Source organism: Pseudodesulfovibrio alkaliphilus (assembly GCF_009729555.1).
GTDB lineage: Bacteria > Desulfobacterota > Desulfovibrionia > Desulfovibrionales > Desulfovibrionaceae > Pseudodesulfovibrio > Pseudodesulfovibrio alkaliphilus.
Window position 1 is genome coordinate 57,672 of record NZ_WODC01000009.1, and the last position, 57,671, is coordinate 115,342.

Here is a 57,671-nt window from a genome sequence, read left to right on the forward strand (position 1 = left end):
GGCCCGGGACGGGACGCAGCAGAACTTTGTAGACCGCCAGCTCGGGCACCCAGGCATCAGACCCCGCCCCAAGGGCAGAGGCCACCCGCTCAGGAGCCCGGACCGCGGCAATGGCACCTCCATTTTGCGAGGCCAGCTCAGGGACAGCGGAGAGATGCCGACTGGCCATGGAATCAATGTGGGCGACCTCCATTTCCACGACGGCTTGCTCCGTGTCCTCGGGAACGAATCTGGCTCTGCGTCCCACTTGCAAGCGGTGCATTTCCCGCTCGTCCACATAGGCAACGGCCAAGGGCCGCGTCGCGTCGATGACGGTGCAGAGCCACTCCCCGGCACCGATCCATTCTCCTTGGGCCAGCGGGGCGGCCATGTCTGCGATGCGCCCGTCAAAGGGGGCGCGGACCGAGAGCTGTTCCTCCTGCGCCTCCAAAAGGGCCAGCCGCTTCAAAGCGGCCTGGCGCTCCTGATGCACCACGGGAACCGCTGCCGCGGTTTCCCGCACAACGAAATGGAAGGAAAGCTGCCATTGCAGGGCGGCTAGCTGCTGACGCAGCCGGGTGATCTCGCGCCGCAACTCCGGGGCTCGCAATTCGAAAAGGAGATCCCCCTCCCGCAGGGCCAGCCCATTGGCAGCATGGATCGTCACGACCTGCGAGTCCACCGGGGCGAAGATTCGGAGCTGGCGCTCAGGCTGCAGGAGAGCTGGCGCGGCGATGTCGCTGCTCCAGGGAACAAACAGGATGCAAACAAGGGAGAAAAGGGCGGCGCAAACCGTCACCTTGCGGAAACGGCTTGTTTCGCGCAGCAGCGGGGGCCACTGCTTCATCTCCCTGTAAACCGGAGCGAGGATGAACGCGAACACTTCCACCAGAAACAGCACAATGCCAAGGGCCTTGAAAAACATGTGGTACACGATGAGGGCTATGCCCAGGAACAGGAAAAATCGGTACACCCAGGTGGTAAAGGCATAGGCAATGAGCACCCTCTCCCGCCAGGGCTCGTAGCGCTCCGGCCTGTCGGCTCCCAGGGCGAACAGCCATTCGCGCATTTTCCAGCGGGCAAGGGCAAATGCCCGCCCTTGCAGATTGGGGACATTCAGGATGTCGGAGAGCAGGAAATACCCGTCAAACCGCATGAACGGACTGAGGTTGACGGTCAGGGTCATGATCCAGATGGTGGTCGACATGATGAACATCGCGCTGCGCAAGGGGCCGTCCGGCAGAAAGCTCCAGGCCAGCGTGGCCCAGGCGGCCATGGCCGTTTCCACCATCATCCCCGCGGCGCAGACCTGGGTACGCTGGCGCCGTCTGCGAAGCCGCCAGGCCGAGGAGGTGTCGGTGTACAAAAGGGGCATCATGACCATGAAAGCGAGGCCCATGGAGGGAACCCGGCAGCCAAGGCGCTTGGCCGCGTAGGCGTGCCCGAGTTCATGGGCCGCCTTGGATGCCCCCAGGGTGGCGGCGGAGAGGGCAGCCCCCTCCAGGGAAAAGAAATACAGAAAGGAGCTGCTGAACGCCTCCCACTGACGAGAGACCAGAAACAGCCCGAGAAGCGCAGCGGCACATGTAAGCAACAGGAACGCCCGGCTGAAGAAAACGCGTTCGACAACAGGCAGCGTCCGGGCCAAGAACCGATCCGGCCGGAGGAGCGGGACCCGGAAAAACAAATAGTTGCGCAACAGAAACTTGCCAAGCGGCTGGCGGAAACGCGCATTGTCCTCATGGATGTACCGGGCGATGGCGCCGCCGTCACGCGTGAGACTGTTGTGCTCCAGAAACCGGGCGAACTCCGTCAGTTGCTCGGAGTCCACGCCCAGGGGTGTCTGGGCCTGGATGGACCTCAGGATATCCTTAGGATTTCCAAGGTGCCATCGATTCAGGATTTCCGCCTCCACCCATCCTATCTGGAAGTAAAGGTCGCGACCGGGATCTTCGAGCAGCCACGAAGGCGACCCGTCGAAATTGCGCGGCCCGGGATGCAACAGAAGCTCCTGACGAAGCGCAGGCAGGGATTGCGCGACACTCATATGCCCAACCAGAGCCGGAACAGGATCAAAGGCTTGCGCAACAGATATACGGCGAAAACCGTTTGCTCTCCATAAAGCTTCGCCGTTCCCTTCAACCCCACGCGCAGATCCGGTGCGGCCTCGTTTGCGCCTGGCTCGAAGCTTGCCCGGACGCGATAGGCCAGCGTCCCGTCCGCCACAGGAACGGCGCGGTATCCGACACGGTCCAGAGCGGCCTCCACAGGCGAGGCCGGTTCGGCATTCAGGAACAGGCGGACACGAGCACCGGGATGCAACGTGATGGCGTCAGCCAGGGGCAGATGGGCTTCAAGCTCCACATCAAGCGGATCGGCAATGACCATGATACGCTCGCCCAGGGAGACCGGCCGCCCGCTCCACTCCTGCGGATCGTCGAACACCGCTATGCCGGAGCGATCGGCACGGATTTCTGTCCGAGCCAGCATGTCCTCAAGGTAGGCCGCCTCGCTGGCGGCCTGATCGCGCTGGCTCAGGAGTACGCCGAGGGTCGCCTTGCTCCTGTCGTCAAAGAGCGCCTGCTGTTGCCGCTGTCGCAGTTCGGCCTCGGCCACGGCCAAAGTCTGCCGGGCCGACTCGAGCTTTCCCTTGATGTCCTGCGCATCCATCAAAACAAGAAGGTCGCCCTGCTTCACCGTGTCGTTGGGGAGGATGTCGACCCGCTCCACAACGCCATGCAGCGGGGCGCGCACCGTGAAGGGCGCCCGCGGAACGACCTCGGCCGGAGCCAGCGCGGAATGGCGCACCGGAAAAAACAATACCGCAACAAGCGCAAGCAGCAATGCCAGCCTCCAGCCCCTGGAACGCAGCCGGGCCAGTGCTCCGCCCCAGCCGCCTGAGCCGAACCAAGAACGGGTGTCCCCTCCCAGGGAACGCCAGGCGTGGGAGTAGGCGTCACCCAGAAGGGCAAGCATGGCGGCGTCCTGGTTGGTCCACTCCTCGTCCCGCCACAGGACCAGCCCTGCCTGAAGCGATCCATCCGAGACAGGCCGCGTGGCCCCGGCCTCGTCAGTCGCGGCGTGTTTGGCCAGGGGCAACGGAATCCACAACCCTTTGTCCGGCAGATATTCCCGCCACATCCGCATGTCCTCGGATTCCGGCGCCACCGAGAGAGCGCAAGGCTCCCCCGCCCGCGTCGAGTCGGCGTGCCTGCCGATAAGGGCGGCGAGCCAGACATTGAATGTCGAGTTGTCCGCAGGATGCGCAAGGCCCGATAGGGCCACGATCTTCCCGGCCACACCCCTGCGGGCGCTGCCAGATTTGGATCGGCCCGGTTCCCCAACCCACAGCGCGGCCTGCCGGTATGGTGCCAGGCCGCTGGTTTCATTGACCATGACAAAGGTCAACTCGCGCCGGTCCTCGCAGGCACGGGCGCGTTTTTCCAGAAGAACAAGCCGCTGCAGTTGGTCCGCGTTGACCGCGGACGACGGTGGAGTGGTCATGGACTGGCTACCGGATCGTTTCCGACTGGACGGGCTGGGGAGGGACCACAAAGACCGTCCCGCTCATGCCCGGCATCAAAGGCATGCCGCCCTGCTCGTTGCGGGGGCCTTCGATCAGGGCGACAATCTTGACGGACTGGCTGACAGGGTCCACGACTCCGGCCATGCGCAATACCCGGGCCTGATGGCTTGCCCCGGTTTCGTCAACGGCAATGGTCATGGGGTGGCCCGGCTTGATCCAGGCCAGCCAGCGTGAAGGCACAATGGCCTCCACCTCAAAGGCACTGTCGTCGTAGATGCTGAACAGCTTTGTCCCCTCGGCCACGTGTTCGGACGCACGAACATATGTCTCCCCCACCCGGCCGGAAAACGGTGCCGCGATCTGGCATCGGTTGACCATCACGCGCTCGGCGCTGGTCTCGGCTCTGGCCACGGAAAGATCCGACTTGGCCTGCTCGTAATCCGCCACGCTTATGGAGTCGAGATCGCGCAGCTCCTGTGCGACATTGAGCCGTTTCAAGGCAGCGGCCTCTGCCTGGACGGCGCGGTCGAGCCTGGCCCTGAACAGGGCGCTGTCGTAGGAGACGAGGATGTCGCCCTTTTTGAATCGTTCGCCCTCGCGAAAGTGCAGGGCAGTGATCCGACCGGCCAGCTCGCTGGAAATTACGGCCTGCCTGATCGCGACGATCTGGGCTCTCTGGCCGTCTGAACCGGGCGTGGTCATCGCTCCGACGCCGTGGAGCTGAACCGGGACTGCTTCAAGCTCGGCCGAACCCGCCTGGGCCGTCAGGGGAACCAGGAGCGCAAACAGCGCGAACAGCACTCGCACGGCCTGAAAAGAACGGACAGGAAATACGTGGCACGGTGGTTTGGAACTGACCATTACATCCTCTGGAGATACTCTCGGTTTGCGCCTGAGTGCGCTGCCTCTTCAGGACGGCGGAGCCTTGGGGGATGCCCCCCAAAGGCTCCGCCTGCGGACTGCCGCATGCGGCTAGTCGCCCTGCAATGAACCCAGGTCTTCCCATGGACGGCCGACAACGAGGCGGATGGCAGGATGCCTGCCCGCTTCCCCGGATTGCGCCACGGCTTGACCGGATACGCCCGGCGCCTTGGCTGCGGGGGCGGCCTGAACGGCAGGAGCGGACCGTCCGGCCTGTGCGTCTGCCACGGCGTTGGCCTGTCCGGCCGGGACATAGGCCAGGTTCAAGAAGGGAGCGTTGACATGACCGAGTTCATTCATCCTGCCTTGTTCTGCGATTGCCGAGGCAAGACCCGCCACGCTCTGGTCGCTGATCTCTTCAGGCATGCTGTCAAGACCGGCGGCCTGATACACGGCGTCCTGAGCCTTCATCATTTCAGCATAGCTCATGTCGCGGGCGTGGACGGCCAGCAGGGTCTCCACTCTGGTGCGGATAAGTTCCAGCCGGGTTTCCGACTTGCTGGCAGCGGCGTGTTCGGTCTGCTCGCGGATGGCTGTTTGCAGCTCGCACAAATCCCTGGCCCGTTCAAAGGCCTTCTGGGCGTAATGGCGCTGATGCCATGCGATGTGCACCTGGGAAAGAACTGTCATCCGCAGCGCCTGACGGCGCAGAACGGCCACTCTTTCACGGTTTTCTCCTGCCTTGCGCTCCGCCGGGAGCGAGAGGAGCTTGAACAGGTTCCACCCCACCTGCACTCCGGCGCTGGTCCAGGTGTTGTTCACGAGAAAATCATTGCTGTCGTAGTTCACGCCGCCAAAGAGCGTTGCGTTGGGGAACATGCGCAGCATGGCCGATTGGGTCTCCAGGACCGCGTTGCGGGCCAGATAACTTTGCTCTCGCAGCTCCGGCCGCCGCACCATGGCCAGGGATTCCAGGGAAGGCAGCTCAAAGGACAGCTTGGGTTCCGTCATCGGACCTTCGGGAACGACCAGTGCGTATTTCGTTCCCGGAGCCAGGTTCATGAGGGAGGCAAGTTCCGCCTTGGCCTTGGCCAGTTCATTGTCGAGCTGTTCGATCTGACGCATCATGTTCAGCAGGTCGCGCTGGTAGCGCAGAGCCACTACCGGCGTCGTCAGCCGACGGCGCTCCGCCTCCCTGGACTGCTCAAGGGCCTGCCGGGCCTGCCCGAGGGTGGCCGCGACCTCGTCACGCATCCGCTCTGCAGAAACGGCCGCCCAGTATGCGGCACGGGTCTGGCGAATGATGTCGCTGACCACGCGGCGGCGGCGCTCCTCTGCCGCCAGGGTCTTGTTGCCGTGGGCCTTGGCTTCGAAGTAGCTGAGGCCGAAGTCAAGGATGTTCCAGGTCATTTCGAGCTTGGCGGTTTCCCCTGAACGCTCGCGGCTTTTCGAGGGCTCCAGCGACTGGCGGCCGGTGTTGATCGATTCGCTGGACGACGCGTCGTCGTTGTCGCGGACCCGGTAACCGGCTTCTGCTGTGAGCTTGGGCAGCAGGTTGAAGTGTCTGATGTCCGTCAGGTTCGAGGCCAGCGCCCGTTCCATGAGCGCCTGCCGGTGTTGCAGGTTGTATTTGATGGCCCTGGCCACAGCCTCCTCCAGAGTGACCGGGCCAAGGATCGGCTCCTGGCTGCTGAACATGGTCGCATGGTCGGCGGCGGCCAGAGTGATCATGTCCTCATGGCTCAACGCCGGAGGCTTGCTCACCGCGCATGCGGACAACAAAACCGACAGGAGCAGCACGCCCAGCATGGCAGGGAGCTTGAGAAAGGGGTTGATGGTTCGGGTTTTCATTTGGGTTCCCCATTACAGGTTTGTGGGTTGATTTGCTGCTGCCAATTCCATCCTGGCGGCGCTTTCTCCGGCGGAAGTATTGCCTGATATGGTCGGGATGGGCAGCACGAGCGTCTGCCCCAGGCTGCGATTCAACTGCTCGGCCAGGGAGGGCTTGCCTCCCGGCAAGACCAGGCCGGAGCTGAGAACCATGTGTCCGTCTTCACGGAAAGAAGCACCGATCCGCCCGCCGCCTTGCTGTGACATGGGCGCTACGGGAGAGCCGCCCTCCTTGGCGGTCGGTTCTGCCGCGGCTTCGGCATCGCGGACGGGACGGACGCTCAGGGGGCTCACTTCGACTGGGAGCCTGAGCTGTTCGCCGCGTTCGGTTTCGATCAGCACCATGACCCTGGCCTGACCGGGATTTCGGAAACCCGCCGCGATCAAGCTCCATCGGGCCGTATCCAGACGCATCCCTTGGACCATTTCTCCGGTGTCCGCCCAGACCAGCCTGTACGAGACGATGGGCGCGTTGATGCCGAGCCGCTGCGGATCAGGCAGGGAGAAGATGTGACGGTTGCCCGCGACATCGTACACCCAGGTTCCGTGGACTGAGGCAAGCGGTGCAAACGCGTCGTTCAGCCCGACGCCCTCCTCCAACGCGGGCGCGTCAAACACACCTGCTCCGGTGTCAAAGGAAGACGGCTCACCCGAGATCATGGCATCCAGCATGTTCAAGGCTGAGTCCGCGCCATTGGCTCCCTGGCTGGCAAAGTTGACTCTCACGGGAGTATTCCAGCCCGAGCCGCCGTCTCCGGCTGGGACGGAATCAAAGCCGCCGCCAGTAAAATCCCCCTCGGCGCTGCCCGGAATGTCCGGCTTGGCCGTGTCGCCGGGGGACGGCAGGTCTTCCACCAGAACGATGGCGCTGTCGATGACCACCGTGGAAGCGATGTTCAGTGCCGCGGGGTGTGCGCTGGCGTCGCTGAGGCTGGTCAGGGTCACGGTGACGGAACCGCTGCCCATCTGCGACTCGGCAACGCGGTAGGCCATGCCGTCCACCAGGGTCTGCACGTCCGCCGACGCCGCGCCAGCGAGGTCGATGGTCACCACCGCCTTGCCGCCGACGATCTCCACCTTGTAGCCGTAGCCGTTGGCGGCTGTGGTTGCGCCCCCCCCGGTGGCGGTCAGTCCGATCTCATGGCCGTCGATCACCAGGGCGTGATTCGCGCCGCTGGTTCCGACCGTGACCACCAGCGTGGTCAGCTCTTCTCCGTTCACATCCAGGCCCACGGCCACGTTGTCGAACAGGTCCACGTCGTTGCCGGAAACGGTTCCGTCGGCCGCGATGGACACCGTGCCGCCGGAGGCGTCTGCCGTCAGGGACGGCGGCGTCGCCACCTCAAGGGAGAAGGCGTGCTCCACGGTGCCGCCAAAGTTGTCGCTGGCGCTGATGGTCACCGTGAAGACTCCTCCTGTGGTCGGCACACCGGAGATGGTCCTGGTGGACGCATCAAAGTCAAGGCCGTCCGGGAGGTCGGTCACGTTGATGGTGAGCGGGTCGCCGTCGGCATCGCTGAACAGGCCCTCGGGCAGTACCATCCGGTATTCCTGGCCGTGGCTGGCCTGATCCAGGCTGAAGTCCGGGAGAGCAAGCTCCGGCACGTTGTTTTCCGCCACGGTCAGGGTCAGCACGAGCTGGCTGCTCGCTCCCTCGGAATCGGTGACGGTCACCGTTATTTCTTGGCTGCCGGACGCTGGCGCCGTTCCGGCAATGGTCCGCGTGACCGCGTCGAAGCTCAGGTCGTCCGGCAGACCGCTCACCTCCCAGGTGAGGGCATCGCCTTCCGCATCGGTGAACAGGCCCTCGGGCAGTGTGCAGGCGTAGTCCGTCCCCTCCTTGCCGGCGGGGAGGGCATACCCGGGCAGGGAGACGATCGGCGCCGTGTTTCCGGTGATTTCCAGCACGACGCTCTGCTCGGTGACACCGCCGTGGCCGTCGTCGGCGCTGATGCGTACCGTGTAGGTTCCGGCCGTTGTCGGCGAGCCGGAGATGACGCCTGTGGCCTCGTCATAGCTCAAGCCGGACGGAAGGTCTTCCACGCTGACCGTGAAGGAGTCGCCGTCGGCATCTGTGAAGAGGCCGCTCAAATCCTGCGCGTATTCGTGCCCTGTCCTGCCGTCGGGCAACGCGAAGTCCGGGTTGGCAAGCTCGGGAGCGCTGTTTTCCGTCACATCCAGAGTCAGGGTGATGCTGGCCTTTGCCCCGAAGGAATCGGTGGCCGTCACCCTGACGGCCACACTGCCGGCGGTCGTCGGCGTACCCGAAATGGTGCGGGTCTCGGCATCGTAGGTCAGGCCGGTCGGCAGGCCGGTGACCGTCCAGGTCAATTCGTCGCCGTCCGGGTCGGAGAACAGGCCCTCGGGCAGGATGTGGGTGTACTCATGCCCTGTGATGGCGTCTGCGAGGGTGTCGCCGGAATCCACTACAGGGGCATTGTTGGCGTAGATCAGGGCAATGGATGCCTGGGCGCTCTTGGACCCATCGCTGACCGTCAAGGTCATGTCCATGCGGAGGTCTGCGCCGGTCCCTTTGTAGGTAATCTGCCGGGCCACCTGGTTGGCCACCTCCTTGGTCACGGAGCTGGTGAAGGCGATGGTCAGGGAGCCGCCCGTGTCCGTGAAGGTGGCGATTTCGATTCCATTGTGCCGGATGACCCCGCCGGACATGGTCAGATCGTTGCCGTCCTGGAACCCGAAGGAGTCTGCGGCATTGGCGCCGCTGGTTCGCTCCAGGGTGAGAATGGTGCCCTGGTAGTCGCCTGCCGCGTCGAAATCCGCATCCGCGAAGTGAATGCCTGAGCCGATGACCACCTCGGCGCCGGAGCGGTCAAGGGTCACCACCGGCAGGAGGGATGCGGTTTGCAGGCCCGAGGTCACCAGATAGCCGCCAATATAGATGTTGCTTCCGTCAGGACTGACGGCCAGGTGGGAGGTCTGGCTGTTCATGTTCACCGTGTCGGAAAGCGAAAGCTCGCCAGTTTCCGAATCGATTGAGCAGATGATGAGATTGTTGCTGCCGTAAGCGCCCACATACAGGGTGGAACCGTCAGGAGACAGGGCCATTTCGCGCAAATACATGACGGAGCCGGCGTTCCATGTGTCAAAGGACTGCACATAGGTCAGCATCCCGTCATCACCCAGACTGAACACCGAGACCAGAGCGGAACTGAAGGTGCTGGCATACAGGTACTGGCCGTCCGCAGTGATAACGATGTCCACCACATTGGAAAAGGCATTGTTCTGCACAGTGTCGCCTTCGGCCACGTTCACATTGGTGCTGTTCACCGAAGCACGGAAGATCAGCTCGCCGGTTTCCGTGTCGCGTGAGAAGATTCCGATGCACGAACTGGAATAGTTGGACACGTAGACGAACTCGCCGTCCGGCGAGATGGTGAGCGATGTGGGATTGTTCACCCCCAGTTCTGCGCTGCCGCCCGTGTAGGTGGCAACATGATTGAGTGTGCCGTCCGAGTTTATGGTGTATGTGTCAATGTCGTGGTTGTTGGTGCTGCCATGGTTGTGCGCCTTGCCGCTGAAGACGTAGAGCGATTTGCCGTCGTCGGAGAGCACCAGCTCCGTGGCCAGGGTGGACCATGGCGTCTTGGTCACGGTCAGGGTGTCCACCACGCCCTGGTAGGAGAGTTCTCCGGTATCTATGTCTCGGGTGAAGAGGACGATGGAACTCGTGGTCTCTCCGTCATAACCGGATACGTAGACCCGGGTGCCGTCGCTGGAGATGGCCGCGCTGCCTATCTTGTTCAGGCCGGCCGCTTCGCTTTGGGTAAAGGTTTGCATCAGGGTCAGTGCGCCAGTTTCCGTGTCGCGGCTGTACACGTACAGGGTCGAGTCGCCGCTGCCCATGGTGCCGCTGCTGCCGCAGACGATCACGGTCTTGCCGTCCGCAGAGATATCGACCTCGTTCACATAGTCCGTGAATCCAGTGAGACTGCCGTCGTTGTAGAGGAGGCCGGGGTCGGTGTCGGTGTCGCCCGTATCAACGCCCACCGTGGGCGCGTTGTTCACGGCCAGGATAACGGAGGAGGTCAGCCCAGGGTTGGAGGTGTCCGCCCCGCCGTTGGCCGTGCCACCGTTGTCCGTCAAGCCGGAGATGGTAAAGGTGCGCGTGCCGGACATGGCCGTTGCGCTGGTGTTGCCGTAGGCCAAGCCGTTCACCAGGCCGATCATGGCCGTGGTGTTCATGCCTTGGGCCGAGGATATGGTCAGCGTGGCCGTGCTGCCGGCAAGGGTGTAGGCATAGGTGTAGCCGTTGGCGGTCGTTCCGGTGGCGCTCTGACTCAGGTCTATTTTCGTACCGTCCACCATGAGGTATTCGGCGCTTGATACGTCTGCCAGGCCACCGATTGTGAGCTCCAGCTCGGTCAGAGATTGCCCGACACCTCCGGTATTGACCAATGCTTGGGAGAACAGGCTGACCTCTTCTCCGGCGGACTCGTACTTGGGTGAACCGTCCACAGTGGCATCCAAGGTCGGCGCCGTATTGACTCCAAGAAGGATCGGAATTCCGATGATCTGACTGTCAAGACCGCTTTCGCCTTGGCCATCGTTGGCGACGACGGCAAGCGTCAAGGCTGTGGATGATCCCCCGTCATTGCGGTAACTCCACTGGCGCACAACGGCGTTGGCCTCGGCCGTGGTTGCTCCCTCGGCAAAGGTGATCACGAGTTTGCCTTCCGCATTGGTGAAGGTGGCGATGGTTCGGCCGTCTTTCATGACGCTATTGCCGTCGACAGTATACCCGTTGGCTGCCGCAAAGGCGAAAGTATCGGCCGCGTTGGCCCCTTCTGCACGCTCCACGGTGACGCTGGCGCCACCGTAGTTGCCTTCGCCGCCGTTCAAGGCATCAAGGTTCGCGTCAGATATGGTGATGCCGGACGCAAAATCTATGCTCTCACCGAAGACACCTGATATTTCGCTGGAAATCCGGTAGACATTGCTGCCTCCCACCATAACGTCGCCGCTTTCACTCACAGTCAGGGGATTGGACCCGTCAACTCCTTCGACTGTTGTAGTCAGCTTCAGACTTCCGTTACTGTCAATGGAATATACATCCAGCGTGCCATCGGCAGTGGTAATGTACAGGACGTCCCCATTTGTACTTGTCACAAAATCATTTGCTGCAACGCTATCTACGGTGTCTGTCAATATAATATTCGTACCGTCAAAGAAATATGCGTATATTTTATATACTCCAACTGTGTTATAATTTTCGTCATACCCTGTGTAGTAGCTGCGTACGAAGAATCTTGATCCGTCTTTTGAAGCTGTTATGTTGTAGGAGGCACCGTAATTATTCACATCGTTTAGAATTGATGTTACTTTGTTCAAAGTACCACCGTCTGTACGCTCGTACACTGTAATAATGCCTGGAAATCCACAACCGACAGCGTACACATAATTGCCAACAGATGTTGCAATAACGCCATTGGCTGAATCGGTCGCCAACTGCTGTCCATTACTTAAATCGCCGGTCGTCAAATCCACATTGATGACAAAAAATCCCTCATAGGCGCAGCTTACGTACAGCTGTTTACCATCATCAGACGCGCTGATCGCAAAGGCATTCAAGGAATCACCATCTTTTATCTTGATTGATTCCTTGTAGGTTAACTTGCCATCACCGCCGATAGTCAACGCCACGATATTGTTCCCGTCGATGGCGTACAGAGTTGAGACCTCCGCATTCAGTGCCATGCCCGAGACGGTACTCAAATCGTTCACATTCTTCAGGGATTGAATTTCCGTCAAAGTACCGTCTTCGCCAACGGAGAACACGCAAAGGTTGCCGTCCGTATCCGCCGCGTAGAGATATTCGACGCCGCCGACGGTGTAGGTGCTCACCTCTGAGGCCGTACCGAGATTTTCGCTGTTGAACATGCCAGCTAAATCATACCCATCGGTTAAGTCGAGCACAGGGGCTACGTTTCGGGCAGAGTCGACGGTGACCGTGGCGCTGATGTCCAGAACGGTCGTGTCTGAATCGTCTGAGATGCTGGTCAGGGTGATGTTGAAGGAACCGCTTTCTGCGGCCGAAGGATCGAGCATTTTATAGTGCATGCCGTCAATGGCTTCTCCCACAGTGCCCGCGTCAATGTAAAACTTGATTGTCACCACGGCATTGCCATCCACAACAGAAACCTGGTATGAAAATTCGTTATTGGCGGTGGAGTTCCACCCGCCAGTTGCCGTGAGCGCAATCTCCGTTCCATCGAACACAAGGGCATGCTCGGCCCCGCTGGCACCCACGGTGACCACCATCTCGGTGATGTCACTCTCGTCTGCGTCGGGGAAGATTTTGACATCGTCGAAAATATCAAGCGTGTCGCCAGAAACGATGTTGCCGTCAACGTCGATGATGCAGGTGCCGTCCACACCATCCGCAGTACCTGAGGGCGCGGTCGAGGAGGCTCCTGTCAGCATGATTGCATCACCGACAGCTTCGGATGCCACTTCACCCGCAGTTGCCACAGCCGCACCATCGAACATCATGCGCGGCTCAAGTGCCAGTGCCAGGCTGGATCTTTGGGCGATTCTGCTTTTTTTCATGATGATAACCCCTTGAAAGTTGTTGTTGCTCGTCAAAGCCTGAAGGGAGTGATTGTTGTCTGCTCCGGGAGATGTCGACGGATGTCCCTTCTGGTTCCTTTTGGCGCTGTTTATTCCACCAGCCAGACAAAGCTGCTCTGGCTTTCCAGGTCAGAGGCGATCGCCTCAAGTTTGCTTTTGATCTCTCCTTCAGCTCCGACGAAGGAGGTGTTGTCGACAAAGGAGATGTCATCCGGGTCTTCGGTGCAGGTCAGGAGTTGGGGGTAGGCGTTTTGCTCGAAAAGGTGCTGCCCATGGTCCTCGGGGTCGCCCGATCGGACCCCGATGAAATAGAATTTGATGTCGTGCTCGCGAAAGCTGCCGCACAGGTTCAGGAAGCGGTTGCGGACAGCCTCGTATACGTCGCGACCGGAATCGTGTTCGTTATCGTCATCGTTCTCTATCTCGTCACCTATAACTATGGGCGTGTTCACACTTTCCGCGTCTTCTCCCACATAGGAATTGTATGCGTCGGTATCGAACCAGTCTCCCTCGGTTTTGCCCAGCATGACGATGGCCTTGATGTTGGTATTCTCCTCACCGCTGAAATCCAGGGGCCGCTCTGCGTCGCCCCATCCGGCCGAGCCCCTGAATGCGGGTGACAGGGCCATGGCGCCCCAGCCCATGGCTATGGCGTAGTTGATGTTGAACCCGCTCTCCATCTGGTTCAGGCGCGCATCAATGTCATCCATATTATTGGTCAAAGGCAGCAGGGCGGCCGTAGGGCAGCCTTTATCGCCAACAATGTATCGCGTGTCTGCCACCCCGGTGGCCTTGCCAAAGAATGGATTTGGCCCCTTCCAACTAATGTAGGGCATCCAGTTGGCGTTTACAGGAAGGTCGTGGCGATAGTGTATTTTGAATCCTGCGATCGGAGACTCGGTCCAATAGTAGTTTTCTCCCGGATGAACCCCGCGATAAACGGCCAACCGCTTCACCCGCAGATCAGGCATGGCGCGGCTGGCCAGACTGGTGATCCCGTAATTGTTGGACATAAAGAGCGAAGTCAGCTCCACGGGCTTGAGCGCCCCGGTTTCAGCCCATTGAGTAACTCGGTCGGGATAATCTCGATCATACACATTGACCGTCTGGCTGTAGGGAACCAGGGCCATCCAGCGATCCGGCTTGTCCTCGATCAGCCGTTCGGCCAGAGTCTTGGTCAGGCGGCTCAAGGCGGCGAGGTCCGCCGGAGACTCCGAGCTTGTGTTGGGCAGGACCATGGCGAGTTCAATGGGGCAGTAGATGGCCACCGCGGCCGAGGAAACCGTCACGGCCCGGTCATTGCCGCCCAGCATGGACGGCTCCGCCGTATAGGTGGCTGAAACGCGGAAGCCGTCGTAGCTGTCCTTGCTGTAGGGGGCAACGGTCACCTCCAGCTGCGGTTCGACCTGGCTCCGGGAAAAGCCGAGGTTGGCCTGCACGTATTGCTCGGCCATCTCCTGCACATTGGTGGATTTGTCCCTGGCATAGGCCAGGGCCGTGGCCGTGGCCGCCGCATCGGTGGCGTGCTTGAGTTGGGCCGAATCCGAGGTCAGCCGCGTGCTGTCCACCACAAAGGCCAGGACGGCGATGCTGCCAGCAAGGAGCATCAATGCCGGGATGGCGGCCGATCCCCGCCTCGCAGCGACGTTTCGACCCTTTTTTTTCGATGCGCGGCAAGCCCGTTTCCAAGGGAGAACAAAGTTGGCGAGATGAATCATAGCTCTTGCTCCGCTTCGCTTGTGATCTGGTTCTCTTCCTGCAACTCGTCGTCAATGGTGATATTTTTGGCGTTGGCCCGATAGATTCCCTCGACCTGAAGAACTTCCGGCATGAGTATGCCCCCGTACGACCGGATGTCCCCTGTGTCGCGGCAGGCCTGAACCACGACCAGGGAAAAGGTGCTGTTGTCCTCATCGCTCCCGCTGTCGCTCTCCTCGGGCCGATCTTCCGGCAGATCGCCGGTGTAGTACCCTTCCTCGATGGGCGGCTCGCACAGATCCTCTGCTTCGCCCCGCTCCAGGGCCCACACGACACGCCCGGACTGCATGACGCTCATGATGAGCATCTGCTGACTTTCGGCGTGTCCCTGCATGACGATTTCGGTCAGGGCGTCGAGCCCCTTGCGTGTGAGTTTCGGCTGCGCCGCGATATTGATGGCCGCGCTGCTGGCCGCGGACTCAAGCCGGGTGCGCTCAATGCCGATCCGGTGCATGTCGCTGGCCACATAGCCAACGGCGAAGAGCATGGTCATCATGAGCGCCGCCTCCACAGCAATGGAGCCGCGCCGGTCGTTCTTACGTGGCATCGATCAATCCTCTTGCCGGGGCAGGTAGCTCAACACCTGCTCGAATCGATACTGAAAGCCATTATCAACAAAACTCAGCAACCGTGGCAGCGGGGTCAAAAAATCCTTGTGGATATCCACGGTGATCCGCCACGCAGGGGGAATCTTCGAAAACCCGCTCCCGCTGCCGTCCTCTTCCTGCCCTTCGTCCTCGTCCGCACCGCCCAGGGCGTCGAGGGATTCGAACCTCTCGATGAAGACAGAAACAATATCCGCTTGCGACAAATACCCGTGCGACGCCTCGGCCATGTTGCGGCGCAGTTCGCTTTCGCCCTCCTCGCCCGGCTGCCCGCTGGCCCGCATCTGCTGCACGGCACGTTGCAGGGCGACCTCGCCCATGTCGATGGTCAGCCCGATGTTGGCCAGCTCCATGACCACCATGGCGGCGATGATCAAGACCGGGAAAAGAAACGCCGCCTCCACCGAGACCACCCCGCTTCGGCTTCGCGCCCCGGTACGCCTTATGCGATCACTCACAGCTGAGCCTTGGCCCTGGCCGCGCTGCCGCGCCCAATGGCACGGGAATTATCGGAAATGTCCTGCCCCAGGACGTTTGCGCCGACATCATTGGTCTTTGCGGGCGGATGAATCGCAATCAGCTTGCCCGACGCCCGCAACATCTCCTCGGAAATGGTGCTCTCGCCAGCGTCAATCCGTTGCTGCATTTTCGCGAACATGCCCATGAAGGTTTCGCACTGCTCGGAAGGCATGAATTCACGAAGGCTGGCCCTGGCCCGTTTCTCCTGACCTCGCAGATAGAATGTGAAAGCCATGTTGAGGCTGAGTGAAGGGGAATCCGACAAACTCCTGGCCTGATTGAACAGACGAATTGCCTGATCGGGATCGTTGCCGCTCAGATACGACAAGGCCAGATTGTTCAGAATCCGCACATCGGCAGGATCAAGCTCGTTGGCCTGGATCAGGGGCTTCCTGGCTGCCTCGTGGTCGCCAAGGGTATCAAGCAGCACCCCCAGGGCATTGAGCGCGGCCACGCTTTGCGGGTCCGCATCCAGGGCTTTCTCCAGATTGGCCTGAGCCAGGTCGTACTGGCCGACGGCCATTCTGGCGCGACCCAGTCCAGTGTACAGCTCGGCTTTCTTCTCCTGAGGCAGCTTCTTCATCTCCTCGGCAAGGGCCTTTTCGGCCCGCATGAACAGGGAGAGCGTCTCTCGCGGCGGAGACACCAGGGAGGCGATGTTTGCATACTCCAACAGCTCGAGGGGCTTCATGCCTCCCCGCTTGTCCAGTTGCGCATAAACGCCCAGAGCCCCCTCGTAGCCGCCCTGCTCGCAGAGCAGTCGGGCCAGGCGCAAGGCGCTGTCGCTGTCGGAGGGCGTGGCCTGTTTCTCCTGGGCCGAAGGCGGCGGCGTGAGCATCTGCTTGCTTTTGGTGCCTTGCGAATGCGCCATGCAGCCCGTGAGAGAACCGCAAACAAGAACAACGAGAAAAACGGAGGAAACAGCAGTACGGAAAGCGATCATGACAGAAGGCTCCTTATGACGCGCATCAAGGCGGGTGTGGCAACCAGGGCCACGACCGGGGGAAGGATCATGGTCATCAGCGGGATGCTGAGCTTGGCAGGCAGTTTGCCGGCCCGTTCCTCAAGGGTAAGGATGAGTGAGTTGCGGCTTTCGGCGGCGATGTTGTTCAGGGCCTGGGCCAGGGGAGTGCCGTAGCGTTCGGCCTGAATCAGCGTCGCCACCATGCTTTCCACCGTGGGCACCATGGTCCGCTCCGCCAGATGGCGCAGGGCGCTGGTGCGGTCCGGCAACAGCTGCAGTTCCGCGCTGGTTACGGACAATTCGTCTGCCAGAACGGGCGCACTGAGCTCCAGCTCCTTGGACACGACCTTCATGATGCGCGTGAACGGCAGACCCGCTTCCGCGCAGATGACCATCAGGTCCAGCGCATCGGGCATGCTGCGCGTTATGGCGTTGTGGCGGGCCGCTGCCCGCGCCTTGAGCAACATTTCCGGCCCCACGCCCCCGGCAAAGAACGCGCCCATGGCCAGGGCGATGTTGCCGAGGCTCAAGCCCTCGCCGCCGCCAAAAGCCAGGGCCATGACCAGGCCGGAAAGACCCAGTCCGGTTTTGACGATCATGAACAGCCCGGTGGCCTCATCCTGCCGAAACCCCGCCTGGGTCAGCAGGCGGCGTTGATCCTCCCGGCTTTTCTCCGTGCCCGCCAGCTTTTCTCCGAGTTCGGCGAGGCTTGCCACCCAGGGAGGAAGGGAACGCCCACGCCCTGCGGCGATGGACTCCGCCCCTCCCTGCCGGCCACGTTCCGCGGGGTCGGAAGGCTTCCCAAGTCGCGTCTCAAGGGGGTTTTTCCTGCTTTCGTTGAAAAAGGCCGCAAGGATAAGGCCGCTTGCTCCCAGCATCATGAATATGACAAGCCACTGCATGGTTGCGTCTCCTGCGCTCTAGCGCACCCGCCGGACCATGGCGTAGGTTATCCCGAGCCCGGAGAGAACGCTGGCCGCCGAGTACGCCAAGACCTTGACCCCGGCCGGATCGCTCAACAGAAACTGGAAGTCGTTGGGCGCATTGAAATACATGTACGCCAGAACACCGGGCACCAGCGTTGCGACGATTTTGATGGAGGCGCGGGCCTCGGAGGTCTTGGCCTGCACCTTCATGGCCAGCTCAGCACGGGACCGCAGGGTGGTGGCCAGTCCTCCGAGGGTGTCCGCGAGCCTTCCGCCGGACTCCTGGCTGATGATCAGGATGACGGCGAAGAAGCGATATTCGCGCAGGGGGACGCGCTGGGCCGACTCCTGCAATGCCTGGCGTAGCGGCACGCCAAGACGCAACCAATGATCCAGGGCGAGCAACTCTCCTGCCAGGGGGCCGCGCAGGTTCTCGGCCGCAATGGCAAAGGAGCTTTGGGCCGGAACGCCTGAGCGGCAGATGCGGGCAATGGAGTCGATGGCCTCGGGCAATGCCTGCCCCAGGGCCTCCATGTATTTGTTCATGGCGCTTTGGTAAGCCACCATGCCGATGGCCGCGGACAGCGCAACGGTCCCGATCAGGACAGTCGTTACCGGATACGGCGTCATGCGGGCGACGAGGGCGGAGCCGACCAGGCCGCAGCCTAGGACGGCCAGCACCCGGAGGCGCAGATTTTTGCTCCAGCCGAGCATTTCGATATTCCTTGAGAGCTTGCGGTACGCCCTTCGCAGTTTGGCAAAAGGCCCCGCGTAGGCGTCCTGGGCCAGGACAATGGAATCGTCGGCGTCCTGGCGGCGTACCGGATGGTCCTGTTCCACCTGCCGCTTGAGTTGCTCAAGCCTGTCCTCGACGGCTTCCCTGCGAAGACGCCTCTGGCTGAACGCCCGCAGGACGTAGACAAGGACGAGCACGAACAGGAAAACGAGCATGGTGAACAGGTTCAACATGGACTAATCCTCGTACAGATGATTTTTTTCGGTGTAGAACTTGGGCCGGAGGCCGCTGCTCAGATGTTCCCCGACAATCTTGCCGCCGCCTCCGAGGGAGTGTGTTCGGAATGCGAAAAGCTCCTGCGTCTGGATGACCTCCTCCTCCATCCCGCACACTTCCACTATCGAGACCAGTCGGCGGGCTCCGTCGCGCATGCGTTCGATCTGGACAATCAGGTCCACCGCGCTGGCGATCTGCCTGCGTATGGCATTGAGCGGGAGCTGCATGTTGGCCATGAGCACCATGTTTTCAAGGCGCATCAGGGCGTCGCGGGGAGTGTTGGCGTGGACGGTGCAGAGAGAGCCGTCGTGGCCGGTGTTCATGGCCTGAAGCATGTCGAAGCACTCCCCGCCGCGCACCTCGCCGAGAATGATGCGGTCAGGGCGCATGCGCAACGCGTTGCGAAGCAGATCGCGTTGCGTGACCTGCCCGCCCCCCTCAATGCTTTCGGGGCGGGTCTCCAACCGGACCACATGCTCTTGCTGCAATTGCAGTTCTGCCGCGTCCTCAATGGTGACAATGCGGTCGCTTGCGCTGATGTTGAAGGACAGGGCGTTCAAAAGCGTCGTCTTACCCGCGCCGGTACCGCCAGAGACAACGATGTTCAGCCGCGCCTGCATGGCCCTCCTGAGAAGCATGGCCATATCCATGGAGAGGGCGCCGCCCTCGGCCATCGCCTCCAGCGAGAGCTTGCGCCGCGCAAACTTGCGGATGGAGATGGTGGTACCGTCCAGGGCCAGGGGATGCGTGATGACGTTGACACGGCTGCCGTCCTGCAGCCGGGCATCCACCATGGGGTTGGCCTCGTCGATGCGGCGGCCCACCCGTGCGGCGATGCGCTGGGCCGTGTTGAACACATGCTCCTCGTCGATGAACGAAATCGACGTGAGCTCAAGCTTGCCGAACCGTTCCACAAATATCTGATTATGGCCGTTGACCAGAATGTCATTGACGCTGTCGTCGGCCAGCAGCGGCTCTATGGGGCCAACGCCGAGCATCTCATCAAGCATCTGCTCGGCGATGGTCTTTTCTTCCTGAGCGGTCAGCTGAAAGCGGTTGTCGTCGCAAATGCTCTTGATGAGGGCGTTGATCTGCGACTGCAGGTTTTCCCGCTCCGTGGTGGCGGCCTTGATGGGGTCAATCTGGGTAAAGACCTCGTCGCGAATGAGCCGCCGAAGCCGCGACCCCTCGGACTCCGGCTGTTGAGCCGTTCTTTTCGCGGACCGCGACTGCGGAGACTGCCGCGACGAGCCCGCCTCGGAAAACGGCTGCCCGGCCCCGTCGCCCGAGGCGTCCGGCGAAACCGCCACCGGGCGAACAGCATGGATTTGCTCGTCGTCAGGGGAATTGACCCGCTGGGGAACCGAAAAGCCGCGGCGCATACCGCCGGTCTGCTTGACGGGTTCTACTGGATTTCGTCTGATGAGCAACATGGCAATACCACCTTTTTTTTTCGTCAACGAAGCCGCAAGCTCTGCCGAATTCGTTTGATTATCCCCGGGCAATGGGCCGGGGCCGACGGGTTTCCGAGAAGTGCGTTGGACAGTCGTTCCATGCCTTCCTTGAAGGCAGGCGCCCTGCCAAGATTCAGACTCCCCTCAAGCAGACTGGCGTCAAGGGCGCTTTCGACATGGGGCAGCTCCAAATCCACCCGCCAGCCCAAGAACTCCTCGAACTGGTCGCGGGGCAGAAATTGCCTGCTTCGATGCCTGGAGGCGTTGACCACGAGAAACAGCCGCTGACCCTGGCTTTCATCGCCGAAATCCGTCAGCAGCATGCGGGTGGCCCGTGCGTTTTGCAGGGTGTAGTCAGTGACGATGATCCGTATATCCGCATGGGCCAGCAGCCCGTCGCTTCCTCCCGGGCGGTGCGACGGAATATCCCATACGGACATGGAATAGAGTTCGCACAGCGCCACACCCAGCTGCAAAAGCAGCTCGGGGTCCACCGGAGTCTCCTCTCCGGGCCGCTGGGCCAACAGATGCAGCCGCTGCGCTGCGCCATTGCGGCCCTCCTGGGTCAGGAGCGCCCGCTGGATAAGCCGCAAGTCGACTTCGGACGCAGCCAGAACCCCGGCAAGGCCGCTGTTGGCCTCCAGCCCGAGCAGCAGGGCCAGATTGCTGCCGCGGCGATCGTAATCGACCAGGACCGTCGGGATGTTATGCGTTCCGGCCAGTTGCTGCCCCAGTGCGGCAACGACGGTGCTGGCGCCCACGCCTCCGGTTGCGCCGACGACGGCCACTGTCTGTCCGGCGCGGACGCAGCCGGGCTGGGGCTGAACCAGCCAGATGGACTCGTTGGCACGGGTCAGGGTCTCCGAGAGTTGCACCAGTTGCAGCGGTGTGACCAGATAGTCAAAAACGCCAAGTTGCAACAATTTGCGGTAGAGGTTCACATCCTGTTTGTCGCCCAGGGCAATGATGCGGCAGCCCGGACCAACGACCGCCCCCAGTTCCGCCAAGGAGCGCGTGGGGTGCGCCTCCTCGCTGATGTCCACAATCAGGATGCCGGGAGGCGTGGTCTGGGTGCACCAGGCCAGAGCCTCCCTGGGCCCGCCGGGCTTGATGGTTGCGGTCAGCCGCCCCAGGCGGTTGAAGGCATCCTCGAGGCTGGGCGCATCCTCGGGGCGGCAAAATACGGCCACCGCCTCGCCCGCGTTGTTTTCGGCAATGTCTGCTGCGCTGCTCACGGTTAGTTCTCTCCAAAATCGATATCGATTAACTCTTTTGTCTCGTCGTTGAAGTAGCGCTCCACCGCCGAGGTGGCGATCTTGCCTTCCGTCGGAGCCAGCGCGCGTGGTCTGATCAGGTCGCGGGGATCGCTGGCCATCATGGCGATGTTGGCTTCATTGGCGCATCCCAGTGTGCCGATGGCGTAATAGGGGGATACGGTCCAAAGATCCGGCTGAGCCACGGTGCAATCAGGGGCATTGACCACCACCGCCTCGGATATCAGCTCAATATCCCACCCCTGCTGCTGCCGGGTCAGGTCTTCGGCGGGGGCGGATCCGGCCCCGGCCTCCACCTCGTAGGCGCCGCGCCGGGGGGGATTCGCTCCGGCGTCCGTCAGGGTCTTGGCCAGTCGCGGGGCGAGCTTCTCCCCGGCCGGACTCAGGGCCACGATGGTCAGAACCTGCCTGCGGATTGGCCCCTGCGAGGTCAGCATCCTGTTGGCCGCGTCAATGGATTCGGCTGTCAGGCCGCCGCCTGGCGAGACCTGCAGATACAACGCACGAGCCTGGACCGAGGTGGTGACGCCTTCTGTCCGCTCTTGTTGAAAATTCGCGGCCCGCAACCGATGGATGGTGCGCTCCGCTCCGCAGCCGCCAAGAAGGGAGCCCATTGCCAAAAGGCCGCAGAGGCACAAGAGCCATGTTGATGCAGAAGTTCTCTTTTTCATTGGTACGATTTCCGGTTGACGTTCAATACAGGTATCCCACGGAAGCGTCCCTGGGCAGAAAGGCGTCTACGGCTCCGATTCCCTTTCCCGGGGTGCGCAGGTCGGCATAGGCAACGGGATCGACCACGTTGGCGGTCACTATGATGACCAATTCGGAGTCGGTCACACTTGTCTCCTCATGCTCAAAGAGGTGGCCCAGCAGCGGAATGCTTCGCAGTCCGGGCACTCCAGAGACTTGTTGCGAGGAGTTGGAGCGCAACATGCCTGCCAGGGCAAAGCTCTGGCCGCTGGCCAGCTCCACGGTCGTCTCCGCCCGTCGGACAGTGAGGGCGGGAATGATGGAGCCACCCTCAAGGGCGACCGCACCTTCGGCTGTCAACTCGCTGACTTCGGGCGCAATGTGCAGGCTTATCCGGTTTGACGAAAGAACGGTGGGCGTCATGCGCAGGATGACGCCATAGGACTTGTAGTCAATGCTTATGCTGTTGCCGGTGACGATGACCACGGGCACTTCGCCACCTCCCGCAAAGGACGCGCTTTCGCCCGACATGGCCGTGAGGTTGGGCTCGGCCAGCAGGGAGGCAAAGCCCTCTTCGGAAAGGGCCGAGATGAGGCCGCTCAAAGAAAACTGACCAAAGGTCATGGCACCGCCGATGGCACCGCCGGAACCGCTGGGCATGAGGCCCCCGAAGGTCTCGGTTCCCGCGGCCACGCTATAGAGCGCCTTGGCGTTTCCGGTGCCGAAGTAGAGAGGGCCTTTTGATGTACTTAGCACGGTCCGCCAGTCGAAGCCCAGCTCGCGGGAAAGGGAACGGGTCACTTCCACCACGCGCACCTGGATGTTGACCTGGGAGGACATCTCCACCCGCAACTGATTGATTACCTGAGTCTTGTTCGACGGGCTGTCACCGTTGGAGCGGTTTCCGCCGCCGCCCCGTCCTCCGCCTTCTGCGGACGCGGCGTTGATGTTTCCGGTGGACCCCGCCTCAAGGTAGGACTCCACCAGATCAATGACCCGCTTGGCGTCAATGGCGGTCTGCACCTTGCCTCGGACGATCATGAGGTTGCTCAGGGTCGGTTCGAGCTCCACCTCGGCGCCGGGCACGGCGCTGGATATTTCGCGGGTGAGTCGCTCCAGGTTGTATTCCACCACGATGCGCACCGCGGCAATGATCTCTCCCCTGGCGTTGAGGGCGTAGAAGGTGGTGGCCCCGACTTCCTGGCCGAAGAGAAACGCCTTGTCAGGTGCGGGCATCTGGAAGCTGGCCACTCCGGGGGCGGCGACCAGCACCTGGGCCGCCGGGCCAGGCAGCTGAAGCATGAAGCCTTCGCGAAGATGGAGTCGGATCTGTCCGGTTTCCTTTGCCGTCAACAGGTTTCCGGGAAGGGATTCGTTGTTTCCGCGCACGACGACCTTGGGAGATTCCGATGGAGCGGCAGTGGCCGGAACCGCCCAGAGAAAAGCGAGCAAGGCCACGTGGGCGAGCAGGGCCAGGGGCGTATGACGCCAATCCGTTAACATCATTCTGTACTCTTTTGCTTGATGATTGGTTTGCTGGGGTCAGGGTCTCAGCCCTCAGAAGTTGACCGCTCCGACTTTGGCGCCGTGAAATGTCTGCACCATGGCCGTGGTCTTCGACTTCTTGTTGGACACGAAGATGGAGGTGGCATCGTGCAGGCGGGTGACCTGATCCTTGTTCCCCTCCGCCAGTTCCGCGTCGGCCGTGTCTACATCCTTCACGCTGCGCAGCACGACCTGCAGCGATCCGGCCTCACGGGCAACCGCCAATCGCTCGGCTTCGTCTGGAGTGGCCTCCAGCGTGATTGTCTCATAGACGTTTCTACGCTGAGGCTGTGCGCCCTTGGCCGCCGTGGACACTTCCTGCCCGTTGGTGGCGACCACGGACAACGGGGCCAGGCTTGTCGTGTCGCTGTTGAGGGCCAGGACGCGCACCCGGCGCAAAATGGTCTGGGCAGCGAGATTGGCCTGGGCCAGCCCGCCGGATTCGGCAGACATCATGGCGGCTTCGCTCCGCTCCACACTGAGGATCACGTCCACCCAGTCGCCCGCGCTCACCAGCCCCGCATTGCTCGTCACCGCCGAAATGGGGATCGAGATGGCCCGCATTCCCGGGGAAAGCACCGCAGCGATGAATCCCGGGCTCCCTGGGCGCAACAGCAGGTTGTCCATGATTGGTTTTCCGGCCTCAATGTCCTGCCGCACGGTGGCGCCGAACAGATTCTGCTCGTGCTTGCGCCGGGAGTCGGCGGAGTTGCCGACGATTTCCCCGGGGCGGATTCCAGCCGCCTCCATCTGGGCCCATTGAACGGTACTTCCGTCCACGAAATCGCCTGGCTGCAAGCCGTTCACGGCAACAAGCACGAACTCGGGTGCAGCCACGGGCTCGGGCTGCTTCTCAACAATGATTTTCTGAGGCTCCGGGGGGCGCATCAGGTTCCGCGCCACCAGGGCCGAACTCGTGGCCAACACAATTGCGACAGCCAGCAGCGCAACAGAGGATTGTCTCAACTTCATAACGGCACAGTCCTGCTCAGATTTAGCGGCGCTTCACGCCCATGTTCGCATCAACGCAACAAAGATCCCTGCCGCGATTGCTGGCCCGTAAGGCACCCCTTGCGCGTCCTCACGCAGCAAAATCGCAGGAATCGAACCAGAGGTCGCTCCGACTGGTCCCGGCATGCGCATGACCAGGGACGCCAGTACCATCTCCACCCGGCGAAGCATCGGGAGCTGCAGAATCATCAGACCCCCGGCCAGGGCCGTCGCCAGCAGAAACGCGACAGCCTCTTCACCCAACCACAGACATGACACGGCAGCGAATTTCACGTCCCCGGCACCGAGCGCCCCCAGGCAGAACAGAGCGTATCCCCCTATCAGCACGGCGGCCGAGCAACCAACGCCGAAGACCAGCCCCGTGGGCGGAAACCCCGCCCGGCCGACACTCACAGCGGCCCAGAGGCAGAACAGACCCCACAACCCGAGCAGGGCGACTGTCAGCGGATTGGGAATGCGCCGGTAGAGCAAGTCGCAGCTGGCGGCCAGCGTTGCTGCCAGAGCCAGACACACTGCACCCGGCAGACCGAAGATTGTCATGGCATCCATGTTCCCGCCCCGGTTCCGCCCGGCCAGCCATTCACGAGCGCTTCCCCTTCATACCGTGCGCGCTATTTCTTGATGTCGGTACCGGCATCGGTGATGTCGGACGCGATGTCTTGAAACTTCCCGCGCAGGGCGGAAATGAATGCCCCATCAGAGGCGAAGATGTAGCCGATGGCCGCGGCCATGGCCGCGGCCAGGATTCCGTACTCGATGGCGGTAACGCCGCTCTCGTCTTCAACAAACGCCTTCATGCTTTTCAGATCGAACATTGTTTCCTCGGAATTGTTGCAGGTTGGCACAATATGGACATTCAACGACCTCCACGCCGCGCACAGGTGGCCCATTGGAGATATTGAAAGTCAATTTCATCAGCGTCATGCGCGGACTCGGTCCAAGAGCACTTCAGGACCTCGTCGCGCAAACAGTGCTAGGCTTCACGCTGTTCGTCGATGTACTCGATGAGAAGCTGGGTCAGATTGACATACCAGAATTGCCCGGCAACGGTGAGCAGATACGATGAATCCACAGGGGCGAGGAGCCCGCACCGGGACCACTGCTCAAGGAGCGGGGCGGTCAATGCGCCCAGTTCGCCTGCCCGCGAGAGTCCAGGATAGCCCTGCCGCTCACAAAGTCCTTCCAGCATGGGCATATCCAGGCGCCCCTGCTCCAGGCTTTCGGTGATGGACTTGTTCAACTCGGCCAGGGGCACCGGGGCGAGCAACATGCCGACAGGTTTGCGGTCGGCCTCGACCATATCCTTCCACCGGCCGAAGTCCCTGATGTTGTATGTCATGTCGCCGTGCAGACTGCCTCCGGCTCCAGGGCCAAAGCCGAGGCAGGAAACGCCCGCCCGGGTATAGAGGTTGTAAATATTGCGCTCTCGTGGAGTGCGACCCCAATGGTTGACGGACAACCGGCGATAGAAGGCGGTTTCGAGGATGCGGACCGAGGCTGCGAACATTTCCCCCATCTGCGGAGCGTCGGCGGCTGGCGGCACCCGACCGGCCTCTATGGCCTTGGCCAGGGGAGAGCCGCGATGCACTCCCAATTGGTAGCAGTCCAGCCCGTCCAGGCCGAGGGATCGCGCAATGCGCAGATCCTCCTCCCATTTTTCCATGGATTGCCCGGGAAGTCCGTAGATCAGATCCACCACGATGCTGGCTTGTTCATAGGACTGCAAGAGCTTGATTCGCCGGACAAGCTCCTCCTGGTCCAGGCTGCGACCCATGGCCCGCCGAATACCCGTATCAAAGCTCTGCACCCCGAGGGAAAAGCGGTTGACGCCGTTTTTCAAAGCAGCCTCAATGAGCTCAGGGGTCAGGTTTGCCGCCCGACCCTCCACAGTGAATTCGCAGTCGTTGGCAAGAGGCAGAGCACCCTGTATCGCGCCAAGAATTCGGCCAAGATCCTCGGGAGCGAGCGCCGTGGGGGTTCCGCCCCCGAGATAGACGGCATGTACAGGCTCCCTCTCCTGAACCGGACGACCCTTCCACAGCCCGAGCTCTCGGATCAGGGCGTCCGCATAGGAGGCACCCGCCTCGCGGCGGTAGGGGTTTTGAAAGAAGCTGCAATACAGGCAGTGCGTATCACAAAACGGAACATGGACATACGCCAACTTCCGATCCTGACAGGGGGTTTCAACCAGCCTTTCAAGCCGGGCCTCTTTATCTTCCGGCAAGACGGGCACACCACCCATGCCCGGATGAACGGCGATCTTGCCTTCAAACGCCCCGCCCAGGGGGTCTTCCCCCTCCCGGGCAAAAAAGCGGAGCGGATCACCCTTCTCGACCCGATGCGGGAGGAGATTTTTCCCCGGCACGAACATCTCGCCGTGGCCCTTCTCGCCGCCGGGCCGCCCCGCCCCGCTCACATCCATGCCGTGGGCCATCTCGGTGGCAAGCATTTCGTGCGGATGGCCGACGGGCATCGCCCGCCCGTGCGTTCCTGCTTTTTCCATGGCCGCTCTCGCGAGCAGGAGGGAGTTGTGGTCCATGTGTCTGCCGCCCTTTGTTTGGGTTTGCAATAAAAGTTTTTAGAGTCGCATAAAGTTTTGTGTGCCAAACTTTGTGTCTTTTATGAAATGCCAAGGGCCCTGTCAAGCGGAGAAAACTCCCCTTTCCACAAAAAAATTAGTGGCAAAAAAAGAAGTCTTCCCTGATAATTATCTCTCTGCCGACCCTTGGCATATCGAAAAAGTTCGTGTAGAGTACGGGTATTCAAACATTGTTTTTACACAGCCAAAAAAGGACAATGCCCCCCATCGGCACTGCCCGCCTTGAGTGGCAAACCACCTCGGCACATGGAAACCGAGCCGATGCCCAGAACAACAGCCCTCGAAAAGGCGGCCGACAGATGCGTCAAGCAAGGAGCCCTCATGACCTCGCAGCACAAAGAAGAGCAGCAACTCAGCCCGGTTCAGGAGAACTATCTTGAAGCCATCTTCCGCATCGAGACGCGTGACGGCGCAGCTCGGGCCAGCACTATCGCCGAGGCGGTCCAGGTTTCCCGCTCCACTGTCACCGGGGCGCTCAAAACCCTCAACGCCATGGGATACGTCGAGTATTCGCCCTACAGCCTGATCTATCTGACAGACAAGGGGAAGGATGTGGGGAGAAGGATTGCCCACAGACACTTCGTTTTTTTGGCTTTTTTAGAAAAAGTCCTCTACCTGGACCCAGAGGAGGCAGACAAGACAGCCTGCGCCCTGGAGCATGTCGTCTCAGACGACATTGTCAAGCGACTCGGAGAGTTCGTTCTCTTCCTCAAGAGCTGTCCTGAGTTTTGGACGGATTGGCTGAAAGTCTACAAACGGAACAATCTGCTTGAAAAAAGCCACACCAGCGCCACCATCGCAGAGGTTCTTGGGACAAAGCCAGGCCAGCAGAGAGACGCCGCCCCGCAAGACGACTGAGCCCCCATCAAGGCACAAAGACCACGCCGACAACCCGCCCGGACCCGCAAGTCTTCACGGGCTTGAATTGACAAATCCCCTGCCCCTCAATGGGATCATTCCGTCCGTCCTGTCGGCGGAAATCCGCTCCGACGACCGTCCGCCCCCACTGCCGGGAATTTGCCAGTCAGGAATTTTTCTCATCCCAGCCCTTGACATCCTTCCCGCGCCAACAATATGACTGACCCGTCAGTCACAAAAAGAGGTCGGCATGAGCGAGTCGCGCAAATCAGGCCGGGGCCCCGGACGACCGGCCAACCCGGCAAAAAGAATCAAACGACGCAAGGCCATCCTTGCCCAGGCCGTGCGCCATTTTGCAAACGATGGATTCGACCGCACCGACATCGAGACCATCGCAAAGGCGGCGGGCTGCTCCAAGGGGACGGTCTACAATCATTTCGCCTGCAAGCAGGCGTTGTTTCGCGAATCCGTGGACTATGTCATGGACGGCCTGATCAAAAGCGTCGACAGCTCCACCACGGACAACGACACCGTGTCCTCCCTCGGCCTGGCCATCCGGGCCTTCCTCCGCTACTTCAACGAGAACCCGGAGTACATCGAGCTGCTCATTCAGGAGCGGGCCGTGTTCAAGGACCGCAACAGCCCCTCGTACCACGAGTACGTCGGCCGCCACCGCCAGGAGCATCTGGGCAAATTCATCCAGCTCATGGACCAGGGGGTGTTCCGAAAACGCCCGGTGGAGCGACTCTTCGACATGATCGGAGACATGCTCTACGGCACCATCTTCACCAATTATTTCGCAAAAAGGACCATCTGCCTCGAAGAGCAGGCCAAGGAAATAACGGACCTGTTGCTCAACGGACTGCTCACGCCCGAAGCCAAGGTTCCCTGACGCGATCCCCTGCCATAGCGAGACCAACACCCCATGCCCTGCGTTATGCCAAGCAGGGAGCGCACCTGTCGTTCCCATCCATTCATCAGGAGTTTTTTGTGATCAAATCAAAACGATTCAAGACCGTCGGGCTTTTTCAAAACGCCCGGAGCATTCGGCGGGCGATCATGCTCGTCATCCTGGCCGGGGCCGTGGCCGCCGGTCTGACCTATCTGCAAGGGGCGGATTCTCCCCCCGCAGGCATGCAGGCCAGGGGGCCGCAGCACGCCCTGGCCGTGTCCATGATCACCGTGACCCCGCGCAACGTGCCGTTGCGGCCGCTTTTTCTCGGCCAGACAGAGGCATCGCAGACCGTGGAGATCCGCGCCAGGGTCAGCGGCTTCCTTGAGAGCAAACATTTCGAGGAGGGCGGCGAGGTCAGCGCCGGGCAGATGCTCTTCCGCATCGACCCGCGCTCCTTCGAGGCCAGCCTGGACCTGGCCCGCGCCCAGTTGGCCAGCGCGCGAGCCGAGTTCGCCCGGGCCAGGAGCAAAGTCACCCGCTACACCAAGCTTCTTCAGAGCAACGCATCCACCCAGGACGAGCTGGAGCAATGGCAGACCGAGGAGCAGGTGGCTCAGGCCAACATTCTCATGGCCAATGCCCGCATCGTCAACTCCGAGCTGGACCTCGGCTACACTGAGATCACTTCGCCCATGGACGGCCGCATCGGCATGGCGCTGAAGGATGTGGGCAGCTACGTGGACGGCTCCACCGGAGGCCTGTTGGCCGTGGTCGAGAAAACCGACCCCATCTATGTGCGCTACACGGTCAGCGAGCAGGACATCCTCCTGGCCCGGCGACTGGCCCTGAGCGGCAAGACCTCCCAGCCCCAGCAAAGCCAGATGCGGCTCGCCCTGACCCTGGCCGACGGCACCTCCTATCCCTATGAGGGCCGCATCACCTATACCGATCCCCAGATCGACCCGGCCACCAGCTCATCGGTCATGCGCGGCACCTTCCCCAACCCGGACGGCCAGTTGCGGCCCGGCCAGTTCGTCCATGTCCGCATCGACGGCATTGATCGGCTCAACGCCATGCTCGTCCCCAAAACCGCCGTGATCCAGAACCCTGCCGGAGCCTTTGTCTACGTGGTCGGCGAGGGCAGCACGGCCGAACTGCGCAAGGTCGCGCTTGGCGACTGGCACGAGGACCAGTGGGTCATCGAGGAGGGGCTTGAGCCCGGCGAAACGGTCATCACCGACCATCTGATGCAACTTGCGCCGGGGTTGCCCGTGCAGTCCTCGACTTCCGCCCAAGCCGGGCCGGGCGAGGCGCCGACAGGAAGTGAGGGCTAGCCATGTTCTCGCGTTTCTTCATCGACCGTCCGGTCTTCGCCTTCGTGGTCTCCATCCTGATCATGCTTGGGGGCACGGTAGCCATCTTCGTCCTGCCCGTGGACCAGTATCCGCAGATCACGCCCCCCACCATCCAGATCGATGCCAGCTACCCCGGCGCAGACGCCAAGACCGCTGCCGAATCCGTGGCCGCTCCCATCGAGCAGCAACTCAGCGGCATCAAGAACCTGCTCTACTTCAGCTCCCTGTGCTCCAACAACGGAGCGGTCAAGGTGGTCTGCACCTTTGAGATCGGCACGGACCAGGACCTGGCCGCCGTGGAGGTGCAAAACCGCCTCTCCATCGCCGAGCCAAGGCTGCCCACAGAAGTGACCCGCCAGGGAGTGACCGTGACCAAGTCCTCCACCAGCATGCTCACCGTGCTTTCGCTGGAGTCCGACGGCCGCTACGACGACGTGTACCTCAGCAACTACGCCACCATCAACCTGCTCGACATGCTCAAGCGGGTTCCTGGCGTTGGCGACGTGGCCGTGTTCGGGACCAAGGACTATTCCATGCGTATCTGGGTCAACCCCGACCAGCTGGCCGCCCGTGGGCTGACCGTGACCGAGGTGGCAGCGGCCATTCGCGAACAGAACGCGGTGTTCCCGGCAGGCACCATCGGCCAGCGGCCCACGGCGGGCGAAGTGGAGCTGACCGTGCCGGTGCTCACACGGGGCCGTCTGCATGAAGTGGCCGACTACGAGAACATCATCCTGGTGGCCAACAGCGACGGCTCCACCCTGCGGCTCAAGGATGTGGCGCGGGTCGAACTGGGCGCACAGAGCTACGACCTGTTCGGCCGGGTCAACGGCAAGCCCACCACCCTCATGCCCGTCTATCTCCAGGTGGGGGCCAACGCCCTGGACACCATGGAGGGCGTGACCGCAGCCATGGAGGCGGCGGCACGCAGTTTCCCCGAAGGGGTCTCCTACAGGATGCCCCACGACACCACCCTCTTCATCCGCGACTCCATGGCCGAGGTGGTCCACACGCTGTTTGAGGCGGTGCTGCTGGTGCTGGTGGTGGTCTACATCTTCCTGCAATCGTGGCGGGCCACGCTCATACCGCTGCTGGCCGTGCCCGTGGCCATCATCGGCACCTTTGGCGGCATGCTCGCGCTGGGCTTCTCCATAAACACCCTGACCATGTTCGGCCTGGTGCTGGCCATCGGCATCGTGGTGGACGACGCAATCATCGTGGTGGAGAACGTGGAGCGCATCATGCACCAGGAGGGGCTGGGACCACGCGAGGCCACCATCAAGGCCATGGAGCAGGTCACAGGGCCGGTCATCGCCATTGTTCTGGTACTCGCGGCGGTCTTCGTGCCCGTGGCCTTCCTGGGCGGGCTGACCGGCCAGCTCTACCGGCAGTTCGCGGTGACCATCGCCGTGTCCGTAGGCATCTCCGGACTGGTGGCCCTGACCCTGAGCCCGGCCCTGTGCCGCCTGATCCTCAGACCGGGACACGGCAACAAGGCCCGGTTCTTTCAGCGGTTCGACGACTTCTTCGACCGGATGACCACAGGCTATGCCGAGGGAGTGCGCCGGGCCATCCGCCGCATTCCGGTTTCGCTGGCCATTTTCGGCCTGCTCTGCCTGATCGCCCTGGGCCTCCAGCGCCATGTGCCTTCCGGCTTCCTGCCCGACGAGGACCAGGGCTACGTCCTGGTCTCGGTCATGCTCCCGGACGGCTCCTCCCTGGACCGCACCGATGTCACGCTCCGCCAGGTGGAAGACCACCTGTTGAACGACCCTGCGGTTCAGAACACCGTCCTGCTCGGCGGCCTGGACTTCTTGAGCGGCGGCATCACCAGCACCAGCGGCAGCACCATGTTCGTCAAGCTCAAGCCCTTTGAGGAACGAAAAGGGCCGGGCATGAGCTCCCAGGAGGTAGCCCTGCGGACCATGATGCGCTTCGGGGCCGACCCAGTGGCCCGGGTGCTGGCCTTCAACCCCCCGGCCATCCAGGGCCTGGGCACCCAGGCCGGATTCCAGCTCGAACTGCAGTCTCGCGGAGGCGGGAGCGTGGAGGATCTGGTGGCCACTGCCCAGAAGTTCGTGGCCGACGCCAACGCCAACCCGGACCTGACGGGCGTACGCGGCACCCTGCGCGTGACCCAGCCCCAGCTCTATGTCGAACTCAACCGCGACAAGACCAAGATGATGGGTGTGCCCGTGTCCAGCGTCTTCGACGCCATGCAGGCGTACCTCAGCTCCCTGTATATCAACGACTTCAACAAGTACGGGCGGATATGGCGCGTCCAGCTCCAGGCCGAGTCCGAATTTCGCGACTCGCCCTCGGACATCGGGCGCATCTTTGTGCGCAACGCCGGGGGGGGCATGGTCCCGCTCTCGGGTGTCACCGAGGTCAGTTTCCGGGCCGGTCCCAACGCCGTATCGCACTTCAACGGGTTTCCGTCCGTGCAGATCACGGGGGTACCCGCGCCGGGCGTCAGCAGCGGCCAGGCCATGGACGAAATCGTCAAGCTCGGCGAGGAGACCCTCCCGGTGGGCTACGGCTTCGAGTGGAGCGGCGCCTCGTACCAGGAGGTCAAGACCGGCAGCCAGGCTCCCAAGGTGCTCGCCTTCGGCATCCTGGTGGTCTTCCTGGTGCTGGCGGCCCAGTACGAGATGTGGTCCCTGCCCATCGCGGTGCTCGGTGTGCTGCCCATCGCCATCCTGGGCGCCCTCATGGCCGTGTGGTCCCGAGGGCTCGTGCAGGACATCTACTTCCAGGTCGGGCTGCTGACCCTGGTGGGCCTGTCGGCCAAGAACGCCATCCTCATCGTGGAATTCTGCGTGGCCTCCTACCGTAGCGGCATGGGGCTGGTGGAATCGGCCGTCGAGGCGGCGCGGCTGCGCTTCCGGCCCATTGTCATGACCTCGCTGGCCTTCATCCTCGGCGTGGTCCCGCTGGCCATATCCAGCGGCGCAGGCTCTGCGGCGCGGCATTCCATCGGTACCGGCGTCATCGGCGGAATGGTGGCGGCCTCGGCCATCGCCATCTTCTTCGTGCCGCTCTTCTTCGTCATCATCCAGCGGTGCAGCGATTTCATGCGCAAAAAGTCGCCCCTGATCGTGCCTTCGCCGGACGGGTACGACGACGAAGACGTAAACGGAGAAACCCCGGAACCGACACCCGGCAGACACACCGCCGGATAATCGCCCAAACAAAGCGGGTCGGGGCACATGCCCCGACCCGCTCTCTTGTGACGCGAAACCCCTCCTCGGCAGCACCGCCCGGTGGACGACGCCAAAAGGGATGGCAGCTCCTGCTCAGGGGAGACCAGGGGGCGGGAAGGCCCCGCCCGGCAGGTCATTCAGAGGCGATATCCTTGATCATCCCGAGAGATTTCCCCCGGTCCTGGGCCAGCTTCTTCCACTTCTTTTTCTCCTTTTTCAAGGCTTCAACGGTGTGCAGCAGGTTGAGGATGGTCTGGGCGGGGTAGCCATGGGTTCCCCGGCCACCCCTTCTGAGTTCCTCATCGTTGTGCTGCCTGATTGAGGCGAGCTGGTTGGCGTCGAGTATCATTGCTCGTCAGTGGCCCGTCAGGCGGGCTGGCAGAAGGTTTCCTTGGAATATTCGATGCGATCCTTGTACTCTTCCTGCTTGCCCTTGTTCCAGCGACCCACCGGGCGGTAGTAGCCCACCACCCGGGTGTAGACCTCGGCCTCCTTGTCGCAGGTCGGGCAGTGAAAGTGCTCACCGTAGAGATAGCCATGGTCCTCGCAGACGGAGAAGGTCGGCGTGACCGAGATATACGGGATCTTGGTCTTGCTCATGGCCTTGAGCAGGAAGTTCTTCACGCTCTCCTCGTCCGGGGCAGCCTCGCCCAGAAATGCGTGGAAGACCGTGCCGCCGTTGTACAGGGTCTGCAACTCGTTCTGGTGCTCCAGGGCAAAGAAGACATCCGAGCTGATACCCACGGGCAGCAGTGTGGAGTTGGTATAGTACGGGGTTTCATCGCCCGAGGTATAGATGTCGGCGTACAGGTCGCGATCAATCTTGGCCAGCCGGTAGCAGGTTCCCTCGCCGGGCGTGGCCTCAAGGTTGTACAGGTTGCCGGTCTCCTCCTGGAACTCCACCACCAGACGGCGCAGCAGGTTCAGGGTGCGCTGCATCAGTTGCGAGCCGGACGGGGTGTCCAAGCCCTTGCCGAGCAGGTTCATGCACGCCTCATGGCCGCCGATGAGCCCGATGGTCGAAAAATGGCCCTTGAAGCCGTTCTTGAGGTAGCGCCGGGAAAAGGGGAACATGCCCGCGTCCAGGTTCTTCTGGACCACCTTGCGCTTGAACTCCAGGGACTCCGAGGCCAGCCGGGCGTACTCGGCGACCAGGTCCATGAAATCCTCCTCATTATGGGCCAGGTAGGCCAGCTTGGGCAGGTTCAGAGTGACCACGCCGATGGACCCTGTCAGGTCGCCCGCGCCGAACAGGCCGCCGGTCTTCTTGCGGATCTCGCGCAGGTCCATCTGCAACCGGCAGCACATGGAGCGCACGTCCTCGGGGTTGAGGTCCGAGTTGATGAAGTTCTGGAAGTAGGGAGCGCCGTATTTGGCGGTCATCTTGAGCAGCAGCCTCCCCTCCTCGGAATCCCAGGGAAAGTCCTTGGTCACGTTGTATGTGGGGATGGGGAAGGAGAAAATGCGCCCGTCCGCGTCGCCTTCGAGCATGACCTCCAGGAAAGCCCGGTTGATCATGGCCATCTCCTCTGCATATTCGCCGTAGGTGGAGTCCCTGAGTTCGCCAGCGATGATGACCGGCTCCTTGGCGATGTGCGCGGGCGGCACGAAATCAAAGGTGAAGTTGGTGAACGGCGACTGGCCGCCCCAGCGGGAGGTGGCGTTCAGGTTGTGGAGCAGCTTCTGGATCTGCTGCTTGACATCGTGGTAGCTCAACGCGTCGTTGCGCACGAACGGGGCCAGATAGGTGTCCACGTTGTTGAAGGCCTGCGCCCCGGCCCACTCGTTCTGCAACGTACCCAGGAAGTTGACCATCTGGCCGCAGGCTGCATCGAAATGCTTGGCCGGGGTGGACGAGCAGCGGTCGCGCAGGTTGAACCCCTCCAGCAGCAGATCGCGCAGGGACCAGCCCGAGCAGTATCCGGCCAGGCCGAAGGACAGATCGTGGAGATGGAAGTAGCCGTGGGTGTGGGCCATGCGGACCTCCTCGGGATACTTCTCCAGCATGTACCGGGCCTGAACCGATCCGGCCATGTGCAGGATCAGCCCCTGGTAGGAGTGGGTCATGTTGGAATTCTCGTTGACCCGCCAGTCCACGTTGTTCAGGTAGCTGTCAGTCACTCCGGCGATGTCCAGGAACGCCTCGTTCTGGGAGCGCAGTTCGCGCCGCTTCTCGCGATAGACGATGTACCGCTCGGCCACCTTGTACAGCCGGGCCTCCATGAGCACCTGCTGGACCATGTCCTGAACCTGTTCCTGCTCGGGAATGTCCACGTCCATCAGCTTTTTCTCGACTTTTCCGGCCAGCCTGTCGGCCAGCAGGGGATCCTTGATGCCGCTGCTGGTCAGGGCCTTGAAGATGGCGTTGCCGATCCGCTTGGTGGACCAGGTTTCGATGCATCCGTCGCGTTTGAGGATTTTGCTTGGCATGTAAATCTCTTGCAGACAGGAAAAGCGGAAGGCCGCGCCCCGTGACGGGTTGCGGCAGAACTGTCTGCGCTGTCGCCGATGCACGGCTTCGCGGCGGAACCGCGAGACCCGACGACGGTTCGGGTGGGCTCATTCTTGTCCGCATGCGGGTTCCGCGAACCGCATCCGGCAGGAAACGCTTCAGGTAGGTCTTCTGACTCTCCCCGTCCGGCCCGCCTTCCCGCCTCGCGGCAGTGGCATGTTGAACCGGACCTTCGTGGGGGATTACAGCGGCGGGACCGCTCCGGCTTCGCACCGGATTCCCTGTTATGGCCTGGCGGCCACCTGAAGGACATCGTGAACTCGGAGCAGACTAGCCAAAGCGCCTGTGAAGCGCAAGACTGGAATGAAACAGGCCCTCAATACTCACCCGGCCAGACGCCGATGCCAGACGTTCATACTTTCCAGCCGGCCGGCAATCTGGGTGTTGTTGTGCAGGGTTCCGCCGTAGCGATACCCACCCCGGGCAAAGACCGTGTTCATCCCGTAGCTGACAGCCCGGGCGATGGTATAGGCGGTGCACACCCCCAGGAAGCGCACCGCCTCTTCCATGTGGATCAGCAGACGCCCTGCCGCGCCCTGGCCGCGCAAAGCCGGCAGGGTGGCGAAATCTGTCATTTCCGCGCATTTCCAGTGCATATCCATCTCGGCCGAGGCCGCGGCCACCAGCCCGCCCCCCTCGCCCGGAATTCCGAAAAAGGCCACGCCCGAGTCCATGGCCTCGCGCAGATAGTCCGGGTCGGTAATGGGAAAGGGATAGGTCTCAAAGACCGCACCATACAGTTCGGCCAAGACTCCTGCCTGGTCATGGCCCAGGCGGATCACATCCGGTCCGGGCGCTGCGGCCACGGGCTTGCGCGACTTGCGCTCGGCCACATCCAGGACATCGGCGATGCGCCCGGGGTCGGCGGGCACGGCGCGACGGCGGGCAAGGTAGCGGCTCATGAAACAGGCGCTGCCCTCGCCCCGGCGCATGCCCGGCACACGGGCCTCGTTGACGAAGCCGCGCCGGGCGAAATGGTCGGCAGCATCGGATGGAACCTTGGCAAAAAGTTTGGTGTATCCCCGCTCGCGACCCAGTTGGCGCATGGCGTCCACAATGCCGGGCAGGTCGGCGCGGTCGAGCTTCATCAGGTAGACCCGGTCATTGGCCGGGCCATGCTGCACCAGGGAATTGCCAAGCCGGGTGACGGAATCATGCCGCATCGTCGCGCCTCCCCATGCGCTCGTTGCTCTGCGGGGTCAGGCTGTTGGTCTCGTCCCAGTCCGAGAGCAGTTTTTCTATGCCGATGGCCTTTTCCTCTGCATCGTCCTCCTTGAGCTGGAGGTTGCACTTGGCGCACTCGCGGTCGCAGTAGTTGGCCTCGTAGGTCTCGGGTTCGTGATAGGTGGTGATGACGCCTTCGTAGTTGCGCAGCACGACCTTGTTGGGGCCCCAGGAGACCACATAGTTGGGCATGACCGGGATCTTGCCCCCCCCGCCCGGGGCGTCCACCACATAGGTGGGCACGGAAAAACCGCTGGTGTGGCCGCGCAGGCTTTCGATGATCTCGATGCCCTTGCCAATGGGGGTGCGGAAATGGGTCAGGCCTTCGGACAGGTCGCACTGGTAGAGGTAATAAGGGCGGATGCGGTTCTTGATCAGCTTCTGGTTGAGGGTGCGAATGAGCCGCTGGCAGTCGTTGACCCCGGCCAGAAGCACGGACTGGTTGCCCAGAGGGATGCCCGCATCGGCCAGGCGCTGTATGGCCCGGCGCGAGGAGGCGGTCAGCTCGCGAGGATGATTGAAGTGGGTATTGATCCACAGGGGATGATGCCTGGCGAGCATGTCCACCAGATCCCCGGTGATGCGGTAGGGCAGGACCACGGGCGTTCTGGTGCCTATACGCACCACATCCACATGCTCGATGGCGTCGAGCCGGGTCAGCAGCCAATCGAGCTTGTCATCAGAGAGCATGAGCGGATCGCCGCCGGAGAGGAGCACGTCGCGCACCTGGGGGGTGTCGCGGATGTACTTGAGCCCGGCTTCAAGGGCCTCCCGCGAGGGCACGGAATCCACATCGCCCACCTTGCGCTTGCGCGTGCAGTGGCGGCAGTACATGGCGCAGACGTTGCTGACGTGGAAGAGCACCCGGTCCGGGTAGCGGTGGGTGATGCCGGGCACGGGACTGTCCTTGTCCTCGTGCAACGGGTCGATCATGTCGTGACGGCCGATCTTCAATTCCTCGGGGCTGGGAAACGACTGGATGAAGACCGGATCGTTCCCGTAGTCGTCCACATCAATGAGGGAAAGGTAATACGGGGTCACGGCCATGGGAAACTTGTCCAGGGTCCGCTCGTAGATGCGTCTTTTCTTCTCCGGAAACTCGATGCCGAGCACCCGCTCGAAGTCGTCAACGGTCCTGACGGTGTTGCGCACCTGCCATTTCCAGTCGGTCCAATCGGTCCAGGAGGCCGTATCGCGCAACGTCCTGGCCACATCCTGCTGATGTTCGTTGAATATTGTCAAAAAGTCTCCTTGGTTAGAGTATTTGGCCGAGGAACTCCTTGGTGCGGGTCTCCTGCGGCGTGTCGAAGATGGTGTCCGGGCAGCCCTGCTCCAAAATCACGCCCTCGTCCATGAAAGCCACCGAATCGGCCACTTCGCGGGCAAAGCCCATCTCGTGGGTGACCACCATCATGGTCATGCCGTCGTCGGCCAGCTGACGCATGACCGAGAGCACCTCGCCCACCAGCTCGGGGTCCAGGGCCGAGGTCGGCTCGTCAAAGAGCATCACCTCCGGCTCCATGGCCAGGGCGCGGGCGATGGCCACCCGCTGCTTCTGCCCGCCCGAAAGGGTCTGCGGGTACGCGCTCTCCTTGTCGGCCAGACCTACCTTGTCCAGATAGTAGCGGCCCAGTTCGCGGGCCTTGGCCCTTGGCATCTTCCGCACCTGGGTAGGGCCTTCGGTGACGTTACCGAGCACGGTCATATGCGGGAACAGGTTGAAATGCTGAAAGACCATGCCTACCCTGGAGCGCAGGGCGTTGATGAACCGTTCATCGCCATGGACCAGTTGGCCGCTCACCCGAATCTCTCCCTGGTCATAGGTCTCCAGGTAATTGACACAGCGAAGCAATGTGCTCTTGCCCGAACCGCTGGCCCCGATGACGCAGACCACGTCGGACGGCATGACCGCCATGTCGATGCCTCTGAGCACATGGTGCTCGCCGAACCATTTGTTCAGTCCCTGTATTTCGATAACCGGCGTCTGATGCACCGCTTCCTCCCGTGGTTTGAAGATTCTCCGCCGCCGCGCATTGCGCCGGGCCGCGACCCGACGCCTCCGCCCCGGTTCACTGCGACGAGACATCAAGCCGATTCTCCAGGGCGCGGAACAGCCAGCTGAACACGGCTGTGTAAAGCAGATAGAACAGAGCCGCGATGAACAGCATCTCCATCATCATGAAGTTGGACGAGGCCAGTTGCTGCGACTTGAGCAGCAGCTCGTTGATGGTGATGGTGCTGGCCAGGGACGAGTCCTTGAGGGCGATGATGAACTGGTTGCCCAGCGGAGGCACCGCCCGTTTCAGGGCCTGGGGCAGGATGATGCGGATCATGGCACGGGGATAGGGCATGCCCAGGCTGCGGGCCGCCTCCATCTGCCCGTTTGAAATGGAGACGATGGCTCCCCGGAATATCTCGGCGATGTAGGCGCCGTTGTGAATGCCCAGGGCGAGCACGGCCGAGGTCAGGGCACTCAGCCCGGCCAGACTGCGCAAGCCGAAATAGATGAATAAAAGCTGGAGCAGAAGCGGCGTACCGCGCACCACATAGATGTAGGCCCGGGCGGGAAGGCTCAGGAGCCGCCGCTTGGAGATACGCATGAAGGCCGTGCCCAGGCCCAGACCCACGCCCAGAACGATGCCCAGTGCAGAGACCTTGAGCGTCATCCAGGCCGCCGGAAGAAAATAGGGCAGATACTTGGGCAGAGCCGCAAAGTCGAAATACATGCAAGTTCCGATATCTTGAGGGTTGGGGGGAGCGGTCGGGACACTTCGCCCCGGCCAGCGTAGAGCCGCCGGGCGGCAGCCGGTGGCCGCCGCTCCGGCCGCGCCGGACAGCGTCTACTTCGCTGTGATGTCGGCGTTGAGCCACCTGACGCTCAACCGTGCCAGGGTGCCGTCCTCGTGCATGTCCGTGAGGATTTGATTTACGGCATCAAGCAGGGTGGCATCGCTCTTGTTGAAGGCCACGGCGATGTCCTCGCTGCGCAGGGGCGCACCCAGGGGGACGATGTCGAACCTTTCGGAATTCATGGCGTTCACGCCCACAACGCGGTCGGTGATCACCCCGTCCACCACGCCGCTCGAAAGCTCGGTCAGGGTCTGGGTATCGTCCTTGTAAAGCTTGACCTCTCCCACGCCGAGCCGGGCCGCGTCATCGGCAAAGGTGGTGCCGGTGACCACGCCCACGATCTTGCCGCGCAGATCGTCGGGCAACGAAAAGGGCGCATCCTTTTTGACCATCAACTGCGCCCCGGAATAATAGTAGGGTATGGAGAAGTTGACCACCTTGAGCCGCTCCTCGGTCACGGCCATGCTGCCCAGGATGCCGTCGTACACGCCGGAGCGCAGGCCCTCGATGATGCCGCTCCACTCGGTGGTCACCGGCTTGAGAGCCACGCCAAGCCGGGAAGCCACCTCGCGGGCCACGTCCACGTCGAATCCTACCAGCTCGTTGTTTTCGCTGTAGAAATTGAAGGGAGGATAGCCGCCGCTCATGGCAAAGCTGATTTCGCCGGCCTTTCTGACGCGTTCAAGGGAATCCGCCTCCTTGTCCGAGCAGGCGGCAAGGCCGAGGAGAAACAGCGCGGCCGCAGCCACGGCCAGCATACGCACAATGATCTTCATGAAAGCTCCCGTGTTATGATGATATAGTGATTATCCGGACTGGCGGCAGCTATTGCGGTTAACGCCGATGCTTGTCGCGACATGGTCATAACCATGGGATCATGAAGCCAGCCTGGAATACCATGCAATGGACGACAGCATGACGATCAGTCCCTCGCCGCATCGCCAGGATCAATGGCGTTGCTATGCCGTTGCATTGCCGTAATCAGCACAAACACTGTGCCGCATTGATGCAATGCTGACACCATTGTGTCCTGCCGGGCAAGGGGGGAAAGCGGGGATGTGTCGGGTACTCGGGGATACCCGAAGGTCAGCTCAGGGGAGGCTTGTGTCGAAGGTAGGCGTACAATGATGTCCGGCTGCCGCGCAGGCCGAGCTTGCGCCGGATGTTCTTGCGGTGGGTCTGGATGGTTTCAAAGGAGAGGTTGAGCAGCCCGGCGATCTCCGCGCCTGTGCGGCCCAACTGGATGAGCTGACAGACCTCCATCTCCCGGGGCGAGAGGCGGTAGAGGGCTGCGTCTTGGACCATGTCCGGGCCCGGTGAGCCTTGGTCCCCGGCCAGATCGGCCAGCCGCTCTTCGATGACCGCCCGGTAGCCCTCGCGCACGTCCGCGGCCTCGGCCTTGGCAATGCGCTCCAGGGCGGGCAACATCTGTTGACGCACCTGGCTGGTCAGGGCTTGGCGCATCTCGCGGCGGTCCTCTTCCACGGTCTTGATGACACGCATGAGCGCGATGTTCATCTTCTCCACCTCGGCCTTCTGGTCGCGCAGGTCGGCCCGCAGCTCCGCCTGGCGAGAAAGATCGTGCAGGATGAGTTGAAACAGGGAGTAGCCGGTCAGCCGGATGCGGCGCACCGTGGCCTCGGCCGGATATTCGCCTCCAGAGCCGTCGGCTCCCTCCACCCGCCCGGTCCAAACCCCGCCACGCCCCAGCGAGTCCATGGCCTGACGGACCGTGCGTCGCGATCCGGGCGCCAGCAGGCTGTCCACGTCGCACCCGGCCAGATCTGGAGCTGGCTGCCCCAGCCTGGCCCCGGCGGCCACGTTGGCCGAAAGCACCACGCCCGATGTATCGGCGAGAATGGTGGGGTCCTTGGCCGTGTCGAACAGGGCGTTGAACAGGGCGATGGAGTCGGACAGGGCCGAGATGTTGTCCTCAAGCCGTTCCTCAAATGTCTGGCAGAGGTTTTCCATGGGCCGGTTGTCCGTGGCCACGATCACGAAACCTCCGGGCCGGGCCACCTCCACGGCCAGGGGAATGACCCGCAGGAGGAAGTTGCGCCCGCCCGCGCAGGCGACATCGTGGATGGTCAGGACCGGATAGCGGACCAAGGCCTCTTCCAAAGAACGCACCTTCAGGCCAAGCGCCCGCCAGAAGGGAAGGCCGACCCGGGCGGAATCGGGCAGATAGGCCAAAGGCTGCCCCTGCACGGCCCTGACCATGCCCGAGAGATCGGCAAAAAGCACGAGGTCGCTCCAGGCGTCAATGACACCGCCCGGATCCGAAAGGGGGGGTATGGCCGGTTCGCTGGTCATGGATCAAGAGTCCTGACGCAACCTGACACGCCCTGCCCCTCAAGTAAAGTCGGGCCGAACCGTGGATCAGGCCACATCAATCCCGCGCCAGAGGGCGACCTCGGTCGGACCGGCCACCATCTCGGCCGTTGCCCGACGCATGGCCGCCATGTGGGCCGAAACGCCGTGGGCAGCCAGGGCCGCATCGCTCTCCCATATTTCATAGAAAAGAAAAACGTCGCCGGAGTCGGCCCGGTGCAGATCATAACGGATGCACCCCGCCTCTGCGCGGACCAGGGGCACCACGCGGCGCAGCTCCCGCTCCAGGGCGTCGGCGCACCCGTCCCTGGCGGTCACCACCGCCGAAACGTAAACACGCTCACCCATGCTGTGCCCCCTTCGCATCAGGCCCGGACAACGAAAGCGTCAGCCGCCCTACTCGCAGACGGTGCCGGTGCCCGGCGCCAGCCCGGCCAGATAGGCCGAAGCCGCGTCGATACGGTCGGCGGGCAGTTGGGCGCCCTTCTGGACCATGCGGGCCACGGTGGCTTTCCAGGCAGCGTCGTTCTTGACGCCCACCGTGAGACAGACCCGTTTGGGCGAATGGCACCGCGAACACGCCTGCTTGACGGTCTGTCCGATGTCCGACGCTCCGGCCATCCCGGCCAGGGCAAAGATCCCGGCCATCGCACATCCGGCCAGGGCGTATCGGGTCTTGCGAAGAGTCATGTCGATCTCCGGTATGCTGCGCGGCCTGGGGCCGCAGATGTTGGACAGTGGCGCATCCGAGCCCGACCGCGCCGCCCCCGACTCGCCACCCTCCCACAAATACTTCACCGCGCTCCAAATGTACAGCCTGCCCGCCGGGTCGAAACCGTGGGCAACAGATTCCTTCTTGTCCGCCCGCCACAAACTTGTTACCTCTGTCCAACCTATGGAAGCGTTTCGTCACCGGTGTGGCGCTTGGTCTTCAAAACCAATGTGTGGCAGTGATGTCACAGGCAGGTTCGACTCCTGTACGCTTCCGCCAAAATAGACAAAAAAGCACTCCGACAGACTTGCCACGATGCAACCTCCTTCTGGTTAATCGCGAAAGGCTTGATGGGTCGAGATAGCCCTACTTGAAAGCTTCATGAGGCAAGGCAAGAGAACCATTGAACAAGGAGAACCGCGTTAGACATGCGAACGCTGAAACATATGGCCATTAACGCCATGTTGGCGCTGTTCACACTGGCGTTACTTGGTGTCGGTACAGAGTTTGCCCTGCGTTTACTCCTCCCTTTGCCCGAAACACATGTCCCCGGCGAACGCTTTAATGAAGACAGAACCGGATTCCGCCCAGGAACAACGTGGACCATAATAGAACCGGAATTTGTGGAGAGAATCAGTATCAACTCCCTTGGGGTTCGGGACACGGAGATTGATCCGGCAAAGCCGGTCATCATTTTCTTGGGCGACAGTCAAACCTTCGGCACCGGAGTGAACCAGGGGGAGCGATTTAGCGACTTGGTGCGACAAGCCCTTGTGAAGGGTTGCCGGAAGGAGGCATATCAGGTCCTGAACGTAGCCATGCCCGGAGCCGACACTCACTCTGAACTGTCCATGCTTCAACGACTGATGCACAACCACGACCTACGGCCGCTGAAGATTTTTCTGTGTATCACCGGGAACGACCACCAGGCCAACCATGCTGCTCTGACAGCAAAACGTGTCGAATCAAGACTGGCTCATGACATGGAGATGAACGCAAATTCCTCCGCCCCTCACCCGTTTTGGCAGTGGGTCAAGTCCGTTCGATACAGTTCTCGGCTGGTGGTTTTCGTGCTACAACGTCTGGAACAATTCCAATGGTTCCGCGACCTTTATACCGAACTCAAGCACCGTCTCGGCGCGGGCGAGATAAATCAAGCCGGCTGGATATATTTGGACAGTCCCGTGCTGGACCAATGGTTGGCGGCCACTGAATACTATCTGGAACAGTTGAATGCAGTGGGACCAACCTCGGTAGTGCTTATCCCGGACAGGTACAGATATGACTCCGCGTTGCGGGAAAAAGCACGGGAACACCTTGTGCTCACAGGGAAGAATCCTGAACAGATCGATTTTTCCGCAGAATCTGCAAAAATTTCAACGATGTGCGACAGGCTTAATGTTCCGTTTCTGGACCCTGCCGATGTGTTTGCGAACCACGAAAACAGCTCAAAACTGCATTATGCCATCAACGGCCACGCCACCCCGGCGGGCCACGAACTCACTGCGCAATTTCTCCTGCAGCACTCAACATTCCTGCGCGAAGCACTGTATTCATGCGGAGGAGCTTCGTTGGATTAGTCGCATCTCGTCAAGCGGTGCCATCCCACCTTGGTTGGCGGGCCCTGACTTCCTTCCGGTTCCTCGACGCGGCCCAGGCCGCGCTTGTTCCCTGCGGGGGCAATTGCGACATTCCAGTACATCCTCAACGCACTCCCGGACTTTTTTGCCCCTGGAAGTATTTGCTCTGGCTTTTTGCCACCTCTTTTTGTAGTCTAGACAATCTCTAGCCGTCCGTCTTTTTGGCGCTGTCCGCTCAAAAAAATGTATAATTTCAAGAGATAAACCGAGGTCTGTCCATGTCCAAGATGAAGATGCCCACCAACCTGCCCGACCCGATCATCAACGAAAACGCAAAGATAGTCCTTGCCCGCCGCTATCAGAAAAAGGACACGGAGGGCACCGTCTACGAGACGGCCAAGGAATTGTTCTGGCGGGTGGCGTCTTCCATCGCGGCCGAAGAGGCCAAATACGACAGATCCACGGTCAAGCCTGCTGCGCTGGCCCGCGACTTCTACGACCTGATGACCTCCTATTCCTTCCTCCCCAACTCGCCCACTCTGATGAACGCGGGAACGGGCCTGGGCCAGTTGGCAGCCTGCTTCGTCCTCCCGGTGGGCGACTCCATCGAGGACATCTTTGATGCGGTCAAACATGCGGCCATGATCCACAAGTCCGGCGGCGGCACGGGCTTCTCCTTCTCGCGGCTTCGGGCAAAGGACTCGGTGGTCGGCTCCACCGGGGGCGTGGCCTCTGGTCCGCTCTCGTTTCTGCGCATCTTCAACTGCGCCACGGAGCAGATCAAGCAGGGAGGGACCCGGCGCGGGGCAAACATGGGCATCCTTCGCGTGGATCATCCAGACATCCTCGAATTCATCAAGGCCAAGGAGCGCGACGGCGAGCTGAACAACTTCAACCTCTCCATCGGCCTGACCGAAGCCTTCATGCGCGCAGTGGAAAAGAACGAGGACTATGACCTGGTGGCCCCCAACTCCGCCACGGTGATCGGCAGCTTGAACGCCCGCGAGGTCTTCAACATCCTGGTCCAGAAGGCGTGGGAGTCCGGCGATCCGGGCATCGTCTTTCTCGACCGCATCAACCGCGACAACCCCACCCCGACCCAGGGCGACATCGAGTCCACCAATCCCTGCGGGGAACAGCCCCTGCTGCCCTACGAGGCCTGCAACCTCGGCTCCATCAACCTGGGCAATTGCTACGCCAGGGGCCACAACGGCAAGGACTCGGAAATTGACTGGGACGAGCTGCGCCGCATCGTCCACCTCTCGGTGCGCTTTCTCGACAACGTCATCGACGCCTCGGTCTACCCGCTGCCCCAGATCACCGAGATGGTCGGCAAGAACCGCAAGATCGGCCTTGGGGTCATGGGGTGGGCCGACCTGCTCTACCAACTGCGCGTGCCTTACAACTCGCAGACCGCCGTGGACCTGGCCGAGCGGGTCATGAAGTTCGTGCGCGACGAGGCCCGCAGCGCATCCAAGCAGCTGGCCGCCGAGCGCGGCCCCTTCCCTGCCTACGCCGAATCGGTGTTCGGCGAGGCCAATCTCGGCCCCTACCGCAACGCCACCACAACCACCATTGCGCCCACCGGCACCCTGTCCATCATCGGCGGCTGCTCCTCAGGCGTGGAGCCGCTCTTCGCCCTCAGCTTCGTGCGCAACGTCATGGACAACGACAAGCTTGTGGAGAGCAATCCCTTCTTCGAGGCGGCCCTCAAGGAGGCCGATGCCCACTCGCCCAAGCTCATGGAGGAGATCGCCAAGGTCGGCACCATCAGAAAGATGGACCACCTGCCCGAAGAGCTGCGCCGCGTCTTTGTCACAGCCATGGACATCGAACCCATCTGGCACCTCAAGATGCAGGCATCCTTCCAGAAATACACGGACAACGCCGTGTCCAAGACCGTCAACCTACCGAACTCGGCCACCAAGGAAGAGATCTGGGACATCTACTGGAAGGCCTACGAGTACGGCTGCAAGGGCGTCACCGTGTACCGCGACGGGTCCAAGACCTCCCAGGTGCTCTGCACCGGAGATGGCGACAAGAAAACAGACGACGCCAAAGCCGGTAAGTCCGTGGTCAAGGCACGGCCCGATGTCATCTACGGCTTCACCCAAAAGATTCCCACCGGCCTTGGCATGCTCTTCCTGACCGTCAACGAGATGGACGGCAAGCCCTTCGAGGTTTTCGCCACCATCGGCAAGTCCGGCGGCTCCATCACGGCCAAGGCCGAGGCCATCGGCAGGCTCGTCTCACTGGCCCTGCGCTCGGGAGTGGAGGTGCGGGAGATCGTCGAACAGCTCAAGGGCATCGGCGGGGAGAACCCCAAATTCATGAAAAAGCATCTGGTCAAGTCCATCCCGGACGCCATCGCCCACGTCTTCGAGTCCCGCTACCTCCAAGGCGCGACGATCAATGGAGGCGTTCCCTCCCTGAACAGGGAGACATGCCCGGAATGCGGCGAGCCCCTCGTTTTTGAAGAAGGGTGCCACATCTGCAAGTCCTGCGGTTTCACCAAATGCGGATGAGGCGGAGTGAAAACAGGAGCTTCAACGGCCGGGGACGAGACCCTCGGCCCCCAGAATATTGACAAATCCCGCCCTGGCAGACGCTGAGAAAGGTCCGCGCCGTTGTAACGCAACGAGGCGCTCGCGCCCCGGTCAACGGCTGACGGCCAGCCCTGACGATCAGCTCCTGGCTGACTGCCCGGCCGCTGCCTCGTCCAGGTACCACAGGGTGCGCCCGGCATCGACCCTGGCGGCCGGGTGGCTGCCGGACGCAGGATCATTCATGATCTCCGTGACCAGGGAGCGCTTGTCCCGGCCGGACACCAGAAAAAGGGCCGTGCGGGCCGCGTTCAGCACGGGCAAGGTCAGGGTAACGCGGTCCACGCGGGGTTCCGCGTCCGGGGCGGACACGGCCTCGACCCAGTCCGAGGAGTCCAGCTCGTACCGCCCGGGAAAAAGCGAGGCCGTATGGCCGTCGAGCCCCATGCCGAGCAGCGCGAGGTCGAAACAGGGCCATGCGACCTCCCCGAAGCATCGGGCAAGGTCCCGACGCAGTTCGCGAGCCGCTTCCCCGGCCCCCAACTCGCCCCTGATGCGGACCACATTGGCCCGGTCCACGGGCACGCGGGAGAGGAGCAGATCGTTGGCTTGCCGATAATTGCTCCACTCGTGGTCGGGCGGCACCGCCCGCTCGTCACCCCAGAAAACCACTGCCCGGTCCCAGGGGATGCTCCCGCGCCAGGGCTCCGTGGCAAGCAGTTGCATGAGCCTGGCCGGGCCTGCGCCCCCGGACAAGGCCAGGGTGAAGCGGCCCCGCGCCTCCAACGCCCGGTGGGAGAGGCTGACCAACAGATCCGCGGCGGCCCGGCTCTGGGCCTCGACATCGGCGAACACGAGAAACTCCGGCATGGCTCCTCCGACAACATGAACGACCCGGCGCACCGTGCGCCCAAAATCTGGGGCGGACCATTGCACCGCGGCGAGCCCGCGTCAACACCTGGGAAACAATTTCGACGCCCGCCTCCACCGGGATCAGACCACGACCGAATACACGCCCACCCTGCCACCGAGAAAACAGGCGAGGGGGTTTCCGGGGTCCAGCCCAAACCGGGTCAGAAAAGCGGAGCAGCCGCCCTTTTCCATAAAGTGTCGGTAGCAGGCATGGTGATCGCGACCGGCCAGTCGCTCCACCAGGGCAATGGCCGCCCCGGCCAGCCGCGCACCATTCGCCGTGCGGTAGTCCGCCACGACAACAAGGCCACCGGGCCGGACAAGCCGAAGGGCCTCGGCAAGGATCGCCCGTCCGATCTCCGGCGGCTTCTCGTGCAGGGCAAAACTGATGGCGCATCCGGCGAACCCGGCCGGTTCCAGGCCAGTGGCCGCAGCGTCGGCCAGCAGATACCGCACTCCATTGCCCCGGCCACGGGCCTGATGGAGCATGGCCGGAGAAAGGTCAACCCCCACCACCCTCAGGCCGGCCCCGGCGGCCATATCGGCCAGGGCCCCGGTGCCGCAGCACAAGTCCACCACCGCGTCTCCCGGCCGGACGGCACCGCTGCCCAGCGCAGCCGTCATGGCCTCGTGCACAGGCCGCAAAAACGGGCCAACGACCACATCGTAGACCGGGGCGATACGGGAGTACTCATCGCCTCGGGGAACGGCCTCCATGGTGTTCTTGTGCGCCGCCATGCGCTTTCTCCGCGATCATTGAATGGGTTGACGCCCATGCGGTGCTTGCAACAAGGCCCTGTGATGACCTTTATCGGAACAGACTAGCGAATGCCTTCCCGAAACAACCGCTCCCGGGCGCGATCAACGGCCCCCTCGGCCACCAGGTCGGCCATGGTCCGGTTGAACTCATCCAGCCGGGCCGCATGGGGCGACCGCCGGGAGAGGGCCATATGCACGTTCTGGGGCTCACGATACACATGCACGACCTTGGACACCTTGTCTCCCAGCCCTGCTGCGGCAATCCGGTAATCCCCCGAGGACTCGGTGGAAATAAAGGCGTCGATGCGGCCTGCCAGCAACATCCTGATGTTGAGTTCAATAGAGGCCACCGGATACCTGTCGATGCCGGGGTCGCCGTCGAACTCGGGATAATACCCCACGCCCAGGATCGTGCCCACGCGCAGACCGCGCAGGTCTGCATGGCTGGAGATGACATGCTCCCGTCCCTTGAGCACGTAAAAAGCCTTGCACGTCTCGTTCTTGTACGGAGGTTCGATGAAATGCAGGTACATCTCGCGCTCGGGCCGGCGCAGTATGCTGGTCATCAGGTCTATCTCGCCGCTCTCCATCATCTTGAGGCCGCGCTTGAAGGGGTAATGAACGTACTCCACGGTCAGCCCCATCCGCTGGGCGAGCATCTCCAGAAGCTCCACATCTATGCCCGCCGGTTCATCATCCGGGTTGAGCACCTTCCATGGAGGCAGAGAATTGAATGACACGCGCAGCACGGCCTTGTCCCCGGCCAGGGTTCCAGGCGCTGCGGCCAGCACGGCAACCGCCGCCAGCACCACGCCCGCCAGCGCACGCACCACACTGGCCCATTTTCGACCGCCCCGCCACACCGGACCCGGCTCACCTCTGTCGCACATCGTCTCTCCCGGCTGCGTCCAGCCGCACCCGGACAGGCGCGGCATCGTGGCAACCTACCAGCAAACAAGGCTTTGTCAACATGACCACGGCTAGGGCCGGGAATTGTCCGCCGGGGGAAAATAGCGGTTCATCACGGCATCATAGACCCCGGCCGCCTTGAGGTCGTCCAGGGCCTGCCGCCACGCCCGAAGCACCGAATCAGGAGTGGATCGGGAAAAGCCGATGTAGACCCCTGAGGTGTGGACAGGAGGCCCGACCCGTTCGAACATGGCCGGGTCCAGCCCGTCGATACTGCCAACAAATTGGGCCAGGGCCTTTTCACCCATGGGCACCAGATCCACGCGGCCCTGGGCCAGCTTGCGAAAGTCATGTGCCTGACAGGTGCTGACATCAAGATTGGTAAAGCCCCGCGCTGCCAGGAATTGATGATAAAAGTCGTCGCGGGTCACGCCGATGGCCCCGACCCGCCGGGCGTCGTCCAGTGAGGCAATCTCCAACTCCGCGCCGCGCCGCGCATAAAAATAGAGCGTGTCCTCGAACACCGGGCCCACAAAACGGAACAGATGCTCGCGCGCGGGAGACCGGCTCAGGGGGAAGAGCACCCGGCCGTCCTCCTCCTGCAACGCCCTGTAGGCCCTGGCCCAGGGATAAAAGATGATCTCCGTGTCTTCCAGCCCCAGGCGGTCGAGAATGCGGCGCACCAGATCGACGCAAAACCCCCGAGGCTCTCCGTCCACCTGATAGCTGAACGGCGGATACCTCTCGGTCATGACATGCAGGTCGTCGGCCTGTGCGGGCGGGGTCCAGATCAGACAGGGGACCAGGGCCAATGCCAACGGCAAGATCGCCAGACATCGGCCCCATGAGGGCCAGAGAGTCACGCGGTTCCTCCAAGGTAGGCCAGTTCGCCGGTCAACCCCTCGCATTGCGAGGAGCGACCGTGCAGCAGACGGCCAAGACGCATCATCTGCCCGGCGGGAAAGTCCCTGGACCAGCGGTCAAGATAGCCCGCAAAGCCATACTGCCGCAGCAGGCTCGCGGACTGGTCGAAAACCTGCCCGGCCAGGGCGGCCCAATCCGTGTCAAAACAGATGCTCCAGACCGGGTACTCGACCCCGCCCACCTCGCGCTTGCCCTTGAACTCCACCCTCACCTCAAGGCGCCCGCCAGGGCCGGGCGCGAGGGACCAATAGTAAAGCCAACCCTCGCCCACCCACTCGAACTCCAGGTGATGATAGTCCACGGCCATGTCCGGCGGCGCATCCAGACCATGGACATCGCACAGGCAGCGAAAAAGATCCTTGAGCGGCTCGGACAGGGCGCAATGCGCACTCAGGTCGTATCGGGCTCCTCCAAGGACGATGTACGCCTCAAGCCAGCCGGACTTGATCTCGGTCAGATGAAATTGCGGCGAATGGGACATGCTCTCCTCATGAAACGACTCCTTCCGATTGCGGGACAGTACACAATGTCGCCCAATTTATCAAAGGGTGACGGCTCCTGCCCGCCCCTCTCCCCTTGCTGCCCATTGCTCATACCGCTTGCCCCATTGGCACAGAGACTCAATGACCGGCATGACGCTCATACCCAGCTCGGTCAGGGAGTAGTCCACGCGGGGCGGCACCTGGGGATGCACCTTGCGGCTGACCACTCCGTCGGCCTCCAGTTCGCGCAACTGCTGGGTAAGCATCTTCTGCGTGATGTTGGGAATGGAACGCCTGATCTCGCTAAAGCGCAGGACTCCGCCATCGCCCAGCCGGTACATGATGATCGGCTTCCATTTGCCGCCGATGATCTGAAGGGTCAGCTCCACGCTGCAATAGTAGGTCTTGTTGCCGCAATGCTTGAGGGTGCAGCTGCCGCTCATGGCTTCTCCTCGCCCTGCCCCTTTGCGATCCGGGGCCGGCAGTATCTTTTTGGTGACTATGGCACTTTGCCGTGCGTACTTGATGTTTTTCGCCTGATAGCGGAAAAGAGACTGAAGGTAAACACGCTCCGGCCGCAACTGCCGGGGTCAAAGGAGAAGCCCATGGATCTGATGCACGCCCTGCGCACCCGCCGCAGCATACGCAAATTCGAGGCCAGGGCCGTGCCCGAGGCCATGATCCGTCAGGTACTCGAAGCGGCCATGGCAGCGCCCAGCGCAGGCAATGCCCAGCCCTGGCAGTTCGTAATCCTGAACGACCCGGCCAAGCTGGCCGAGGCGGCGGCCGTGCATCCCTATGCCAAGATGGCGGCCCACGCGCCCGTCGGCATCCTGGTCTGCGGCGATCTTTCCTTGGAGAAGTACGCGGGCTACTGGGTGCAGGACTGCGCTGCCGCCATGCAGAACCTGCTGCTGGCCGCCCATGGCCTGGGGCTTGGCGCGGTCTGGACCGGCATCTATCCCATCGAGGAGCGGGTCAGCGCCTTCACGAAACTGGCGGGTCTGCCGCAGGGAGTGATCCCCCTCGGGTTCGCGCCCATGGGCTGGCCAGCCCAGCCGTCCGGCGAGGTCAACCGCTTCCGCGAGGACAGGATACACTACAACATGTATTCGTTGTGTGTTGATAATACTCATTAGCCCAGTCTGTTCAAAAATGTTCGCGTACAGCCTTGAGCCGCTGATGAGCCGTCTTCGGCGAATCCTACGGGTCAGGACAGCAGCGATAGGCGCAACAAAAGGGCAAGGCCGAAGCTCTTGAGCCGTTGACGAGTTTTCGAGCCTTACGGATCATGAGAGCAGAGATGTACTTCCTGTGCGCGAGGATTTGATTCGCCCCGTCGGGGCGTCGGCTGGGCCGACGTCCAAATCCGCTGTCCTATGGATTTGTGACCTTTTTTGAAGCAACGCAGCAATCGGACGTTTTTCAACAGACGACGAGGAGGGAAACATGAAGGTAGTCGCCATTAACGGCAGTGCGCGCAAAGGGGGCAATACGGCTCTGATGCTCCGCAAGGTGCTCGAACAGCTTGAGGCCGAGGGTATCGAAACCGAGCTTATCGAGCTTTCGGGCAAAGCCATGCACGGCTGCATCGCCTGCTACAAGTGCATCAAGAACAAGGACCGCCGTTGCGCGGTGGACAACGACTTCGCCAACGACTGTATCGCGGCCATGGACGCGGCCGACGGGATCGTCCTCGGCTCGCCCACCTATTTCGCCAACGTCACCGCCGAGATGAAGGCGCTCATCGACCGCGCCGGCATGGTCGGCCGGGTCAACGGCGACATGTTCGCCCTCAAGGTGGGCGCCCCCGTTGTGGTCAGCCGCCGCGGCGGCGATATGCTCACCTTCAACGCGCTCAACGCCTTCTTCTTCATCGAGCAGATGGTCGTGCCCGGCTCGCGCTACTGGAACCTGGGCCGGGGCATGGACAAGGGCCAGGTGGCCGACGACGCCGAAGCCATGGAAACCATGGAAATCCTGGGCCAAAACATGGCCTGGCTGCTAAGAAAAATCCATGGCTGACAGAAAGGCGCCTTGCCGGGAGGCGTTTCACCGCCGGGGCAGGGTGACAATGACGCGGGTTTCGCCTGGGGTGGCGGCGTCGAGGGAGATGTCGCCGCCGTGGGTGAGGGCCATGAGGCGGGCGGAATAGGTTCCCAGGCCGGAGCCGGGCGAGGCTTCGGCACGGGCGTATTTCTGGAAGAAGGCTTCGCGGATACCCGGAGGCACTTCGCCCTGGTTGCGGATGGTCAAGGTCAGAGGATCTCCCAGGGCCAGGGAGATGGTCACAGAGCCCCCTTCGGGCGAGGCCTGAAAGGCATTGAGCAGCAGATTGGCGAGCATGGAGTGCAACAAATCCTCCTCGGCCGGGATCACGACCGCCTCGTCGGGCATCCCCCCCTCCACTTCGATGCCCACGCTGACGCCCTTTTCCCGCAGGATGAAGCGGCATTCCGCCTTGATCCGCTCCAGGGTCTGGAGCAGGTCCACCGGGCTTCGGTTCAGGACATAGGTGCCGCGCTCCATCTTGAAAAGGTCCAGGGAGCGGTTTATCAGGGTGAGCATGGCCTCGCCCGCCTGCTCGATGGTCAGGAGCATGGCTGACTGGGCCTCGGACAACCCGCCCAACCGAAGAATCTCGCCGGGCAGCCCCACCACCGCGCCAAGGGGCGTCTTGAGGTCATGCCGGGCCATGCGCTCCACGTCGTCGCGCAGCGCCTCGGCCAGCTTGCGGTCCGTGATGTCCCGCCCCACGCCAAGCATCCCCACGCTATCGCCCGACTCGTTGAGCAGCAGCCCAAGCCGCGTCTCAAGCCAGATGGAGCGCCCGTCCGCGCAGAGAAACTCGAGATCCTGCGTCACGGCGGGCAGTTGCTCCGGCCCCATGGCGACCATGCCCTTGAGGGTGGCTACCGCCTCCTGGAGTCTCCCTCGCGAGACCCCGGTCAGAAACTCGCAAAGGGGCCGCCCCAGAACATCGGCCCGGGCAAAGCCGCGCAGACCCAGGTCCGATTTGCTGACAAAGGTGACGCGCAGATCCGCGTCCGTCCCCCAGATGACATCCGTGACGTTGTCGGCAAGCAGCCGATACTGCCTCTCGCTCTTGCGCAGGGCCTCCTCCGCCTTGCGGCGATCGGTGATCTCCGTGCCCACGCACAGCAGCTCCACCAGGGTTCCGTCGGGCGAGCGTACCGGCGAATAGGCCCAGGAGACCCAGACCAGTTCGCCGCTTCTGCGGATGACTGCGGTTTCGGCGAGGACCGGCTCGGCCGGGTCGCGCAGGAGCTTGTTGAGCCGCCGTTTGGCGGACTCGCCGTCCGGTCCGCGCTCGGGAATCAGCGTGCCCACAAGGGGCATGCCCATGAGTTCGCCCGGTTCGTAACCAAGGAGCCGTTCCGTGTGCTCGTTGCAGAAGACGATGTCTCCGGCCTGATCGATCCGCAGGATGATACTGCGGGCGTTTTGCACCAGATAACGATACTGCTCGCGCTCCCTGAGCCTGACGGACAACAGGCGCATGATGGCCAGCAGAGCGGTCGTGACCACAAGGACGAGAGCTCCGCCGCCAAATATCAGGGGGACGCGGTTGGGCGATGGCCGCCAGCCGCCCAGGGGAACGGCACCCGCCTGCCACACCCCTTGGGGCACAGGCGTATTCATGACCACCGGGTCCGCCGCAAAGACCGACGCGGCGCCGTGCATCAGCCGCCAACCGTCCGCCGTCTGCTCCCGAAAGGCGATGTCCAGCCGCAGGGAGGCATCCATGATCCCGGCCTCGCGCAGCAGGGGACGCGCCTCGATCCACATCACGACCATGCCCCAATGGCCGCCGTCGGGAAGAACTGCGGGCATGAGGGCCACCACGGACTCGTCCCCTTCAGGCATTCTGGTTGGCGCCAGCACCTGGATCTGGCCTGTCCGGGCAGCACGAAGCGCCGCCTGCCCCACCTCCGGGGGGGAGACATCGGACAGGCGCTGCCCCGGCCGGGCTGTGGCCTCCGGAAAGGCATGAGTGATCCGGTCGTCCCTGACCAGCTTCACGAAGCGCACTCCGCCCATGTCCGCAAGCAGCCCCTTGACCAGATTGGCAAACGCCTGCTGATTCAGATCCGGGTCAAGAGAGATCACCACCCTGAGGGTGCGGGCCAGGAGCAGCCGGGCATTGAGAGCGCCCTCAAACCCGCCCTGAACCATGGACAGACGATGAAAGACCTCAAGCCGGGTCTGTTGGGCATGACGCAGGCCATCGGCATGCACAATGGCGGCCAGGGCTGCGGCCAGGGCCAAACCGACCAGAAGGGGTATCAGACAGGCGATGCGTCGGGGCATGGGCGGTATTCGATGGTTTTCGGGAAACGAACATCCATCACTGAAACATACCACACGAAATTGAAAAGTAAATGAGAATGCGCCTTCCCGTTTCCACGACAGGGCAATGGGCCGGGCGGCCCCGGCCGCTATTCCGCCATGCCGTTGTCCTCAATCTCGACGATGAAGGCTTCCACCACGGCCGGGTCCAGGGCTTCGCCAGCCAGGGAGCCGAGGATGGCCAGGGCGGCCTGAGGAGTCCTGCCCCGCTGATAGGGCCGGTCGGTGGTCATGGCGTCAAAGCAGTCGGCCACGGCCAGCACCCGGGCTCCCAGGGGTATCTCATCCGCGCACAACCCTCGCGGATAGCCCCGGCCGTCCATGCGCTCGTGATGGGCGTGAACATAATCCAGGGCCGGGCCAAGAAAATCGAGATTCTTGAGGATGTCGTATCCCCACTGCGGATGGCTGCGGATCTCAAGGAGCATCTCCTCGTTCATCCCTGTGTCTTCATTGGAGAAGACCAGATCGCTGAAGCCGATCTTGCCTATATCGTGCAGCATGCCCGCGACGCGGACGCGCTCCACCTCCTCTTCGTCAAGGCCCAGCCTCCGTGCCAACCGCTCGGCATAGACGGCCACCCGCTCGCCATGGCCCTCGGTATAGGCATCGCGTGCGCCCAGGGCGTTGACCACGGCCGTGACCGCGCCAAGGGAGTTGGTGCGGATGGTCGCCATGAGCTGCTCCAGGTGGAACTCCCTGGCCTCGATGCGGACCATCATCAGCCCCACGGCCTCGGCCAGCTCCCGGACCTCCGGGGGATAGTCCGGGCCGGTCAGCTCCATGATATCGTTCGAGTAGTTTCCTGCGGCAACGGACTTGATGGCCGCCACCAGCCGGTTTTGCCCCTTGAGCACGCCGACTTCCTACGACCAGATTCCGGCGTGATCCGAGGCAAAGGCGGCGAAGCTGCGGGGTTCGCCGCCTGTCAGGTGCGCCACGGCCCCGGTCACGTTGCCCATCATGCCGAGCTTGACCACACGGGTCAGGCTGACCAGCATGTTCACGGTCCACTCGGGCACATTGTCCCGGGACAGGTTCTCCACATACACCGACTCGTCCACGGGCCGGTAGACCACCTCGCGGCCGATTGCGCCGGAGAGAATGGCCGCCACCTCGGCCAGGGAGATTCCCTGGGGTCCGGTCAGAGCGTAGGTGCGGCCGTGATGAGCCTCGCCGTCGAGCAGCAGCCGGGCCGCGCAGGCCCCGATGTCGCAGGCGTCGATGTAGCTTACCTTGGCGTACTCCTCGGGCAGGGCCAGGACACCCGAACGTACCATGGGGGCCAGGACGGAGACGAAACGCTGCATGACCGAATTGGGCCGCAGGATGGTGAAGGGAATGCCCGAATCCTCCACAAACTGGTCCACGGTGCCGTGCTCGCGGCCGAGTCGCCAGTGGGCGTCGGAGGAAGCGGCGTAGGCGCTAGAACGCACGATGTGACCGATGCCCGCCGCCTTGGCCGCCTGCACGGCCAGATGCCCCCGCCGGGTCATGCCCTCGGCCAGGGGCAGCGTCAGGAAAAGCCTGTCACACCCCTGCATGGCCCGGACCATGGACTCCTGATCCGAAAAATCGAAAACCCGGGCCTGGACGCCCTCACGCGCCAGAGGCTCGATCTCTTCCGGAATGTGCGTCCCGGCCACCACATCCGCCCCTGCCTCGCCCAGGGCCGCCAGCACGGCCGAGCCTATGACCCCTGTGGCCCCGGCCACAAAAACACTGCCCATCTTCTGCCTCCTGTTCCGGCCCGGCGACCGGCGACTCTGCGTGTTTCAAACCCGGGCCACGCTACACGAAACCTGCGCGGAAAAGCAAATGCCCAGACCCGCCAAAACGGCCAGAGACGGAAAAAAAGGGCGGCCCGGCATCCCGGACCGCCCCTGATCGCCGCCAGGAGAGTTGCTACGCGCCAACGTGGAGCTTGTACGCCTCCAGGGTGTTGACCATCAGTTGAGCGATGGTCATGGGCCCGACGCCGCCGGGCACCGGGGTCATGGCATGGACCTTGTCCTTGAGGCCCTCGAAATCACAGTCTCCGGCCAGGCCC

The 57,671-nt window shown here is 62.4% G+C and carries 47 protein-coding genes, 1 tRNA gene and 1 riboswitch (2 of these 49 cut by a window edge); of the genes, 9 read left to right on the forward strand and 39 right to left on the reverse strand.

Annotation, left to right across the window (positions count from 1 at the left end):
- The 19 genes from GKC30_RS12830 to hutW all read right to left on the reverse strand — a co-directional run.
- Nucleotides 1–2,026 carry the 5' portion of an RND family efflux transporter gene (locus tag GKC30_RS12830; RefSeq protein WP_155935345.1) on the reverse strand. Its footprint begins 119 nt before the window's first position, so the window shows 2,026 of its 2,145 coding nt (coding positions 1–2,026); it begins with the start codon at nt 2,024–2,026; the stop codon falls past the left edge of the window.
- Nucleotides 2,023–3,483: an efflux RND transporter periplasmic adaptor subunit gene (locus tag GKC30_RS12835; RefSeq protein WP_155935347.1), complete on the reverse strand. Its 1,461-nt coding sequence runs from the start codon at nt 3,481–3,483 to the stop codon at nt 2,023–2,025. Before GKC30_RS12835 ends, GKC30_RS12830 begins: the two co-directional genes overlap by 4 nt.
- A gap of 7 nt (nt 3,484–3,490) precedes the next feature.
- The gene (locus GKC30_RS12840; protein WP_196772882.1) at nt 3,491–4,312 is read right to left on the reverse strand and encodes an efflux RND transporter periplasmic adaptor subunit; all 822 of its coding nucleotides are present in this window, start codon (nt 4,310–4,312) and stop codon (nt 3,491–3,493) included.
- A gap of 165 nt (nt 4,313–4,477) precedes the next feature.
- Complete coding sequence (locus GKC30_RS12845; protein ID WP_196772883.1) at nt 4,478–6,217, reverse strand: TolC family protein; 1,740 nt, start codon at nt 6,215–6,217, stop codon at nt 4,478–4,480.
- A 12-nt stretch (nt 6,218–6,229) separates the two neighbouring features.
- Complete coding sequence (locus tag GKC30_RS12850; RefSeq protein ID WP_155935351.1) at nt 6,230–12,823, reverse strand: putative Ig domain-containing protein; 6,594 nt, start codon at nt 12,821–12,823, stop codon at nt 6,230–6,232.
- Nucleotides 12,824–12,933: 110 nt separating this feature from the next.
- A complete protein-coding gene (locus tag GKC30_RS12855) occupies nt 12,934–14,451 on the reverse strand; it encodes a hypothetical protein (RefSeq protein ID WP_196772884.1) in 1,518 nt (505 codons plus the stop codon).
- 107 nt (nt 14,452–14,558) lie between these two features.
- The gene (locus GKC30_RS12860) at nt 14,559–15,149 is read right to left on the reverse strand and encodes a TadE/TadG family type IV pilus assembly protein (protein ID WP_155935353.1); all 591 of its coding nucleotides are present in this window, start codon (nt 15,147–15,149) and stop codon (nt 14,559–14,561) included.
- A gap of 3 nt (nt 15,150–15,152) precedes the next feature.
- Nucleotides 15,153–15,665 carry a TadE/TadG family type IV pilus assembly protein gene (locus GKC30_RS12865; RefSeq protein WP_196772885.1) on the reverse strand — a complete coding sequence of 171 codons (513 nt, stop codon included), beginning with the start codon at nt 15,663–15,665 and terminating at the stop codon, nt 15,153–15,155.
- Nucleotides 15,662–16,597 carry a tetratricopeptide repeat protein gene (locus GKC30_RS12870; protein WP_196772886.1) on the reverse strand — a complete coding sequence of 312 codons (936 nt, stop codon included), beginning with the start codon at nt 16,595–16,597 and terminating at the stop codon, nt 15,662–15,664. Before GKC30_RS12870 ends, GKC30_RS12865 begins: the two co-directional genes overlap by 4 nt.
- 68 nt (nt 16,598–16,665) lie before the next feature.
- Nucleotides 16,666–17,592: a type II secretion system F family protein gene (locus GKC30_RS12875; RefSeq protein WP_196772887.1), complete on the reverse strand. Its 927-nt coding sequence runs from the start codon at nt 17,590–17,592 to the stop codon at nt 16,666–16,668.
- 18 nt (nt 17,593–17,610) lie between these two features.
- Nucleotides 17,611–18,585: a type II secretion system F family protein gene (locus tag GKC30_RS12880; protein ID WP_155935356.1), complete on the reverse strand. Its 975-nt coding sequence runs from the start codon at nt 18,583–18,585 to the stop codon at nt 17,611–17,613.
- Nucleotides 18,586–18,588: 3 nt separating this feature from the next.
- Nucleotides 18,589–20,061 (reverse strand): TadA family conjugal transfer-associated ATPase, encoded by a 1,473-nt coding sequence (locus GKC30_RS12885; protein WP_155935358.1) that lies wholly within the window; start codon nt 20,059–20,061, stop codon nt 18,589–18,591.
- A gap of 23 nt (nt 20,062–20,084) precedes the next feature.
- Nucleotides 20,085–21,317, reverse strand: a complete 1,233-nt coding sequence (locus GKC30_RS12890; protein WP_155935360.1) for a CpaE/TadZ family protein — start codon at nt 21,315–21,317, stop codon at nt 20,085–20,087.
- 2 nt (nt 21,318–21,319) lie between these two features.
- Nucleotides 21,320–21,970 (reverse strand): CpaD family pilus assembly lipoprotein, encoded by a 651-nt coding sequence (locus GKC30_RS12895; RefSeq protein ID WP_196772888.1) that lies wholly within the window; start codon nt 21,968–21,970, stop codon nt 21,320–21,322.
- A 79-nt stretch (nt 21,971–22,049) separates the two neighbouring features.
- On the reverse strand, nt 22,050–23,552 hold the full coding sequence (locus GKC30_RS12900) for a type II and III secretion system protein family protein (protein ID WP_155935364.1): 1,503 nt from the start codon (nt 23,550–23,552) through the stop codon (nt 22,050–22,052).
- A gap of 51 nt (nt 23,553–23,603) precedes the next feature.
- Nucleotides 23,604–24,563, reverse strand: coding sequence for a Flp pilus assembly protein CpaB (gene cpaB / locus GKC30_RS12905; RefSeq protein ID WP_155935366.1), 960 nt, complete (start codon nt 24,561–24,563; stop codon nt 23,604–23,606).
- A 33-nt stretch (nt 24,564–24,596) separates the two neighbouring features.
- Nucleotides 24,597–25,151 (reverse strand): A24 family peptidase, encoded by a 555-nt coding sequence (locus GKC30_RS12910; protein ID WP_155935368.1) that lies wholly within the window; start codon nt 25,149–25,151, stop codon nt 24,597–24,599.
- Nucleotides 25,152–25,213: 62 nt separating this feature from the next.
- Complete coding sequence (locus GKC30_RS12915) at nt 25,214–25,417, reverse strand: Flp family type IVb pilin (RefSeq protein ID WP_196772889.1); 204 nt, start codon at nt 25,415–25,417, stop codon at nt 25,214–25,216.
- A gap of 158 nt (nt 25,418–25,575) precedes the next feature.
- Complete coding sequence (gene hutW / locus GKC30_RS12920; RefSeq protein ID WP_196772890.1) at nt 25,576–27,105, reverse strand: heme anaerobic degradation radical SAM methyltransferase ChuW/HutW; 1,530 nt, start codon at nt 27,103–27,105, stop codon at nt 25,576–25,578.
- A 357-nt stretch (nt 27,106–27,462) separates the two neighbouring features.
- Here hutW and GKC30_RS12925 point away from each other — a divergent pair, with 357 nt between their 5' ends.
- From GKC30_RS12925 to GKC30_RS12940, 4 genes are all read left to right on the forward strand, one after another.
- Nucleotides 27,463–28,059: a metal-dependent transcriptional regulator gene (locus tag GKC30_RS12925; RefSeq protein ID WP_196772891.1), complete on the forward strand. Its 597-nt coding sequence runs from the start codon at nt 27,463–27,465 to the stop codon at nt 28,057–28,059.
- Nucleotides 28,060–28,309: 250 nt separating this feature from the next.
- Complete coding sequence (locus GKC30_RS12930; protein ID WP_155935374.1) at nt 28,310–28,951, forward strand: TetR/AcrR family transcriptional regulator; 642 nt, start codon at nt 28,310–28,312, stop codon at nt 28,949–28,951.
- 98 nt (nt 28,952–29,049) lie between these two features.
- Nucleotides 29,050–30,288 (forward strand): efflux RND transporter periplasmic adaptor subunit, encoded by a 1,239-nt coding sequence (locus tag GKC30_RS12935; protein ID WP_367614138.1) that lies wholly within the window; start codon nt 29,050–29,052, stop codon nt 30,286–30,288.
- A gap of 2 nt (nt 30,289–30,290) precedes the next feature.
- Nucleotides 30,291–33,491 (forward strand): efflux RND transporter permease subunit, encoded by a 3,201-nt coding sequence (locus GKC30_RS12940; RefSeq protein ID WP_155935376.1) that lies wholly within the window; start codon nt 30,291–30,293, stop codon nt 33,489–33,491.
- A gap of 154 nt (nt 33,492–33,645) precedes the next feature.
- Here the strand turns inward: GKC30_RS12940 and GKC30_RS12945 are convergent, their stop codons facing one another.
- From GKC30_RS12945 to GKC30_RS12990, 10 genes are all read right to left on the reverse strand, one after another.
- Nucleotides 33,646–33,861 carry a hypothetical protein gene (locus tag GKC30_RS12945; protein ID WP_155935378.1) on the reverse strand — a complete coding sequence of 72 codons (216 nt, stop codon included), beginning with the start codon at nt 33,859–33,861 and terminating at the stop codon, nt 33,646–33,648.
- Between the two features lie 17 nt (nt 33,862–33,878).
- Nucleotides 33,879–35,942 carry a ribonucleoside triphosphate reductase gene (locus GKC30_RS12950; RefSeq protein ID WP_155935380.1) on the reverse strand — a complete coding sequence of 688 codons (2,064 nt, stop codon included), beginning with the start codon at nt 35,940–35,942 and terminating at the stop codon, nt 33,879–33,881.
- A gap of 166 nt (nt 35,943–36,108) precedes the next feature.
- Nucleotides 36,109–36,285, reverse strand: a riboswitch (cobalamin riboswitch).
- Between the two features lie 62 nt (nt 36,286–36,347).
- Nucleotides 36,348–37,187, reverse strand: coding sequence for a putative beta-lysine N-acetyltransferase (gene ablB / locus GKC30_RS12955; RefSeq protein ID WP_155935382.1), 840 nt, complete (start codon nt 37,185–37,187; stop codon nt 36,348–36,350).
- The gene (gene kamA / locus GKC30_RS12960; protein ID WP_155935384.1) at nt 37,177–38,490 is read right to left on the reverse strand and encodes a lysine 2,3-aminomutase; all 1,314 of its coding nucleotides are present in this window, start codon (nt 38,488–38,490) and stop codon (nt 37,177–37,179) included. Before kamA ends, ablB begins: the two co-directional genes overlap by 11 nt.
- 13 nt (nt 38,491–38,503) lie before the next feature.
- Nucleotides 38,504–39,241 (reverse strand): amino acid ABC transporter ATP-binding protein, encoded by a 738-nt coding sequence (locus tag GKC30_RS12965; protein WP_367614139.1) that lies wholly within the window; start codon nt 39,239–39,241, stop codon nt 38,504–38,506.
- A gap of 76 nt (nt 39,242–39,317) precedes the next feature.
- Nucleotides 39,318–39,974 carry an amino acid ABC transporter permease gene (locus GKC30_RS12970; protein ID WP_155935388.1) on the reverse strand — a complete coding sequence of 219 codons (657 nt, stop codon included), beginning with the start codon at nt 39,972–39,974 and terminating at the stop codon, nt 39,318–39,320.
- Nucleotides 39,975–40,088: 114 nt separating this feature from the next.
- Nucleotides 40,089–40,874 carry an ABC transporter substrate-binding protein gene (locus tag GKC30_RS12975; protein ID WP_155935390.1) on the reverse strand — a complete coding sequence of 262 codons (786 nt, stop codon included), beginning with the start codon at nt 40,872–40,874 and terminating at the stop codon, nt 40,089–40,091.
- A gap of 310 nt (nt 40,875–41,184) precedes the next feature.
- Nucleotides 41,185–42,411, reverse strand: a complete 1,227-nt coding sequence (locus GKC30_RS12980) for a helix-turn-helix transcriptional regulator (protein ID WP_155935392.1) — start codon at nt 42,409–42,411, stop codon at nt 41,185–41,187.
- Nucleotides 42,412–42,477: 66 nt separating this feature from the next.
- Nucleotides 42,478–42,777, reverse strand: coding sequence for a putative quinol monooxygenase (locus tag GKC30_RS12985; protein ID WP_155935394.1), 300 nt, complete (start codon nt 42,775–42,777; stop codon nt 42,478–42,480).
- 48 nt (nt 42,778–42,825) lie between these two features.
- The gene (locus GKC30_RS12990; RefSeq protein WP_155935396.1) at nt 42,826–43,119 is read right to left on the reverse strand and encodes a hypothetical protein; all 294 of its coding nucleotides are present in this window, start codon (nt 43,117–43,119) and stop codon (nt 42,826–42,828) included.
- A 207-nt stretch (nt 43,120–43,326) separates the two neighbouring features.
- On the opposite strand from GKC30_RS12990, the gene GKC30_RS12995 reads away from it, so the two are divergent.
- From GKC30_RS12995 to GKC30_RS13005, 3 genes are all read left to right on the forward strand, one after another.
- Nucleotides 43,327–43,420: transfer RNA gene (locus GKC30_RS12995), tRNA-Sec, on the forward strand.
- 149 nt (nt 43,421–43,569) lie between these two features.
- Nucleotides 43,570–44,721 carry an SGNH/GDSL hydrolase family protein gene (locus GKC30_RS13000; protein WP_155935398.1) on the forward strand — a complete coding sequence of 384 codons (1,152 nt, stop codon included), beginning with the start codon at nt 43,570–43,572 and terminating at the stop codon, nt 44,719–44,721.
- Nucleotides 44,722–44,999: 278 nt separating this feature from the next.
- Complete coding sequence (locus GKC30_RS13005; RefSeq protein WP_155935400.1) at nt 45,000–47,246, forward strand: vitamin B12-dependent ribonucleotide reductase; 2,247 nt, start codon at nt 45,000–45,002, stop codon at nt 47,244–47,246.
- Between the two features lie 159 nt (nt 47,247–47,405).
- Here the strand turns inward: GKC30_RS13005 and pgl are convergent, their stop codons facing one another.
- From pgl to GKC30_RS13035, 6 genes are all read right to left on the reverse strand, one after another.
- Entirely contained in the window at nt 47,406–48,134 is a 729-nt protein-coding gene (gene pgl, locus GKC30_RS13010) for a 6-phosphogluconolactonase (RefSeq protein WP_155935402.1), read from the reverse strand.
- Nucleotides 48,135–48,257: 123 nt separating this feature from the next.
- Nucleotides 48,258–48,914, reverse strand: a complete 657-nt coding sequence (locus GKC30_RS13015) for a class I SAM-dependent methyltransferase (protein WP_155935404.1) — start codon at nt 48,912–48,914, stop codon at nt 48,258–48,260.
- A gap of 83 nt (nt 48,915–48,997) precedes the next feature.
- Nucleotides 48,998–49,825 (reverse strand): substrate-binding periplasmic protein, encoded by an 828-nt coding sequence (locus GKC30_RS13020; protein WP_231117168.1) that lies wholly within the window; start codon nt 49,823–49,825, stop codon nt 48,998–49,000.
- 90 nt (nt 49,826–49,915) lie between these two features.
- The gene (locus GKC30_RS13025; protein ID WP_196772892.1) at nt 49,916–50,668 is read right to left on the reverse strand and encodes a substrate-binding periplasmic protein; all 753 of its coding nucleotides are present in this window, start codon (nt 50,666–50,668) and stop codon (nt 49,916–49,918) included.
- A gap of 35 nt (nt 50,669–50,703) precedes the next feature.
- Entirely contained in the window at nt 50,704–51,249 is a 546-nt protein-coding gene (locus GKC30_RS13030; RefSeq protein ID WP_155935406.1) for a hypothetical protein, read from the reverse strand.
- 60 nt (nt 51,250–51,309) lie between these two features.
- Nucleotides 51,310–51,693: a winged helix-turn-helix transcriptional regulator gene (locus tag GKC30_RS13035; protein WP_155935407.1), complete on the reverse strand. Its 384-nt coding sequence runs from the start codon at nt 51,691–51,693 to the stop codon at nt 51,310–51,312.
- Between the two features lie 162 nt (nt 51,694–51,855).
- On the opposite strand from GKC30_RS13035, the gene GKC30_RS13040 reads away from it, so the two are divergent.
- Together GKC30_RS13040 and GKC30_RS13045 are read left to right on the forward strand one after the other, a co-directional pair.
- On the forward strand, nt 51,856–52,389 hold the full coding sequence (locus GKC30_RS13040) for a nitroreductase family protein (RefSeq protein ID WP_155935408.1): 534 nt from the start codon (nt 51,856–51,858) through the stop codon (nt 52,387–52,389).
- A gap of 310 nt (nt 52,390–52,699) precedes the next feature.
- Complete coding sequence (locus tag GKC30_RS13045; protein WP_155935409.1) at nt 52,700–53,275, forward strand: flavodoxin family protein; 576 nt, start codon at nt 52,700–52,702, stop codon at nt 53,273–53,275.
- Nucleotides 53,276–53,302: 27 nt separating this feature from the next.
- Here the strand turns inward: GKC30_RS13045 and GKC30_RS13050 are convergent, their stop codons facing one another.
- The 4 genes from GKC30_RS13050 to folD form a co-directional block, all read right to left on the reverse strand.
- Nucleotides 53,303–55,582 carry a PAS domain S-box protein gene (locus tag GKC30_RS13050; protein ID WP_155935410.1) on the reverse strand — a complete coding sequence of 760 codons (2,280 nt, stop codon included), beginning with the start codon at nt 55,580–55,582 and terminating at the stop codon, nt 53,303–53,305.
- Nucleotides 55,583–55,710: 128 nt separating this feature from the next.
- On the reverse strand, nt 55,711–56,478 hold the full coding sequence (locus GKC30_RS13055; RefSeq protein ID WP_367614140.1) for an HD-GYP domain-containing protein: 768 nt from the start codon (nt 56,476–56,478) through the stop codon (nt 55,711–55,713).
- A 9-nt stretch (nt 56,479–56,487) separates the two neighbouring features.
- A complete protein-coding gene (locus tag GKC30_RS13060; protein ID WP_155935411.1) occupies nt 56,488–57,351 on the reverse strand; it encodes an NmrA family NAD(P)-binding protein in 864 nt (287 codons plus the stop codon).
- A gap of 175 nt (nt 57,352–57,526) precedes the next feature.
- Nucleotides 57,527–57,671, reverse strand: partial view of a bifunctional methylenetetrahydrofolate dehydrogenase/methenyltetrahydrofolate cyclohydrolase FolD gene (gene folD, locus GKC30_RS13065; protein WP_155935412.1) — the final stretch only. 713 nt of this gene lie beyond the right edge of the window; 145 of the gene's 858 nt are visible here — the last part of the coding sequence; its start codon lies beyond the right edge, outside the window — the gene reads right to left on this strand; the stop codon is at nt 57,527–57,529.

Excerpts from the sequence above, each read along its gene's own strand:
- GKC30_RS12990 (WP_155935396.1), bottom strand. The coding sequence starts at position 43,119 with ATGACTCTTCGCAAGACCCGATACGCCCTGGCCGGATGTGCGATGGCC.
- GKC30_RS13030 (WP_155935406.1), bottom strand. The coding sequence starts at position 51,249 with ATGTCCCATTCGCCGCAATTTCATCTGACCGAGATCAAGTCCGGCTGG.
- GKC30_RS12880 (WP_155935356.1), bottom strand. The coding sequence starts at position 18,585 with ATGTTGAACCTGTTCACCATGCTCGTTTTCCTGTTCGTGCTCGTCCTT.
- GKC30_RS12940 (WP_155935376.1), top strand. The coding sequence starts at position 30,291 with ATGTTCTCGCGTTTCTTCATCGACCGTCCGGTCTTCGCCTTCGTGGTC.
- GKC30_RS12985 (WP_155935394.1), bottom strand. The coding sequence starts at position 42,777 with ATGGGTGAGCGTGTTTACGTTTCGGCGGTGGTGACCGCCAGGGACGGG.
- GKC30_RS13060 (WP_155935411.1), bottom strand. The coding sequence starts at position 57,351 with ATGGGCAGTGTTTTTGTGGCCGGGGCCACAGGGGTCATAGGCTCGGCC.
- GKC30_RS12975 (WP_155935390.1), bottom strand. The coding sequence starts at position 40,874 with ATGAAGATCATTGTGCGTATGCTGGCCGTGGCTGCGGCCGCGCTGTTT.
- GKC30_RS12895 (WP_196772888.1), bottom strand. The coding sequence starts at position 21,970 with ATGGGCTCCCTTCTTGGCGGCTGCGGAGCGGAGCGCACCATCCATCGG.
- GKC30_RS12860 (WP_155935353.1), bottom strand. The coding sequence starts at position 15,149 with ATGCCACGTAAGAACGACCGGCGCGGCTCCATTGCTGTGGAGGCGGCG.
- GKC30_RS13000 (WP_155935398.1), top strand. The coding sequence starts at position 43,570 with ATGCGAACGCTGAAACATATGGCCATTAACGCCATGTTGGCGCTGTTC.
- GKC30_RS12925 (WP_196772891.1), top strand. The coding sequence starts at position 27,463 with ATGCCCAGAACAACAGCCCTCGAAAAGGCGGCCGACAGATGCGTCAAG.
- GKC30_RS12950 (WP_155935380.1), bottom strand. The coding sequence starts at position 35,942 with ATGCCAAGCAAAATCCTCAAACGCGACGGATGCATCGAAACCTGGTCC.
- GKC30_RS12910 (WP_155935368.1), bottom strand. The coding sequence starts at position 25,151 with ATGGATGCCATGACAATCTTCGGTCTGCCGGGTGCAGTGTGTCTGGCT.
- GKC30_RS12845 (WP_196772883.1), bottom strand. The coding sequence starts at position 6,217 with ATGAAAACCCGAACCATCAACCCCTTTCTCAAGCTCCCTGCCATGCTG.
- GKC30_RS12915 (WP_196772889.1), bottom strand. The coding sequence starts at position 25,417 with ATGTTCGATCTGAAAAGCATGAAGGCGTTTGTTGAAGACGAGAGCGGC.
- GKC30_RS13015 (WP_155935404.1), bottom strand. The coding sequence starts at position 48,914 with ATGGCGGCGCACAAGAACACCATGGAGGCCGTTCCCCGAGGCGATGAG.
- GKC30_RS13045 (WP_155935409.1), top strand. The coding sequence starts at position 52,700 with ATGAAGGTAGTCGCCATTAACGGCAGTGCGCGCAAAGGGGGCAATACG.
- cpaB (WP_155935366.1), bottom strand. The coding sequence starts at position 24,563 with ATGAAGTTGAGACAATCCTCTGTTGCGCTGCTGGCTGTCGCAATTGTG.
- GKC30_RS13050 (WP_155935410.1), bottom strand. The coding sequence starts at position 55,582 with ATGCCCCGACGCATCGCCTGTCTGATACCCCTTCTGGTCGGTTTGGCC.
- GKC30_RS12835 (WP_155935347.1), bottom strand. The coding sequence starts at position 3,483 with ATGACCACTCCACCGTCGTCCGCGGTCAACGCGGACCAACTGCAGCGG.
- GKC30_RS13005 (WP_155935400.1), top strand. The coding sequence starts at position 45,000 with ATGTCCAAGATGAAGATGCCCACCAACCTGCCCGACCCGATCATCAAC.
- GKC30_RS13035 (WP_155935407.1), bottom strand. The coding sequence starts at position 51,693 with ATGAGCGGCAGCTGCACCCTCAAGCATTGCGGCAACAAGACCTACTAT.
- GKC30_RS12885 (WP_155935358.1), bottom strand. The coding sequence starts at position 20,061 with ATGTTGCTCATCAGACGAAATCCAGTAGAACCCGTCAAGCAGACCGGC.
- GKC30_RS12900 (WP_155935364.1), bottom strand. The coding sequence starts at position 23,552 with ATGATGTTAACGGATTGGCGTCATACGCCCCTGGCCCTGCTCGCCCAC.
- pgl (WP_155935402.1), bottom strand. The coding sequence starts at position 48,134 with ATGCCGGAGTTTCTCGTGTTCGCCGATGTCGAGGCCCAGAGCCGGGCC.
- GKC30_RS12970 (WP_155935388.1), bottom strand. The coding sequence starts at position 39,974 with ATGTATTTCGACTTTGCGGCTCTGCCCAAGTATCTGCCCTATTTTCTT.
- GKC30_RS12945 (WP_155935378.1), bottom strand. The coding sequence starts at position 33,861 with ATGATACTCGACGCCAACCAGCTCGCCTCAATCAGGCAGCACAACGAT.
- GKC30_RS12870 (WP_196772886.1), bottom strand. The coding sequence starts at position 16,597 with ATGGCGCATTCGCAAGGCACCAAAAGCAAGCAGATGCTCACGCCGCCG.
- GKC30_RS12980 (WP_155935392.1), bottom strand. The coding sequence starts at position 42,411 with ATGACCAGCGAACCGGCCATACCCCCCCTTTCGGATCCGGGCGGTGTC.
- GKC30_RS12855 (WP_196772884.1), bottom strand. The coding sequence starts at position 14,451 with ATGCTCCTTGCTGGCAGCATCGCCGTCCTGGCCTTTGTGGTGGACAGC.
- GKC30_RS13020 (WP_231117168.1), bottom strand. The coding sequence starts at position 49,825 with ATGTGCGACAGAGGTGAGCCGGGTCCGGTGTGGCGGGGCGGTCGAAAA.
- hutW (WP_196772890.1), bottom strand. The coding sequence starts at position 27,105 with ATGGAAAAAGCAGGAACGCACGGGCGGGCGATGCCCGTCGGCCATCCG.
- ablB (WP_155935382.1), bottom strand. The coding sequence starts at position 37,187 with ATGCGGCATGATTCCGTCACCCGGCTTGGCAATTCCCTGGTGCAGCAT.
- GKC30_RS13040 (WP_155935408.1), top strand. The coding sequence starts at position 51,856 with ATGGATCTGATGCACGCCCTGCGCACCCGCCGCAGCATACGCAAATTC.
- GKC30_RS12850 (WP_155935351.1), bottom strand. The coding sequence starts at position 12,823 with ATGAAAAAAAGCAGAATCGCCCAAAGATCCAGCCTGGCACTGGCACTT.
- GKC30_RS12875 (WP_196772887.1), bottom strand. The coding sequence starts at position 17,592 with ATGCAGTGGCTTGTCATATTCATGATGCTGGGAGCAAGCGGCCTTATC.
- GKC30_RS12930 (WP_155935374.1), top strand. The coding sequence starts at position 28,310 with ATGAGCGAGTCGCGCAAATCAGGCCGGGGCCCCGGACGACCGGCCAAC.